The organism is Geobacillus sp. GHH01 (assembly GCF_000336445.1).
In the GTDB taxonomy this organism is placed as follows: Bacteria; Bacillota; Bacilli; order Bacillales; family Anoxybacillaceae; genus Geobacillus; species Geobacillus zalihae.
In genome coordinates this window covers 448,357-502,500 of record NC_020210.1, presented here as the reverse complement: position 1 = coordinate 502,500, position 54,144 = coordinate 448,357, and the positions used below count along the sequence as shown (strand labels likewise).

The window sequence follows — 54,144 nt, the reverse complement described above, 5'->3', positions numbered from 1 at the left end:
TCGGACGCGTCGATTTATGCATGTTTTGCCGTGAACCGTTGACGTTAGACCGCGAACTGGAAGGAAAAGAGTTTGACGAAAAGTACAACAAAAAAAGAAAAAGCTGATAGCCGCCTTGTGCTATCAGCTTTTTTAATGCGAATGCGCCGGCGCCCTGCTTTTTTGACAGTCAGGGCAGACTCCGTACACTTCCATGCGATGATGGTCGACCTTAAAGCCGGTGACGTGAGCGGCAAGCTGCTCGACTTCATCAAGCGCTGGATAGTGGAAATCGACAATTTTGCCGCACTCTTCACAGATGACGTGATAATGATTGGAAGTGACGAAGTCAAACCGGCTTGACGAATCGCCGTACGTCAGCTCTTTGACAAGCCCGATTTCCTTAAAGACGCGCAAGTTATTGTAGACGGTAGCTACACTCATGTTTGGGAATTTCCCTTCCAGCGCTTTGTATATTTCATCAGCCGTCGGATGGGACATCGAGCTGATCAAATACTCCAATATCGCATGACGCTGCGGCGTGATGCGTATGCCAGTCTTTTTCAGCATGTCAAGCGCTTCCTTCAGTTGCTCGTTGTCAGACACCGTCATGCACCTCACTCTCTGTTCAAAGGTGAAAAAAATTATCACTTTATAATATTTATAATTAGTCTACAAAGAATACATGCCATTTGTCAATATAGATGCCATTAATATATGGGCTCAGACGCCATTTTAACAAAAAAAGGAGGCGGAAATTGTTTCCGCCTCTTATGTCATTCATTTGAGGAGGTTACTATGTATCATACGCAAAACGATGTACATTGTCTGGACGCTTACCTAGATGACGCTAGTCGGGCGACTTCCGCAAGCGCCTCATCGACATGCCCCTTCACTTTCACCCCGCGCCATTCTTGAACCAACGTTCCGTCGGGGGCGATAATGAATGTCGAGCGATCAATACCCATATATTCCTTGCCGAAATTTTTCTTTTTCTTCCATACCCCATACAGCTCGGCCACTTCATGCCGCTCATCAGAAAGAAGCAAAAATGGCAACTCATATTTTTCGATAAACGCCTCATGCCGCTTCATCGGGTCGGTGCTCACTCCTAAAATGACGGCGTTCAACTCGGCGAACTGCGCATGGCGATCGCGAAAGTCGCACGCTTCGGCTGTGCACCCCGGGGTCATGTCTTTTGGATAAAAGTAAAGCACCACATACCGGCCGCGAAAATCAGACAGCGAAACCATTTTCCCATTGCTTGCCGGCAAGGTGAAATCTGGAGCTGGCTGGCCAATGGCAATCGTCATGTCGTTCCCCCCGTCTTCTTCATTTTCTTTTAGCGTAGCGAAGACGAAGGGAAATTGCAACTCATATCAGCGATGATCCCAGTCAAACACGGTGCGCGTCACGATGACAGCGGGCATAATGTAGCCGAGCAGCGCTTCGGCAATGGCGATCCACCGCCCGACGCCGATCGGAGTGACATCACCGTATCCGACCGACAAAAGCGTCATACCGCTTAAATACAAGCTGTCTTCAAGCAGCGACAAACGATCTTTCGATGCGCTATTTGGGGATGGGGTAAACACGGCATGGCCGTTTACTTGCAAAATCATATAAATCATGGCAAAACCGAGCAACATCGTTAAATACCAGTGGACGAGAACCCATAAGCTATCGAGTGACATGCGATGCGTCGCTTGCACGCGCACTGTCCAAAGCGAGGTGATGCTGCCGAGCAGTACGGCGGCAACAATGCCAAGGAAGGCGTAATCCATCACGTTCCCCCCATTTTTGTCCGTCGTTCATATATACGCGGACAACCGGGCGATTATACCGCATGACCCTCCGAACCCTGCTTGAATCGGCAGCACTCCTGTATTCCACCGGATCGCCCGACCCATTTGACAAACCAGCGTCCCGTCAGACGAAGCCAATCGTTGCGCTTTACTGAGCAAAATAGCGCGCCAATACACCTTTTAACGTCGCAGCACTACGGTGGAACCATTTTTTCTCCTCCTCGTCAAGTTCAATTTCAATCACTTCGCGGATGCCATTTCGGTTGATCACAGCAGGCACACCGATGTAGACATCGCGTTCGCCGTATGGGCCGTCCAAGTAAGCGGAAACGGTCAAAATGGCATTTTCATGATGCAAAATGGCGCGCGTCACGCGGGCAAGCCCCATAGCAATCCCGTAGTACGTCGCTCCTTTTTTCTCAATAATTTGGTAGGCGGCATCGCGCACATTGACAAAAATGCGCTCGAGCTCTTTTTGCGCTTCTTCCCCTTTGGACTCGACCAGCTTGCGAATCGGCACGCCGCCGATATCAGCCTGGCTCCAGACCGGGAGTTCAGTGTCGCCATGTTCGCCGATCATATAGGCGTGCACGTTCGTCGGGGCGACGGCGAAATAGTCGCCCAACAAAAAGCGGAACCGCGCCGTGTCCAAAATCGTGCCCGATCCGATTACTCGCTCTTGCGGCAGGCCGCTGAATTTCCACGTCGCGTACGTTAAAATGTCGACCGGATTGGTGGCGACGAGAAACAGTCCTTGAAATCCGGATGCCATGACCGACTCAACGATCGAGCGGAAAATGGCAATGTTTTTGTCCACAAGATCAAGCCGCGTCTCGCCCGGTTTTTGGTTGGCGCCGGCGCAAATGACAACCAAATCGGCATCGCGGCAATCATCGTAATCGCCGTGCCAAATGTCAGCCGGCTTCGGCGCAAATACTTTCCCATGGTTTAAGTCCATCGCATCGCCCTCAGCCTTGTTTTCATTTGCATCGATGAGCACGATCTCATCGGCAATCCCTTGATTCATTAAGGCAAACGCATAACTGGCGCCGACAAACCCGGTGCCGACGACCGCTACCCGATTTCCTCTCCCGTTTTTCATAACTATTCACCTCTTCTTCCTTTTTGTGAATATATTCACATTTTATTTTACGCCATAACATGCTAACGATACAGACAAGGTTGTGTCGATTGCTTGACCATTGTTTGTCATTTTGATGGCAAATGAACAAAAACGGGCGGGGCGCCTAGCTCCCCGTCCCGCGATATCGCCTCACCCCGGCGTTCCAAAGCATGACCGAAACGGTGAAGCAAACCATGCCGACCACTGGGGTGAAAAAGGCATAACTGTACCATTCCTTTTTATCAAGAAAATAAGCAGCTGGATAAACGCCGACAAAGGCAAACGGCAGCACCCACGTTAAAATATAGCGGATGACGCGATGATAAATATCGATCGGGTAGCGGCCATAGCTGCTGATGTTGTACATCATGGGCATGATGGATGTGCGGGCGTCGGCAAAAAAACTGATCGTCGCCAATGAAATGAAAATGCCGGCATAAATCAATGCACCGCCAATGACAAACAAAATAAACACGAAGACATCATACCAATGAAATGAAAGAGACAAGCGGCTGCCGGCATACAGCATAATGATCAGCCCGGGCACAGCGCCAAGCAACGATTCGAGCTCCATCCGCTCCAAAACAATTTGAAACAGGCTGTTTAGCGGGCGCGTCAACACGCGATCCATTTCCCCCTGCACAATATATCGTTCATTAAAATCCCAAAGGTTAAAAAAGGCGCCAAATACGGCATACGGAACAAGAAAAAAACCGTAAATAAACAAAATCTCATCGCGCGACCAGCCGTGAAGCAGCGTCGTATGGCCGAACACGACAAGCAAGAACACTAAGTTCACCGCCTGCGCCATTAAGTCGGACAACCATTCAATGAGCAAATCAGTGCGGTATTGCAATTTTGTCTTCATGTACTGGGCCATATATTGAAAAAAAACAGATACGTAAAACAATGTCTACCCCCCTTGCACAACAAGCCGCTTTTTCGCCACCCGCCATAGCAGCGCGATCGGAAACAATAACAGCACGCACCACGCCGCCTGCGTGAACAATCCATCGCTTACAGCGGCGCCTTGGAAGCTTTCCGTAATGATCATGCTTGGAATATAGCTAATGGCTTGAAATGGCATATACGCCATGAGCTGCTGCGCCCAATCCGGGTAAAACGACAAAGGCAAAATAAGACCGGAAAATAGATCGATAATAAACCGTTTCGCCCTAAGCAACCCTTCATTTCGGAACGTAAAAAACGTCACAACCCCCGCAAGCAAGTTCAGCTCCGAAAAAATGATAAAGCTGAATAGAAGCGACAAGCCAAAAGCGAGCCACGTTTTGGCGTGTCCCGGAAACTGAAGCGGCAAAAAAAGCGATACGAAAAAAAGCCCAGGCAGCGATAAAAAGAAAAGGCGAAACAACCCTTCGCCAAGCCCTTGCACAGCTTTCATCCCTAAATAGCTGTACGGGCGGATCAGTTCAATCGCTACTTTTCCATCGCGGATTTCCATGGCGATTTCACGGTCAAGGTTGTTAAAATAAAACGCCCGCGCCAGCCAGGAAATGGCGACATACGTCGTCATTTGCCCAAGCGACATCCCTTGCATCGATGATTTGCCGCCATAAATAGCCGACCAAAGGAAGTAATACGCTGCGATGTTAATGGCGTAAATCAAAATGCCAGTGTAATAGTTTGTCCGGTAGGCGAGCATCATTAAAAAGCGGATGCGGACCATTTCGACATACTTACCCATGAACCGCACCTTCCTCATAAATATTGCGGATGATCTCCTCCGTCGGCACTTCGTGAATATGGATGTCGTTTAACGCACAACGGGCAGCGACGCGACTGACAACTTCCGGAACGCCTCCTGATGGGACGTGCGAGACCCAAACGTTTGGCTGTTCACCTTTTTTCCAAACAACATCCAACCCTTCAGTCAACTGCTGCAAAAAAGCGGCCGTCACCGCTTCGGCGAACGTAAAGGCGACCCGTTTTCCTTGCCCCCATCTTTCTTTCAGGCGCTCAAGCGACCCGTCGTAAATGATTTTCCCTTCATCGAGCATAATGACCCGCTCGCAAAGCGCTTCAATGTCTGACATGTCGTGCGTCGTCAGCAGGATCGTCGTGCCATACCGTTCATTCAATTGCTTTAAAAACTGGCGGATGTTGAGTTTGACAAGCACATCAAGGCCGATCGTCGGTTCATCCAAAAACAATAGCGGCGGGTTGTGAATGAGCGCGGCGGCAAGCTCACAGCGCATCCGCTGGCCAAGCGACAGCTTGCGCACCGGCTTATCAAGCAGCGGGCCGATCTCAAGCATGTCAATCACCTCGGCCATATGGCGGCGATATTGCTCGTCCGAGACGCAGTACACTTTTTTCAACAGCCGGAACGACTCTTGAACAGCGATGTCCCACCATAATTGCGAACGCTGGCCGAACACGACGCCGATCGTGCGCACGAATTTTTCCCGTTCTTTATGCGGATTCATCCCGTTGACGACAATGCGCCCAGACGTTGGCGTTAAAATGCCGGTCAACATTTTGATCGTCGTCGATTTGCCGGCGCCGTTTTCGCCGATATAGCCGACGATTTCCCCTTGCTTAACAGCAAACGAAATGTCATCAACCGCTCGAACGAGCGTATAACGGCGCGTCCATAAATCGCGAAACGCTCCGACAAGGCCGGAGCGGCTTTTGTGCACTTTAAATTCTTTGCGCAAATGTTCTACTTCAATCGCGTTCATCGTTCTCCTCCTGACCTCTCCTTGGCGTCAAATGAAAAAGGCAGCTTGCGCCCTTCTCCCTATGTTGCATTATACATGAATCGCCGCCATTTTCATCTTTTTTGTTTTCCAGTCTGTTGACGCCATTGCGTTAGGCGCCGCCGCCGATTTGGAAAGAACGGCAAAATGCTTTTGTCCTAAATCAATGCCCACTCACCGATCGACCGTCGGCAACAGTTGGATGTCAGTTCCGCCCATACGGAAACAAACGATTTCCTGTCGGATTTTTTCGAATCGGCACGTCAATGATGGGAGAAACCGATCCGTCTCCCGCTTTACACCTATAGCATTGAAGTTTGAGTCTTCTCGGTTTACTATATAAAGAGGCAGTCAGCGGAAACAGGAGGATCAAACAATGCAGTGGACCAAATCAGAACAATTATATGAAGAAGCGCTCCAGCACATTGTTGGTGGAGTGAACAGCCCGTCCCGCTCATACAAAGCGGTCGGCGGCGGTGCGCCAGTCGTGATGGAGCGGGCGCAAGGAGCCTACTTTTGGGATGTGGATGGAAACAAGTACATCGACTACTTGGCCGCCTACGGACCGATCATCGCCGGGCACGCCCATCCACACATCGCGGAAGCCATCCGCCGCGCCGCCGAGACCGGTGTGTTGTACGGCACGCCAACGCCGCATGAGATCACGTTTGCCAAAATGTTAAAAGAGGCGATCCCGTCGCTCGAGAAAGTGCGGTTTGTCAACTCGGGAACAGAGGCGGTGATGACCACGATCCGCGTCGCCCGCGCCTACACCGGACGAAGCAAAATCGTCAAATTCGAAGGCTGCTACCATGGCCATTCGGACCTTGTGCTCGTCGCCGCCGGCTCGGGGCCATCGACGTTGGGGACGCCGGACTCAGCCGGCGTGCCGCCGAGCATCGCCCAAGAAGTCATTACCGTGCCATACAACGATGTCGAATCGTTCCGCGAAGCGATGAACGTTTGGGGCGAGCAAGTCGCAGCGGTCCTCGTCGAGCCGATCGTCGGCAACTTCGGCATCGTCCTGCCAAAACCGGGCTTTTTAGAAGCGATCAATGAGATTGCCCACAAGGAAGGGGCGCTCGTCATTTACGACGAAGTGATCACCGCCTTCCGCTTTATGTACGGCGGAGCGCAAAACTTGCTCGGTGTGGAGCCCGACTTGACGGCGATGGGGAAAATCATCGGCGGAGGCTTGCCGATCGGGGCGTACGGTGGACGCCAAGACATTATGGAACAAGTCGCTCCGCTCGGACCAGCGTACCAGGCCGGGACGATGGCCGGCAACCCGGCGTCGATGCTCGCTGGCATCGCCTGCCTTGAAGTGTTGAAACAAGAGGGCGTCTATGAGCATCTCGACCGATTGGGAGCAATGCTGGAAGAAGGCATCCTCGCCCATGCCCGCCAATGCGGCCTGCCGGTGACCGTCAACCGCTTAAAAGGCGCGCTCACCGTCTTCTTCACTGACGAAAAAGTGGAAAACTACAAGCAAGCCCAGCGCAGCGACGGCGAGTTGTTTGCGAAATTTTTCAAGCTCATGCTCAAACAAGGGATCAATCTCGCGCCGTCGAAATACGAAGCATGGTTTATCACCCTCGCCCATACGGAAGACGACATCGCCTACACGATCGACGCGGTCGGCAAGGCGTTTCGGCAGCTATAAGCGCTTGCGCCTCTATCACCCTCGCTGAACAGCGCCCGCGTCAGGCAGGCGCTGTTTTGTTTTCACTGCATTTGTTGACAATTTTGTGAACAACGCAGGAGAACGGGAAAGGGTCATTGATTTCCATCTGCCTGCATGGTATGATAAGCACCAAATTCTGAAAATTAAGACTCGCATTTTTCATCCAGCAAGCAGTGGAGGAGGTGACCGGCGCCGAGGGGAGAACGCCCTCCCGACCGCGCCTAAGTATACATGGAGCAACGTACATATCGTTTGGCAAACGAAGCGAACCAGCGCGGCGCCCTGTTGTTGGCGGCCGTGGAAAAGCGGAACATCCCGACCAACGAACATGTCCAAGCTGTCCTTCAGGCGCTTGCCCAATGGAGCGCAAAAGGAAACGCTGCGATTCAGCTGGACATCCCGCGCAAACTATGGATGGAAAAACTCGCGAATACTGGGCAAAATCCGGAAATTGCAACAAACAGCTATTTCACCGTCGGTCATATACACATTGCGCCTTCCGCTGACGCTGAGCGGGTTCGGGCGCACCTTCGTCAATTGTGCAAACAGTTTGGCTTCATTCTTCTGTTCGAAACCATCCGGCCATCCGCAGATGAAAGCGCCTTGTTTTGGCAAATCGCCATGCTGCCAGGCGATGTATTTTCGTTATCAGACCGCTTGTTTCGACTGACGGCCGCTATGGAACGCGAGCCGCACGTCCGCGTTGCTTCGCTCGGCCACACTCATGTGATCTATCAAGCATATACACTGGCTGATTTGTTGCGCGAACCGGATGTATCCCATCCGTTTTTCGCCTCAGCCGCTTCGTTCGCCTATGCCAATGGGGCGGAGTCTTTCTTTTGCCATCAGCGGCTCGGTTCAGCCGGCATGCTTGTCCATTGCGGGGAAATGTCTGTTGGCGCTGTGGAAACGCTCATTTACGACCACGGTTACAGCCTGCTCGAGGCAGCCGGAGCTGCCTTTTGGCCCGACGCGGCCAAACGACACAGCTTGCCGTCTATCGGACAGCTGCCGGCATGTTTGGCCGCCAGCTTCGAACAAGAAGCCGTATGGGTCGCCGGAACAGCCGGAGCGCTTTGGAAAACGGATGATTCCTCCCGTGTATTCATCGCCTCTCGTCCGCAGGGCGGCCATGCTGAACCGCTCGCTCCCGGCCAGCCGCTGGCGCTCATCCGTTCCACAACGGGGCGAACCCAATGGCTGAATGGCGACCATTTCCTCCAAGAGATGGCAATCCGCCTCTCCAATCGGCGCGATGCACATGCTCCGATCGCCTTTTGATCCTTCACGCCCTGTCGATTTCGGCGGGGCGTTATATTTTTTCCTTGCGCACATAGGATGAAACTGTGTATAGTACTGAATGGTTCACCAAAACAAAAAGGAGAGTTTTGATCATAGATGAAACTCGGTGCCCGCATTTTCAAAACGGGGATCGCGGTGGCGCTCGCCTTGTTCTTAGCAACGCTCTTTCAGTTTCCATCGCCGTCATTCGCCGGCATTTCCGCTGTGTTCGCCATGCAGCCGACCATTTACCGCTCCTATTTATCGCTGATCGAGCAAGTGCAAGCGAATGTGATCGGCGCCTTGTTCGCCATTGCCGCTGTCCTTATCCTTGGACGCGATCCGTTGATCGTCGGTTTGACGCTGATGCTCGTCATCGCCCTTTGCCTAAAAATGCGCCTTGAATCATCGACGATTTCCGTAGCACTTGTCACCGTCATTGCCATTATGGAATATACAGACCGCCAGTTCATTGAATTTGCGGCCATTCGCTTTTTCACGATGATGCTCGGTATTTTCGCTGCCTTTGTCGTCAACTTGATTTTCTTGCCGCCAAAATACGAAAAAAAGGTATATGAAAAAATCAGCGAAGAAACAGAGGCCATTTTAAAATGGATCCGCCTGCATAAACAGCAGGCAGCCGACCATCACCATTTGAAGGAAGAAATTGAAGCACGACACGAAGAAATGACCAAACTCGAGCATCTATATTTTATGTACAAAGAAGAACGCACATATTTTCGACGCCAACGCTTCCAAAAATCTCGCAAACTCGTGTTGTACCGGCAAATGATAGCAGCGGCCGATCGGGCTTTATCTGTCTTAAAATGGCTGCACCGGCTCGAAAACGAGTTCAGCCGCTTGCCCGCCGAGCTTCGTCAAGCCGTCTGCCTGCACCTTGGCTGCTTGCTTGACTACCATGAACAACTGTTGCTGAAATTTATCCATAAGGCAAAGCCGCTCCCTCACAGCAGACGGGCCGAGGAAATTCATCATCAGCGCGAGCGGCTCACTTCCGCCTTTTATGCGGACGGCCAGCCGCCGGGCGATTATCGGTTGTTTTCTTTAATCGGAGCGATCATGGATTATGGGGATCGCCTTGAACATTTAGATAAACTGATTGACAGTTACCATCATTACCATTACGATGACACGCTGGAAAAAGAGCTGGAAAAGTCAGCAGGCGGCCGCTCGTAGCGGACCGCCTGCTTCAATTTTTCATCCGTGGGTCAAGCGCATCGCGCAGCCCGTCGCCCATTAAGTTAAAGCCAAGCACCGTCAGCATGATCGCCAATCCAGGGAAAATCATCGTCCACGGCGCCTGAGTCAAGAAATCTTTGGCGTCCGATAGCATTTTCCCCCACTCCGGATTGGGCGGCTGCGCCCCCAAGCCTAAAAAGCCAAGTGCGGCCGCTTCGATAATGGCCGTGGCGATCGCCAGTGTCCCTTGAACGATGATCGGCGCGAGGCTGTTGGGCAAAATATGATGGAATAAAATGCGCCAGTCGCTCATGCCGATCGCTTTCGCTGCCATAATGTATTCTTCTTGCTTAATGCTTAGCACGCGAGAACGGATGAGCCGCCCAAAGTTCGGTACATTAATGACCGCAATGGCGATGAGGGCGTTTTGCAAAGAAGGCCCGAGCACAGCAACGATGCCGATCGCCAATAAAATGCTCGGAAACGCCAGCATAATGTCAAACAAACGCGAAATCACCCCATCAATCCAGCGCCCATAGTAGCCGGCGATAATGCCAAGCAGCGAACCAACCACGACCGAGCCGAGCACGGAAAAAAATCCGACCCACAGGGAAATGCGGGCTCCATATATCACGCGGGAAAAAATGTCGCGGCCGAAATCATCGGTGCCGAACCAATGCTCCCCAGAAGGCGGCTGCAGCCGCTCGGCCAATTGCTGTTCCTTGTAATCATACGGCGCCAGCCACGGCGCCAAGAGGGCGACAATGATGAAAAATAAAACGATCCCAGCGCCGACCAAGGCGATTTTATTTTTTCGAAATCGCCGCCATGCTTCTTTCCATAAAGAAACGGATTCCGTCTCCCCCATTGCCGCTGGCGGTGTTGCCGGCGTGCGTGCTAGTTCAGCCATAGGCGCCCTCCCTCCTTCCATTTTTGCCTCCAAATCAACTGATCACTCCTGCTTGACCGTCACCATTCCTCATGCATGCGGGAAAAAGCAGAAAAACTGCCGACTTGCGAACAGGATTTTTCATGTCGCTATTTCTCATCTCTAATCGAGACCCCTGCTTTTAAACATAAGCGTTAGCAAGGCAGCCCAACCGTGGGACGCACGAGGATGGCTTGACTGACAACCTGCCGTAGGGCGGGTGTGCCCAACAATCCCCCGCCTCACCATCAGCTCTTCATGCGTGCCGCTTTCGACAAAAAAGCAGAAAAAACCTGCCAGCGATGCCGAACAGGCTTTTTTCATGCCGCTATTTACGTTTGGTACGCCTGAAACACTCCGTACCATTTGTCGATAAACTCGGGCGCAAACGGCCCTTTCCGCTCCTTAATCCAACCGATCAGTTTTTGAACGTTGTTTTTTAAAATGCGGTCGATCACATCGGGATAGTGCATTTCGCGGCGATGCCGCTCATACTCATCTTCATCCAGCAGCATGTACGTCATATCGGGAAACACTTTAATATCCAAATCATAATCGATGTACTTCAGCGCTTCTTCATCCCAAACGAACGGCGAGCTTAAATTGCAATAGTAGTACACCCCGTCCTCACGAATCATGGCGATAATGTTAAACCAATGCTTAGCATGAAAAAAACAAATCGCCGGTTCGCGCGTCACCCACGTCCGGCCGTCCGCTTCCATGACGAGTGTTTTGTTATTGCCGCCGATCACATACGATGGCGTCCCTTTTAATACGACCGTTTCCTGCCAAATCCGGTGAATCGTCCCATTATGTTTGTAGCTATGGATTTGAATGATTTTCCCTTCCCGAGGGTAAGCTGGCATCATTCTTCCCTACTTTCCGATGGGAGCTTCTTCGTTATATTATACCCTGTTCCTTTTGCAAAAGGAAAGAAAAGCAGGCCGCCTTACTGAGGAAAAGGCAACTGGCGCGTTGGCTCAAGGACGCATCCTGTCCGTCAGACACCGGATGCCATCTGCCCTAAAAATGCGCGACGGATGGCTTCCACCTCCCGTTTCATTTGCCGCACTTCCTCGCGCAAGGCGGCGGTCGGCGCTTCACGTTCAAGTTCATCCAACTGGCGGGTGATCTCCTCGCAACGCTCCATCTCCTGTTGCAAAAACAGCGCCTCGTCGCCTACATTCGTCCATGCGTGCTCCATCGCCATTCCGTTCTCCCTTCCCCTTTGCCGTGTGATTTCCTTTCATCATTTCGCGTCCGCACCCACAAATCCCTTTCACTAATCTTGTAAAGAGATGACAGCTTTTGTCGACAAAAAAAAGCAGAGGCGCGCCGCCCCTGCTTTTGCCTTCCATCTTCGGCCTATCGCCTGCGCTCTTGCAGCAACATACGCCGTCGTCACAACCGCCAGGCGTCAGCCGTGGATGATCGTTGGTTATTGATTGACATTTTGCGCTTTGCGGGCTTCCGCTTGCGCATTTTGTTGTTTTACGTGTTGCACATTCGTCTCAGCCGCAAATTCCGTCGCAAATTGGCCAGCTTGAGCGGCTTGAGCCGATTGGGCATTTTGTTGTCTTACTTCTTGAATGTTTGTGCCAGCTGCTGTTTTGTTCGGTTGTTTGGCCATTGTTCTCACCTCCACGTGCTTTACTATACCCCGGGGGTGATCGTTCTATCCGCTGACATCACAAAAGTAAAGATCTTCCACCATCGACAATGATCGTCTGCCCGCGAATCATCTCGGCTGCATCCGAGAGCAAAAACAAAACCGCGTTGACGATATCATCGGGTTTGACCGGGCGGCCAGCCGGCGTGTTCGCAGCCGCGTCGGCGAGCAGCTCTTCACGGTTCGGGAAGTGCTTCAGCGCATCGGTATCGACCGCCCCGCCGGAGACGGCGTTGACGGCGATGTTTTTCGGCGCCAGCTCGACAGCCAAGTAGCGGGTCAGCGCTTCAAGCGCGGCCTTCGAGACGCCGACCGCCGTATAGTTTTCCAAATAGCGGATCGACCCGAGCGAGCTGATGCTCACAATTTTCCCGCCGCCGACCCGCTCCATTCTTTTGGCCGCTTCCTGGGCGCAAAACAAAAGCGCTTTGCTGTTGATATTCATCGTCCAGTTCCAATGCGTTTCTTCCAATTCCATCGCCGGGCGCAAGACGCCGGATGCGGCGTTGTTCACGAGCACGTCGACCCGCCCGAACACCTCATCGATTTGGGCAAACATGGCGTGAATTTTCTCAACGTCGCCGACGTTCGCCTTGACGACGAGCGCTTTTCTCCCGAGCCCTTCAATTTCGTGCGCCGTTTCTTCGGCGGCTGTTTTGTTGCGGGCGTAATTGACGACAATATCATATCCTTCCTTGGCCAGCCGCAAAGCGATCGCTTTGCCAATGCCGCGGCTGCTGCCGGTGACCACTGCTACTTTTCCGCTCATGTTTTTCACTCCTTATACATATAATATAGCCGAATTCCATAGATGAGGGAGGGGCTGCCTATGTACGTCGGCCGCGATATGACGGAGCTGTCGATGATTCCGAAAACGGAATGGACCGATGACGAACTCGCTTATTTTCATCATTCGTTCCAACAAATCGCTCCATATTTAAACGTTGAAGGGCAGACGATTCACCGCGAAATCATCGAGGAAATCGAAGCGCGCGGCGGCCTTGGGCGCCGTGAAGCAACGTATACACACGGCACGATGCCGGTGCCTGATTAATCGGGGCGGCGTACTCCGCCCGCCCATTCTTTATATTCGCGCCAAACACGTTGATGGGACACCGGAAAGGCGTACGCCTTCAACTCGTCTTCCGGCGCAAGCCGGTAAGGCTCCTCGACCGGTCCGCCATGAACCAAACGGCCGGGAAACACGGTCAACTGCCAGACTAAATGGGAAAACGCATGCTCAAACGAAACGATCGGTTCTGTAAGCTCCACTTGCAAACCGTATTGCTCCCCAACCATTTGCTCGAGCTTCTCTTTTCCATCTGCGCCGTCCGTTTCGCAGCTGGGGAACTCCCATAAGTTCGCAAGCAAACCGGTGCTGTCGCGCTTGCGAATGAGAACGCGGCCTTCATCATCGGCCAGCACCGCTACCGCAAGCGGCACTTGTTTGACCGCTGTTTTTTTCATTTTCACCGGCAGCTCTTCCGCCACCCCTTCGGCGAACGCTTGGCAGTAGGCTTGCACGGGACAAAGAAGGCACGACGGGCGGCGCGGTGTGCAAACAAGAGCGCCAAGCTCAATCAGCGCCTCGTTAAACGCTCCCGGGTTTTCGTACGCCATAATTTCGCGGACGATTTGTTCAAATCGTTTTCTCGTCGACGGTTTGGCAATATCGTCTGTCACGAGAAACAGACGCGACAAGACACGCATTACGTTGCCGTCAACAGCCGGCTCCGGGACGCCATAAGCGAGGCTCAACACCGCCCCGACCGTATACGGTCCGACTCCTTTCAGCCTAGAAAATTCATCTGGATCGTCCGGCACTTTGCCTCCATAGCGCGTTTTCACTTCTTTCACCGCCGCGTGCAAATGGCGCACGCGCGAGTAATAGCCGAGCCCTTCCCACGCCTTCAGCACCTCGTCCTCATCAGCGTCAGCAAGCGCCTCCAGCGTCGGAAACCGATCGATAAACTGTTCAAAATACGGAATGACCGTCTCGACGCGCGTTTGCTGCAGCATCACTTCCGACACCCATACTTTGTATGGGTCGCGGTCTTTCCGCCACGGCAAGTCGCGGCGCTCGCGGGCGAACCAGTCAAGCAAATCGCGCTGAAACTCGCGCGCTGGAAATCGCTCTGTTTCTCTTGTCATTCAACGTTTCCCCCATGATGCCTATTATCCATATCCATTTTATTATATCAAAAAACCCCCGGCGTGGCTTGCCGCACGCCGAGGGGAAACGGAAGGAAATCGTTCTCAACTTTCCTTAGCCGCAGAAACATAGGCGATCGATTCATGTCGAGCACGCAATCGGCGAATATCAATGCGCACGAGCAACGAGATGATGAAAGCGATGACAAACAATCCGCCAAAAAAGGCCAAACTTCCTTCATAAGAACCGGTCGTGTCTTTAATATACGCGGCAAACATCGGTCCGACAAGGCCCGCTGCAGCCCAAGCGGTCAAAATATAACCATGGATGGCGCCAAGCTGCTTCGTGCCGAACAAATCGCCGATATACGCCGGGATACAGGCGAATCCGCCGCCGTAGCACGTATACACAATCGTCAGCATAACCACAAACAGCCATTTGATGGACACGTTCGGCAACAGGAAGAAAATCAAGATTTGCAAAACGAAAAACGTCGTATACGTATTCGGCCGCCCAATATAATCAGAAGCCGATGCCCAACCGATGCGCCCTAACCCGTTAAACACCCCAATGGCGCCAACTAATGCCGCCGCGGCCGTTTGGCTGATGCCGATGCTTTCCACCGCCAGCGGTTTGGCCACCGCTAAAACGGCAATGCCGCACGTCACGTTAATAAACAACATGAACCATAAATACCAAAACCGTCTTGTTTTGACCGCCTCATTGGCCGTCAATTGCGCCAAATCAAGCGAAGGTTTGGCTTTTCCAGCCTTCACTTTTTCCTGAAATCCTTCCGGCAGCCATCCTTCTGGCGGCTTTTCTAAATAAAGAGAAGATAACGTCATAATGACAAAATACGTAATGCCTAAAATGAAAAACGTATTTTGGACGCCGACGGAGGCAATCAAACTGTTCATCACCGGACTCGCGATCGCTGCGGCAAACCCAAACCCCATAATCGCCAGCCCTGTAGCCAACCCGCGCCGGTCTGGAAACCATTTGACAAGCGTTGACACTGGCGCAATATACCCGACGCCGAGCCCAATTCCTCCCAACACCCCGTAAAACAAATACAGCAAGTATTTCGAACCAAGCGCCACGGCCAAACCGGACCCCGTCACCCCGAGGCCAAAGAAGATGGCGGCCAATAGCCCGGATTTCCGCGGTCCGTGCTTTTCCACAAAATGGCCAAGGAACGCAGCCGACAATCCTAAAAACAAGATCGCAATGCTGAACGTGAGCGCTACTTCCTGATCGGACCATCCAAACAATTGTTTTAATGGATTGGTAAAATTGCTCCACGCATAAACAGACCCAATCGAAATATGAATGCCGACAGCCGATAACGCAATGAGCCAACGGTTTTTCACAGCCTCTCCTCCCCTTTTACCCGATTATGATCCGACTCTCATGCGTATACACGTTAAACACCTGTCCGCGCAAAAAGCCAACGACGGTTATGCCGAGTTCATCCGCCAAATCTAAGGCTAGCGTCGTCGGGGCCGATTTTGAGAGCAGGACACTCACTCCCATTTTCGCCGCCTTTAACAGCACTTCCGACGAAACGCGGCCGCTGAATACAATAAGCTTGTCTTTCACCGCAACTTGATGACGCAGGCAATAGCCATACAGCTTATCAAGCGCGTTGTGACGCCCAATGTCAGAGCGGATGGCGACGATCCCGTCCGGTGTGGCGAGCGCGGCGTTGTGAAGACCGCCGGTTGCCGCAAAGTCCGTCGACTGCTCGTGCAGCGCTTTCATGAGGCGAATGCAGTCATCCGCCTTCACGGCGATGCCGCCGACGATCGTTTTCGCCGTCTTCACATCATTGTAAAAATAAAACTGCCGACTTTTTCCGCAACACGAGCCGATGAACCGCTTGGCATAAAACTGTTTGGCCGGCAGTCCGCCCGCGGCGAGCTCAACATAAGCAAAGCCCCGCTCCCCATCAATGCTCATTCCTTTGATGTCGCTGTACGTCCGAATGACTCCTTCCGAGGCCAAAAATCCGATTACCAATTCATCTAGATGCGCCGGCGTGCAAACGATCGTCGCAAACTCCTCGCCATTGACCGTTATGGTCAACGGAAACTCGAGCGCGATCTCGTCCTCTTCCTCAACAAAGCGCCCGTTCCGGTATTTCGCAATCGGTCGCCGTTTCGCCGCAAACCCGCTCACCTTGCCATTCCCCCTTTCCATGCAAAATAAAACCGCCGCCTTCCGGACAAGAGGACAAACTCGCCCCTGTCAGCGAAAAGCGGCGGTAGTTTGCGCCCAGCACTTCTGCAGCGAAACCAACGCACATCCGTTTCCGAAACCTGCCTGCCAAGCGGCAAAACCGTTTAGCCGGCAAGGCTTCTACTATTTTCATCGTGCTAACTATTCATAAGCATACCACGAACAGTAACGAAAAACAATTGTTTCTGTTCACAAAATCGTCACAATTCAATCGGTTTTTCAAATACAAAAACGGAAACAGCCATATCCTCTTCCACTTTAATATCACTGAACAAATAAAGAAGCTTCGAACCGACAAGCTCTTCCATGCCGTCCGGCACATGCTGGGCGTACACATCTTGGATCATTTTCGTTCTCGCTGCATGCACCATGTCCCGCCCTTCCGGCGTGCGGGCGATAAATTTTTCCGTCGGCGTCAAATTGCCGTGCAAAATGGTGATCGCCAAATTGTCAACAAAATACGTTTTGATCCGCTCTGGCCCTTTCCCAAACAGCTGTTTGCGCACTTTGCGCACAATATCGTTGAAAGCGGCTTCTTTTTTGGACATTCTCATCCCTCCTTGCGGTCAGCAGAAAAACTTCCGGCCCATCCGTTGTGTTCTTCCTTTCGCCGTACTATAATAAACTATAGCAAATGTATACATAGTGGAAAAATAATAAGGCAAGAAGCGGCCTTGTTATTTTTCTACTAAATATAAAAAGTTTGGATTGGTTGTTTAGTATCGTTATGCTAAAGAACTACTCCACCCACGATGAAGCATTCGTCTCGTCGCTGGTGGAGTTTTTTATTTTAACAAAGGGGGAGCGATGATGGGAGCGCAAATGGTGACGGTAACCATCAACGGGCGTACCTACCACGCCAAGCCAGGGATGACCATTTTAGAAGTCGTCAATGAACACGGTCTTCCGCATCCGCAAGTTTGTTATACGCCGGAGCTTGGCGCCATTCAGACATGCGACACGTGCATCGCTGAAGTCAATGGAACGCTGCTTCGTGCCTGTGCGACACCGGTTGAGGACGGCATGGTCGTCGAACTCGGCTCGCCGCGGGCAAAGGCAGCGCAAAAAGAAGCGATGGACCGCCTGTTGGAAAATCATCTCTTGTACTGTACGGTGTGCGACAACAACAACGGCAACTGCAAGCTGCACAACACGGCGGAAATGATGCAAATTGAACATCAAACATATCCGTACCGGCCGAAAGTCGACCCGTCCGAGGTGGACATGTCGCATCCGTTCTACCGCTACGACCCGAATCAATGCATCGCCTGCGGGCAATGCGTCGAGGCCTGCCAAAACTTGCAAGTGAACGAAACGCTTTCGATCGATTGGGAAGCGGAACGGCCGCGCGTCGTTTGGGACGGTGGGGTGCCGATCAACGAATCGTCGTGCGTCAGCTGCGGGCATTGCGTCACCGTCTGTCCGTGCAACGCGTTAATGGAAAAATCGATGCTCGGCGAAGCCGGATTTATGACGGGGCTGGACAAAGACGTGCTCAATCCGATGATCGATTTCGTCAAAGAAGTGGAGCCGAATTACACCGCCATTTTCGCCGTTTCCGAAATTGAAGCCGCCATGCGCGAACAACGGATCAAAAAGACGAAAACGGTTTGCACGTTCTGCGGTGTCGGCTGTTCGTTTGAAGTGTGGACGAAAGGGCGGAAAATTTTAAAAATCCAGCCGGTTTCTGAAGCGCCGGTCAACGCCATTTCGACATGCGTCAAAGGGAAATTCGGCTGGGATTTCGTCAACAGCGAAGAGCGCCTGACGAAACCGCTCATTCGCAAAGGCGACGTATTCATCGAGTCGACATGGGACGAAGCACTCGACCTCGTTGCCGAAAAATTGGGCGCGATCAAGCGGCAATACGGCGGCAACGCCATCGGGTTTATTTCATCGTCAAAAATTTCCAACGAAGAAAACTATTTAATGCAAAAACTGGCACGCCAAGTATTTGAAACGAACAACGTCGACAACTGTTCACGCTACTGCCAGTCGCCGGCGACGGACGGCCTGTTCCGCACGGTCGGCATGGGCGGCGATTCCGGCACGATTCATGACATCGCTTCAGCCGGCCTTGTCATCATCATCGGCGCCAACCCAGCGGAAGGGCATCCGGTCATCGCCACCCGCGTCAAACGGGCGCATAAACTGTTTGGCCAAAAACTCATTGTTGCGGACTTGCGCCGAAATGAAATGGCCGAGCGGGCTGACCTGTTCATCCGCCCGAAACAAGGCACCGACCAAGTATGGCTGATGGCCGTGACAAAATACATCATCGACCAAGGCTGGCACGATGAGGCATTCATTCGCGAGCGCGTCCATTTCTTTGAAGAGTTTAAACAATTGCTGGAAAAATATACGCTTGATTATGCCGAACAAGTCACCGGCGTCGCCAAAGCCGACCTCATCCGCATCGCCGAAATGATCCATGAGGCGGACGGCACGTGCGTCCTCTGGGGCATGGGGGTCACGCAAAACACGGGCGGCAGCGATACATCGGCGGCGATTTCCAACTTGCTTTTGGCAACCGGCAACTACGGCCGTCCGGGGGCGGGCGCGTTCCCATTGCGCGGCCATAACAACGTCCAAGGCGCCTGCGACATGGGTTCGCTTCCTGCCTGGCTGCCTGGCTACCAACATGTCACCGATGATGAGGCGCGAGCGAAGTTTGAAAAAGCGTACGGCGTCCGCATCGATGCGAAACCAGGCCTTGACAACATCCAAATGCTCGAAGCGGCCGAGCGCGGCGAGCTGAAAGCGATGTATATCATCGGCGAAGATATGGCGCTTGTCGACTGCAACGCCAACCATGTGCAAGAGACGTTGGCGAAGCTTGACTTTGTTGTCGTTCAAGACATTTTCTTGTCAAAAACAGCGCAATTTGCGGATGTCATCTTGCCAGCAGCGCCAAGTTTGGAAAAGGAAGGAACTTTCACGAATACCGAGCGCCGCATCCAACGGTTTTACCAAGCGCTGGAGCCTCTTGGCGACTCCAAGCCAGACTGGTGGATCATTCAAGAAATCGCGAAGCGGCTTGGCGCCGATTGGAATTACGCCGGTCCGAAAGAAATCATGGATGAAATCGCCAGCCTCGCTCCACTGTACTCACAAGCGCATTACGACCGGCTCGAGGGCTGGAACAGCCTTTGCTGGGGCAGCCACGACGGCGCTGATACGCCGCTGTTGTACAAAGAGCGGTTCAACTTCCCGGACGGCAAAGCCCGCTTTGCGTTAGCCGATTGGGTCGAACCGGTGCAATATCCAAAAGAGTACGATTTGCTTGTGAACAACGGCCGATTGCTCGAACATTTCCATGAAGGAAACTTGACGTACAAATCCAAAGGCATCGAGCATAAATTCCCAGAAGTGTTTGTCGAAGTATCCCCTGAACTCGCCAAAGAACGCGGCATTGAAGATGGGGCGCTCGTTCGGCTCATCTCGCCGTACGGCCGCGTCAAAGTGCGCGTGCTCGTCACCGATCGAGTCAGAGGCAATGAACTGTTCTTGCCGATGCACTCCACAGCCAATGAGAGCGCCATTAACATGCTGACCGGCCCGCAAACCGACCATCGCACGAACACGCCGGCTTACAAACAAGCCCGCGTGCGCATGGAAGTCATTGAACGGTCCGGCAAGACGCCGCTGCCGCGCACAAATCCGCGCTTTAAAAAGCGGCATCCGCAAAACGGCGTCGAGGTGGAGCGGAAGTGGCGGCGAAGCGACTACGTGCCGCTCACCGAGGAAAACAAGGGGGTGACGATCGGTGGCTAAGCCGATTACCACCATTCAAAAGCGCCAAATGACGGAGGAAGAAAAACGAACTGAAGCGCTGGCCAAGCTAAAAGCCGCTGTCGGCGACAGTGAAGAGGCGGTCCGCGAGCTCTTGGAGTTCATCGAGCAGCTCCATGAAAGCGGCCTGCTCGAAGCGGCCAACGCCTTGTTAAAAGCACGGGAAGACGTGGCGAAAATCGTCGTCGGCCAGCTCAACCAAAAACCGGTGACAACGATGATCAACCATGCGTTCGCCATAGCTGCCCTTGCTGCTTCACTTGATCCGGAGAAAACGGCGAAACTGCTTGAGCACATCGCCGCCGGCGCGCTGGAGGCGTACGAACAAAACTCCGCCGAAACAAAAAAAATCGGGTTGTTTGATTTGCTTAAAGCGCTCAATGACCCGGACATCAACCGCGCGATCCGCTTTTTCCTGTCCGCTCTCAAAGCGATCGGCAAACGGTTCAGAAATGACGGCTAATCGATCGGCTGGCAGAGAAAAGGACAGTTGACCAATGAGCCGCCAAAAGAACGGATGGTGAACCGATCTTCCATCAAAATGGAATGCTCCCCACTTACACCTATATAGACGTTGAAGTGGGGAGCTTCTCGGTTCGAGATGATCAACAAAACGTCCCGCCTCATGCGGGGCGCTTTTCGTTTTTGGTTGAAGCGCTTCCCTTTTCGTCTGACGAACGGCTTGCTTCCTGTTTCTTTTTCTCACTCCACTGTCTATCAATCGTTTCCTTTTTTGAATCTTTGTGAAATTGGTCGTTCCGCCTCTCGCCAACGATTGTCGCCCTATGATACACTAGCCATAACCTTGTTTGTCTCTCGCCTCCTTTCGGCCAATGCCTCAAACGGTTATTGGCTGAACACAAGGTGGGGCATACTAATAGTTGCATGAAAAAGAAAGATGTGCTCCGGCCGAGAGACAACAGACAGTTTCCATCCGAACATGCAACGATGCTGCAAGAAGGAGGCGCCTTCACGTTGGATACAGGCACACATGTTTTGATGGGGGTGGCGCTCGGCAGTCTTGCTTCACTTGACCCTGCGATCGCCCACGATCCGCTCTTATCCCACGCTGTGTTGATCGGCGCGCTCGCTGGCTCGCAAGCGCCGGATATCGACACGATTTTCAAATTGCGCAACAACGCCCAATATATTCGCAACCATCGCGGCATCACCCATTCGATTCCCGCCGTCGTTCTTTGGCCGCTGCTCATCGTCAGCGTGATGGCCGCCATCTATCCGAAAACGGATTGGCTTCGCGTTTGGCTTTGGACGTTTGTTGCCGTCGCCTTGCACGTATTTGTTGACATTTTTAACTCTTACGGAACCCAGGCGTTGCGCCCGTTTACAAAAAAATGGATCGCCCTTGGCGTGATTCATACGTTTGATCCGGTCATTTTTGGGCTTCATTTGGTTGGCGTCGGTGGCTTGTTTCTCGGCGCCCATCCCGGTTATACGTTTCTTGTCGTCTACGTGCTTATCGCTGCGTATTATGGGCTTCGCTTCCGCCAGCAGGCCAACATCAAACGGCTCGTGCACGCCTCGATCGCCGGGGTGACCGAGATCATCACCGTACCGACATGGCGGCCGCGCGAATGGCATTTAGCCATTTCAACCTGCGACGAATTTTACGTCGCCCGCGTCAAACGCGGCGAGCTCATCATCCTTGACCGCTTCCAAAAGCGTGCGCTTCCCGACCATCCGGTGATGAACGCCGCCAAACGCGACGAAAATATCGCCGCTTTCTTATCTTTTTCCCCGGTTTACCGTTGGGAAATGAACGAATACGATGATTACTATGAAGTGCGCTTTACTGATTTACGCTATCGAAGCAAAGGGTATTACCCGTTTGTCGCTGTCGTCCAGCTCGACCGCGATCTCAATATTGTCAGCTCATACACCGGCTGGATTTTCAGCGAAGGCAAACTGCGCAAAAAGCTCGAACTTGCTCCAAACGGCTGATGGGCTCCGCCCCAATCATTGCCACACATAAGCGCTACAGGGTGTCCCATAATAAAAATACGTGTTGGCCATCCAACACGAGCACGCCGTTAAGGAGGGAATGTGCCGTGCGGAACAAAGCGCACAACTTCCCGAACCAAAACAACAACAAGCTCGAAGGCGAACCGCGCGCCAAGGCCGAGTACGCCTCGAAGCGGGCCGACGGCACGACCAACACCCACCCGCAAGAACGGATGCGCGCCTCCGGCGAACGAAGCGATTTCTTTTAACATGAAGGGGGAGCACGGCATCGTTCGCCGCACTCCCCCGGCACATTCCGCAGCGAGGTGAACAATCATGGGTCACCATCGGCACAAAAAATTTTATGACAACTTTTATTCGAACCCGTTTCAGCAGCCGTGGGCCAATCCAAAACACGCCCACTCGCAAGTGAACGGCGAAACGCAGCAAACGCTTGACCTCATCATTTTAGAGCGGCAGACGCGCAAGCAGTCGTAGCGGAACAACCTAGGGAGACACCCTCCCTAGGTTTTTAGGCTCTCTTTCCGTCCGATTGTGAACTTGTCCCGCCCGTCATGATTGAGGCAAATTCGGTTTACGAAGCAGTGAAATCGGCAACGCCTCCTCCTCTCCGTTTCCTTTCAACCGCCATCCCCAGGCAAACACTCCTTTTAAATAGCGCACTTTAAAATACTCTCCGGGCGCCCCTTCAATTTCATAAATCTCCCCAGGATGAAAATCAGCTGGATTAAGCATATACGCCTTCGCCATGGCGATTTTCCGCTCGTAGACGGCGTATTCGTTCACCATCCCCATCTGCTCCGCCTTGCGTGCCTTTTCCGTCAACATGGCGATTTCTTGTTGCAGTTCTTCTTTCGTCATTTCGCTGTACCGTTTTTGTTCTCCTTTGATCATAGACAAGCCTCCTTTTTGAGCATTCCGGATGGATCGTTTTCATCCACATGGAACTCGGCACAAGGCTCAGAACATCTCTTGATTTATGGAACTGGAACGATTTTGTGATCAACATTCAACGACAAAACTGATAATATCCCCTAATTTTTTTAAATCCTTTCATTCGAGATCACTCGTCATTACCGTGCATGCGCAGCCATTCATTGATCAAGTCAAGTGCGAATCCTTTTCGGTACAGGGCTTGGCGCATCTTTTGCTCATAAAGCGGCCGCGGGTGGTGCGCATAACGGCGGTGCGCTTTCTCCGCCTGAACACGGAGCGCCTCCCGTTCTTCTTGTTCAGTATGAGCGCCGCCATCCGCCAAAACGGCGGCAATCACCTCATGCGGAAACCCTTTGCGCATCAGCTGCTGCCGCACCCGTTCCAAAAACGCGCGAGCCGATTCAGCCCGGCGCTGTTTTTTCGCTTTTTCGTAAAGCGAGCGGGCGATGGCCACCTGTTCATCCAACGTATACTCCGCCAAACTCTGCTCGATCAAGCGGCCCAAAACACCGAGCCGTTCCAGTTCGGCACGGATGAGAAGCGGCCCTTTCGCCGCCGTCTTTTTTTGCGTGCGCACATAAGCCGCCGCAAACGCCTCGTCATCGACATACCGCTCGGCGCGAAGTTTTTTGAGCACTTCATCAATCACCGAATCCGGAGCGCCTTTTTTTCGCAAGTGTGCGGCGACCTCATGCTCCGAACGCATCCGGTGTGCCAAAAAGTAAAGCGCCTGTTGATACGCCTTTTTCACCTCATCGGCATACACAATATGTTGAAGCAGGTCGTCGCTGATCTCCATCCCTTTTTTCAAGCGGAATTGAAGCAATACATCTTGATCAACTGTCAATCTCAACGACGGTGCGCCGTCACGGTGCACGACAATCCAAAATCGTTCAGCATTTTGTTCGGTTGCGACAATGTCGGCAATCGTTCCCATTGTTTGTCCCCCTTATCTTTTATCGTATCATAAGCAGGAACTTCTGACACCAAAAGCGAAGTCATAATATAAACCAATGGAAGGGGAATCAAGATGCGCATCGCCATCAACGGCGGCACTGGGCTGATCGGCCAGGCGCTCGCCCGCCATTTTTCCAAGCAAGGACATGAGATCTACATTTTCACCCGCTCTCCCAAACCTTCCGAAGGCAGCATTCATTACCTTTCCTTCGACAACCACCGAAAGCCTGAAGTTGTCGATGTCGCCATTAATTTAGCCGGGGAGCCGCTCAATCGAAAACGTTGGACGGCGAAGCAAAAAGAGATCATCCTTGACAGCCGCCTTCGATCCACCGAAGCGATGGGCCGCTACATCGATTCACTGTCCCGCCCCCCGTCGTTGTTTATCAACGCCAGCGCCATCGGCATTTACGGCACTTCGGACTCCGCAACATTTACCGAGCAAACGACCGATTACGGCGGCGACTTTCTAGCCCAGACCGTCCAAGCATGGGAAGCATCGGCCCGTCCGATTGAGCAGCTTGGCATCCGCACCGTCTACGCTCGCTTTGGCGTCGTGTTTGCCCGACATGGCGGCGCCTTGCCGATGATGATCAAGCCGTACCGGCTGTTTGTCGGCGGTCCAATCGGCAGCGGACGGCAATGGCTATCGTGGATTCATCTTGAAGACGTCGTGCGCGCGGCCTCGTATATCATCGAACACGAGGAATTGTCCGGCCCGATCAATTTCACCGCACCCTATCCAGTGCAAATGGATGAGTTCGGCCGCATGCTCTCCCGCCTTCTTGGCCGTCCGCATTGGCTTCCGATTCCCGCTTGGGCGCTTCGTCTTCTCCTTGGCGAAATGAGCATGCTTGTCACCGAAGGGCAGCGCGTCATTCCAGAGAAGCTATTGCAAGCCGGCTTCCGCTTTTCGTTTCCAACGTTGGAAGGCTGTCTCACCGATTTGCTTTTGCCCCATGACCGACAAAAAATATCCAAAAAAAATTAACAAAAAAACAATTCCCTTTTCGCCTCCGATCGTGTATGATAAAGGAGACCTTAGGCTAGTTGTCGTCATAATCGCATACGGACAGGAACAAGGGGAAGGCAAATGGTGCGTCACCAGCGCTCGCGCTGGTCCTAGTGGGTTCGATTCCCACCCCGAAATTTTTTTAATGAAGTTTTAATAAAAAAATTTCGAGGGTGGGTTCCCGCTGGGAGGCTGCCCTCGGCATCCAAAGGAGGGATTGGCCATGTTGAAAAAACGCGAGCTGCAAGATTGCCATGCGCTGTACGAGCTGATGGTGCATCCGGACGTCTTCCCTTTCGTGCGCCAAAAAGCCAGCTCGTACGAAGAGTTTTTATTCATGACAAAACAGCTCATGGAGGCGGAAGAACGTGGCGAATTGATTTCGCGCACGATTTTAGACGAATGGGGAAACCCGATCGGCACAATCAGCCTCTTTGATATCCAAGATGGCGCCGGCTTTTTAGGCACGTGGCTCGGCAAGCCGTATCACGGGCTCGGTTACAATCGGCGCGCCAAAGAAGCGTTTTTCCATGAGCTGTTTTATGAGCTGTCGATCGAAACCGTGTTTTTGCGCATTCGCAAAGTCAACGTCCGCTCGATCAAAGCGGCGGAAAAACTGCCGTACGTCACGCCGGCCAATGAAACGCGGCGGGCGTTGCTCGAGCAAATCGGCGCGGATGTATACAATTTGTACGAAATTACAAAAGACAACTACACGCTCTATACAATGCGCCATCCTTCCTTTGCCCACAATGAAGAACAGCGCAAAGAGGCATAAGCCGCGGGAGAGCGCATCTGATGCAAAAAGAGGCTGTCCAAACGGACATCCTCTTTTTTACAGATTCGCGAACGAGAAAGCCCACGCTCTTTAGGCGTGGGATGAAAGTGAGCCGTTTTCTTCATATGGAAATGGCATCCTGTCATTGCTGCAAGGAGGTGAATCCATGCCCACGATCACCCTCAGGCTGGAACTGCACAAGCCGACGAAAGCCAAACAAGACATGTATGAACGGATGACAGAAGTGAATACCGCGTTTGCGAATTGGCTGTTGAATCATCCCGAGCTGAATCAAGCGACGAGCAAACTATTTAAAGAGTTTTCGTCGCAGCGGTTTCCTTCCGCCGTCGTGAATCAGACGATTCGAGAAGTGAAGGCCCAAAAGAAAAAACAAAAGGCAAAGAAGTTCCGAACATTCTGGTGTTGCTTTAACAATCAAAACGTAAAGGTGGAAAAGAAAGGAGCGTTCTACACGGTTTCCTTCCCCACACTGGAGAAGCGAATTGGCGTGCCAGTGGTTGCGCGCCCCTACCAAGAAGCGTGGCTGAATCGGCTGCTCGATGGAACCGCCAAACAAGGGGCCGCCAAGCTCTACAAAAAGAGAAAGAAATGGTGCTTGGCGATCGCGATCACCTTTGACGTGAAGCCGCGGCACGAAACAAAGGTGATGGGCGTTGACCTTGGGCTTCGCTATATCGCCGTGGCCAGCGTGGGAACGAAATCGTGGTTTTTCAAAGGGAACCAATGCGCCTTTGTGCGCCGACGCTATGCGGCTTTGCGGCGAACGTTGGGCAAAGCCAAGAAGCTCCAGATGATTCGCAAAATCGGCCGCAAAGAGTCCCGCTGGATGAAGGATCAAAATCACAAAATCAGCCGTCAAATCGTGAATGTTGCGCTCGCCAACGGTGTTGGCGTGATTCGGATGGAAGAGTTGACAGGCATTCGAAAGCGGGCAACATCGGCTAAAGAAGCAGGACGAAGCCTTCATTCTTGGGCATTTCACCAACTACAAACGATGATTGCCTATAAAGCCGAAATGGCAGGCATTCGGGTGGAGTGGGTGAATCCAACTTATACGAGCCAAACGTGTAAATGTGGACATCGAGAGAAAGCGAACCGAAACGGCATCTGCTTCCGATGCCAAAGGTGTGGATACACTCTCCACGCCGACTTGAATGGCGCCATCAACATCGCCAAAGCGATTTCGGGCTTCGCCTCCTAACCTAGCGCACTGGTCACAGGTGCGCCGCCCATCGGGGTACACTCTAACCCGATGGGACGGGGTGATGACACACCCCTAAACTTGGGCGTTGTCCGAACCAGAAATGGATGAGGACGCGAACGACCCAAGAATCCCACGGCTTTAGCCGTGTGGAGTGTCAAGCATAAAAACGGCTGGTTTTGCGCAAAATGGAATTAAAGGAATATAGATGCAAAGCGAGGGAACAAGCGATGGCGGAAAAACGAAAACGCGAAAAAGCGAAGCATACGCTGACAAGCGCCCAAGAAGTAAGCTATGCCCGCGATTTTAAAATGGCGGACCAAGCGGGCGGCTATACGGCCAAAAAGGCGCGCCACTAGAAACGATTGCTATTTATACGCTGGCGCCGTCCATGCCATCCTAATGATTGAATCGTACGATTCACACTTCTCTATAGGGGGCATGGATGATGGGCCGTTCTCGCGGACAACGAACACGCGACAAAAACAAGGCGACTTTGCCGCAAGTGCCGAAACAGCTGAAATCTGACGGCATCGATGTGGAATACTCGGCAGAATTTGCCGACCATGAAGACCTTGAAGCACAGGCACGCGCTGCGGCAGCCGGCATCCGCCGGCAAGAGCGCAAACAGTAATCGAACATGGCGCCCGCTTTGATGGGGCGCCTTTTTCCTGTGAACCGCTTCCGCTTCGCTTTGCTTGGAGTGAGAGACTTTCTTTGTTCAACGCGTCTCTCAAGCCACGCTACACCGTCGCCTCGCCCTCGAGCTCCAACACTTGGCTGTACCGTTTGTAAAACCGCCCCAACTCCCCTTTGTAATGGTCTTTCCACGGTTTTTCCTTGCCGCAATAATGGATAAAAACGGTGTTTTCCTCAATCCAAGCTAAATCGTGTTTCGGGTTGGGCAAAAGCTGCAAAAAGTCATAATAGCGTGCGTCGTAGTTGTAGCGGTAGCAGTCGACCGGTTTAATTTTGTCCCAGTACAACCCGTTTAAGACGTCTTGGTCAGGAAGAACAAGCTTGAACCGGTTGTCGCGAATGAACTGGTAAATGTCCGCAAGCCGAACGTGTTCGCGCATCATCGCAATGTTCATCATCATCACACCCGTGTTGAAATACCCTTTCGCGTTCGGCGTTTTTAACCGCAACTTGTTGAACAAGTTTGCCACCTTCGTCGAATGGGTATGCTCAGCCGCAATGAACAAGTTCCCTTCAAAATCCATGTCATACAGCTCATCCATCGGGTTGATCGCCACAATATCCGGATCAAGGTACAAGACACGGTCGACATCTGGCGGCAAAAACAAATGCGCCGCCAGACGGTAATACATCTCCACCGTATAGTGGCGGAAAACAGGCGCATCATGAAACAGTTCTGGATCAACGTAAATCGGCACCAGCTCATGCCCCTGCCGGCGAACAAACTCGCCAAGCGCCTCAATCTCCTCCTCACTAATACGTGAATATAACAAGTAAAATCTGAATGGGCGGCGATTATGGCAAAATAATGAGTGCATCAACACTTTCAGCGGCGGCAGTTAGTTGGCGTCTGTCGTCACTAAAACATGAAACATGCTCCATCACTTCCTTATCTCATCGATTCCCCTTTCTTTACAATTATATCTGAACACGGGCAAATGTTGCCCCCCTTTTGGCCTTGGACAGCAATGTTTTCCCATCATCCTTTTCGTTGGATCATATTTCCTGTCCATGATATAGTGGAAAGAGAACAGAAAAAGGGGGATTGGAAACATATGGGGAATGTTCGTTGGGTGTTGGCTCTCATTTCGTTTTTAGCAATCACACTTTTCTCCTGCAGCAAACCGCCATCGCCGCACGATGCATTAAAAACGTACACCTCCTACTGGACGAAACAGCAATTTGCGAAAATGTACGACATGCTCTCAGAAGAAACGAAAAAAACAGTCGGCAAAGAGCAATTTGTTGACCGCTATAAAAAAATTTACGGCGACATCCAGGTGTCTCACTTATCCGTTGCCCCAGTCCCTGTTCAAACTGATAAAAAAGACGGTGACAAAACGGAAATCTCCTTGCCGTTTTCCGTAAAAATGGACACAGTCGCCGGGCCCGTGCAGTTTCGCCACGAGGCAAAGCTTGTCAAAGAACAATCCAATGACAAAGAACAATGGCGCATAAAGTGGGATCCGTCTTATATTTTCCCACAGCTTGGCCCCAATGACAAAGTGCGGCTGAACATCACGCCGGGAAAACGGGGAGAAATTATCGACCGCAACGGCCAGCCGCTTGCCATGAACGGTACGGCATATGAGATCGGAGTAATTCCAGGGCAAATGGGCGACAATGCGGAAACCATCAAACAGAAGCTTGCCTCGCTGCTTGGCGTTTCGCCCGAAATAATTACAGAAAAGCTAAACGCGCCTTGGGTGCGTCCCGATTATTTCGTACCGATTCAAAAGGTGTCGAAAACTGATAAGCGGGTTGAGGAAGCTCGCCGCATCCAAGCCGTCGCCGTTAAAGAAACGCCCGAACGGGAATATCCGCTTGGCGCAGCAGCCGCTCATTTAGTCGGGTATGTGGGCACGATCACGAAAGAAGAATGGGAGGCAAAGAAAGATGAAGGCTACTCGCCAACCTCCCGGATTGGGAAACGCGGTCTTGAGGAGCTTTGGGAAGGGCGACTGCGCGCCCATGACGGAGCCCGCCTTTATATCGAAAAAGCGGACGGATCGACCGTGACCATCGCAGAAACAAAGCCGAGAGACGGCGAAACGATTGCGGTAACGATTGACGCCAAAGTCCAGCAGGCCATTTACCGCGAAATGAAAGGTCGCGCCGGCACAGCGGCGGCCATCCATCCGCAAACGGGAGAAATTTTGGCACTTGTCAGTTCCCCGTCGTTTGATCCAAACCGGTTCGTGCTCGGCCTTTCATCATCGGAATACGCAAAATGGCAAAATGACCCGCTCCGCCCGCTCGTTAACCGCTTTGCTGCGACCTATGCACCGGGATCAGCCATCAAACCAATTATTGCCGCCATCGCTCTTGAACAAGGCGCCATCACGCCAAAAGAAACAAAAACGATTCACGGCCGACGTTGGCAGCCGGATCGTTCATGGGGCAACTATTTCATCACCCGCGTCCACGATGGACCGGAGCGCGTCGACCTGACCAAAGCCCTTGTTTACTCTGATAATATCTACTTTGCCATGGCCGGCCTCGAGCTCGGCCCGGAACGGATGGAGTCCGGCCTTCGCTCATTCGGGTTTGGAGAAAAGCCACCATTTCCGTACCCAATTCCGGCGTCGCGTTTTTCCAATAGCGGGAGCTTGAAAACGGGACCACAACTGGCCGATACTGCCTATGGACAAGGGGAAATGCAAATGAGCATTCTTCACCTTGCCGCTGCCTACACCCCGTTTGTAACGGGAGGTGATTTGCTTCAACCGGTGCTCGAAAAAGGCCAACCGAAAACCGTCTGGAAACAAGGCGTCATCTCCAGCCAGACAGCCGCCATCGTCGCCGGCGATTTAGTCCGTGTTGTCGCTGATCCGAACGGAACGGCTCATGATGCTTACATCAAATCTATTCCGCTTGCCGGCAAAACCGGGACCGCCGAGCTGAAGCAGGAAAAAGGAACACAAGGAAAGGAAAATGGTTTGTTCGTTGCCTACCCGGCCGACCGCCGTGATCTGTTGCTTGCCCTGTTGATCGAAGGGGTGGAAAACGACGGCGGCAGCCGCTACGCCGTCAACGCAGCGAAGCGCATCTTTACTTCCCTCCGCTAGCCGATTAAGGCTGGCGGATGTTTTTTATACAAGTTAGATTATTTACAATTATCAAACAATATTTTATAATAAATGTATCGAGTCGTCTCCTGCCCGCTTCACCGCCCGGCAGATCAGACGGCTGGCATCACTGTTCATTGACTTCGCTACCCGTCACGGCAGCATTCATCGCTATGTTTGCCTTCCATATTATTGAAAAAGAACTGTGCGGCCTGACGGCATTTCCGCGCCGGAATGCCTTCTCAGTCCGTTCAAGCCGGTTCCTGTCTTTACCTTGCCTGGGAACCGGCTTTTTGCATGTCAGGAAAGGGGGGGAAACGAATGGCGGGAGCGCTTGATGGCGTGCGCGTCCTTGACTTGTCGCGCGTATTGGCGGGCCCGTATGCGACGATGATTTTAGGCGATTTAGGGGCCGATGTCATCAAAATCGAAGCGCCGGGCGGGTCGGACGACACCCGGTTTTGGGGGCCGCCGTTCCAAAATGGGATGAGCGCCTACTACACGGCCGTCAACCGCAACAAGCGAAGTGTAACCGTCGATCTAAAAACAGAACAAGGGCGGGAAACCGTTCGCCGTCTGGCGGAGACAGCCGATGTCGTCATCCACAATTTCAAAACCGGGACGATGGACAAATGGGGGCTTGACTATGAAGCGCTGTCCCGCCTCAACCCGCGCCTCATCTACTGCTCGATCACCGGGTTCGGCGAAACCGGTCCGCTCGCTTCGCTTCCCGGCTACGACTACATCATTCAGGCGATGAGCGGCTGGATGAGCATCAACGGCACCGCGGACACCGGCCCGCTCAAAGTGGGAGTGGCCGTCACCGACGTGTTTACAGGGTTGTATGCGGCCATCGCCGTCGAAGCGGCGCTTTTGGCTCGTGAAAAAACGGGGCGCGGACAAAAAATTGATTTATCGCTCTTTGACTGCGCTGTCAGTGCATTGGTGAATGTGGCGGCGAACTACTTAATGTCAGGTGACATTCCGCAGCCGCTTGGCAATGAGCATCCGAACATCGTTCCGTATTCAACGTACGAGGCAAGCGACGGTCCGATCGTCATCGCCGTCGGCAATGACCGGCAATTTCAGGCGCTTTGCTCGCTATTGTCCGACCGCTCGATCGGGTCTGACCCGCGTTTTCAGACAAACCCAGGCCGCGTCGCCCATCGGGACGAACTAAACCGGCGGCTGAATGAAGAAATCAAGCGGCGGACGCGCGCCGAATGGCAGCGCCTTCTCGCTGAAAAAGGGATCCCGTGCGGCCCGGTGCAAACGATGGACGAACTGTTTCGCCATCCGCAAACCGACGCGCGTCATATGACGGTCACCATGCACCACCCAACCGTCGGTCCGCTGAAACTTGTCGCCAGCCCGCTCAAGCTGTCTGGGACACCGGTCTCCTACCGGCTGCCGCCGCCGCTCGCCGGCGAACATAACAACGAAGCCGAAACCAGGTGGCAAAACGATCCAGAAGCCGAAGGCAACGATAACGAATCGCCATAACCAACGCGAAGACAAAGTTTCTGGAAACGGCCGGCTGAACGCCCGCCAGTGCACTGGCATGCAATGGAAACCGCCTTTACACAACAACGGATGCATAGGGGGATGGAAACGATGATGAACTTCGACTTTACACCGGAACAAGAAATGCTCCGGCAAACGGTGCGCAAATTCGTCGACAAAGAGATCATGCCGTATATCAAAGAATGGGACGAACGCGGCGAATTCGACCGCAACATTTTCAAACGGCTCGCCGAGCTCAATTTAATGGGAGTGTGCATCCCGGAAGAATACGGCGGCATGGGCATGGACTACAACTCGCTCGCCATCGTCTGCGAAGAGCTTGAGCGCGGCGATACGGCGTTTCGCACCGCCGTGTCGGTCCACACCGGACTCAATAGCCTCACTCTTTTGCAATGGGGAACTGAGGAACAAAAACAAAAATACCTTATCCCGCAAGCCCGCGGGGAAAAAATCGGCGCGTTCGGCCTCACTGAACCAAACGCCGGCTCGGACGTCGCTTCCATCCAGACGACAGCCGTCCGCGACGGAGATGACTACATTTTAAACGGACAAAAAACATGGATTTCCCTCGCTGACATCGCTGACCATTTTCTCGTATTCGCCTATACGGACAAATCGAAAAAGCACCGCGGCATTTCCGCCTTTATCGTCGAACGGACGATGCCCGGCTTTTCGTCGCGCCCGATCAAAGGGAAGCTTGGCATTCGTTCCGGAAACACTGGCGAGCTGTTTTTCGACAACGTCCGCGTCCCGAAAGAAAACTTGCTCGGGGAAGAAGGCGAAGGATTCAAAATCGCCATGTCAGCGCTTGACAACGGCCGCTTCACCGTCGCCGCCGGCGCGGTCGGCCTCATTATGGCATGTCTTGAGGCGAGCGTTAAATACTGCCACGAACGAAAAACATTCGGCAAAGAAATCGGCCGCCATCAGCTCGTCCAGCAAATGATCGCCCGCATGGAAGCTGGTTTGCAAATCAGCCGCCTGCTCGTTTACAAAGTCGGCTTTCTCAAAAACGAAGGCCGGCGTTGCACGAGAGAAACATCGCTCGCCAAATGGATCGCCTGCGACTACGCGAACCAGGCGGCCGACGATGCCGTGCAAATCCATGGCGCCTACGGCTATTCGAACGAATACCCGGTCGAGCGCTACTTGCGCAACTCGAAAGCGCCGGTCATTTACGAAGGAACACGGGAAATTCATACGATCATGCAGGCCGAATATGTGCTCGGTTACCGCCAAGACAAACCGTTGCGCAAAACGCTGCCGGCATGGCGGCCGGCTGAAAACTGAATCACCAACGAAATCATGGGCGGCCAAACCGCTGACCCGCACCAAAACGCCGCTGCCCCCCATCAACCGATGAGGGGCAGCGGCTTATGGCTCTTTCTCCTCCATTTTGCAATATTGTTTGTACAAATCTTTTAGCGCCGCGCACAGAGCAGAATGGGCTTTCCCTAAATACCCTTCGTCAAGCTCGGCGAGCAGACCGTCGATGCCATCGCGCAGCGAATGGCCGCGAAGCAGGCGGGCCACGTAATCGCGCCCATGTTCAGTAGCCAATGTGCATGATGCCTCCACGATCACCCCGTATTTTTTATCAATTTCCGCTGTGATCGTCAGCGTATCGTAAAGGCTTTTCGCCGCCATTCCGGCCGGCAGCCGCGCATGACCAGCGATAAACTGCGTTTTCATCCGCTTTCCCTCTTTCCTCGTCTTTCCTGTTGCTGTTATACCAGCTGCTATCTTATTTCGCGGCGTGCATCCATTTTCCCTGCCTCGTTTGGCAGTCAACGAAAAAAAGCCGCCGGCCAGACAAACCCGGCAAGCGGCATATCGTTGCTTTTTAGCGCTGCTGTACCGACGCAAGACGGCCTGCCTCCCAGTTCACCCACGCCCCGCTGTCTGGGTCAATCGAGGCGAGACGGAGCCAGCCGTTTTGGACTTTGCGCCGAAATTCGCTGTTTTCATCGAGCAACCGCTCGATATAGGAAAACGGCGCTTCAATGATGACGAGCAACCGAAGCGGAGAGTGGAACCACTCACGGTCAGATGCGGCGACGGACTGCCACGGCAAGCCGGCTAGCAAGTCGCTTCCGTTCCCTTGCATGACGCCGATGCCGCCGGTCACCGTCTGGGTCGTTTTGTCGCCGCTTCCGTAATGATGCGGTGCCACTGTCGAAGCATAATATTGCAAGTTGATCCACTGCCCAACCGTAGCCGGCCCAGCGATGATGCCGGCCAGCGCCTCACCGGTCGGATCTTCGCGCCAATCGTAGCTGTGCAAAAACACCCGGCCGTCTAAATGAACGCCCTTTGTCAACGCCCGCCGCCCAATCAGGAAAGCGGCGTTCCCCGCCAATCCCCACTCCGGACGAATTTCACTCCAGTCGACGGCGCGGCGTTGCGCCTCCGCCACCGGATCGCGCGGCATGGCGCCGACATGCGGCAGCTTCGCCATCCGCTCAGCATTGGCTTGGCGGCTGACGTCGGCAAGCGCTTGTTTCAGCTGTCGAAACGCCGCCTCAGCCGCTTCGGATAACGGCGGCACTTCCACCCAACGCAACTCGTCAACGGTCGTGATATGTTCAGCGGCGACGAACACGGTCTCATCCGGGATGATGATTCCCTCTTTCGCCAATCCATCCCGCACGTGCGGTAAGTTGGCCAACGCGGCGAATACGCGGGCGTTGAACGCCCCAGCCGCGCCGCCGCACGCCCCGCAATCGAGCGCGGACGCATACGGGTTATTTGTCGTCTCGCTCTCATGGCCGCAGACGACGACAAGCGGGGCAAATGAAGACGTCAGGCCGATGTTCACGAGAAGCTGTTTTACGTATTGCACTTGCTCTTCTTTTGTCAACCCGATCGGCAGCCCAGTCGTTTCGTCATGCCCTTGGCAATCAAGCGACAGCGTCGTCTTCGGTTTTTGTTGCGCCGACATTTCCGCCTGATGAATGGCTTGCCCGGCCCAAGCCGGCGCCGCGCTGCGGGCGATCGTATGCAAACCGAGCCACGGGCCGCTCATTTCCGGAAGCAGCAAACCAGCCAGCAGATGCTGCTTGATTTTTTTAAACGTCCGGCCGACAAAGCGGAACAGATCGCGCCGCCGGCGGTACGGCGCCGCCGTTTCGGGAGAAGCGGTTTCGTTGATTTCATGCCGCGGCGCCACAATCGCCGGGCAAGATGGATGGGCGTCATCTCCGTCAAGCACGCGCGTTTGGATCGGCAAGCCGAAAAAGCCAGCGCAGCCGTACGTTTCAAACGGGCCGACCGCCTCTACATGACGGCGGAACGGCTCGGAGCGCACATCAATGCAAAACAATAGCTGCGCTGCCGCCTGCTCTTTTGGCTCCTCAGGTTGACGGGTGAGAACCGCTTCTTTCAACTTCGCTTCATACGTATCTTCCCACGCCTCAAGCCAAAGATGGCGGCGGCCAATCCGCCAGAACCGATCGGCGAACACCAGACGAGCTTGGCGGTCTTCGAGCGACAGGCGCCGCCAGTCGTCCAGCGTCATGCCGCCCCAGTGGATCCAGGCGGCCAACAGCGGCCCAACCGCACGATCGTCTTCGTTTTCTTCCTCCTTCAGCGGCAGATGGGGCGCTGTGAACACCCACTCCAGCGACAAACGAACGGCCAAGTAGTTGATCAGCCCGCCGACGATTTCGTCACCTGCACGGCGCGATTGCCAGACCATCATCCCCGCCCAGCCGGGCAGAGCTAATAAATGCGCTTCTAAATAGGCCACTGCTTCCTCATCCTGCACCCCGAGCTGCTCAAGCGCCCGTTGCAGCGCCTCCTCTGGATGGTGAGGCCAATCGAAAAGCCGTTTCCGCTCCTCCTTGGACAAGGACGGATCAAGAGGCGCCAAGCGACGCCAAGACCCGTAAAAGCCGTGTTCACGGTGCGGCAGCGCCCACGCCGCCTCTCCCCGATCGTAAAACAGCTTGCACCATTTGATCATTTGTTGATTCAACCGCTTTTCCAAACCAAGGCGCACAGACCGCGTGCGGATGGAAACAGAGCGCAGCGGCATAGCGGCGGCCAACTCGATCAGTTTCGGCATCTGAAGCGCTTCTTCGGGCACCGCATCGTTCCAAAGGAGGGCGCGGCATAGCCGTTCCGCTTCATGGCGCGGCGCAGGAAGCGGCTCGTCATCCAACCATCGTTGCAGACGCCGCTCGATGAAGGAAACGTCAATCTCCCCTTTGGATAGCGCCGCATGAAAAACGGCCATTGGCGGATACAAGTCGATGCCGTAAGCTTCTTGCAGCCGGTCAGCCGCGTCGACAAACGACTTGTCTTCCATCCCCATCCACGGATGGCGGGCGATAAACGCAGAAATCGGCCAAAGCGGAGCGATCACCTTCGCCGCTTCGCTGACGATCGCCTCGAGCGGACAAGCGGCTGCTTTTTTTGCCTCCGTTGACCGTTCAAGTGATATGACGCTTCTACTCATGAGCCATCCCCTCCTTTAGATAGGACGCCAAATAACGCGGGTGTGCTTCGGTCGCCGCCGGACGCGGTTCACCAAGATGAACAAACCACATGTACAGGCGAATGGCAAGCATGGAACTGCGCCGGTTCGCGATCCATACAGCAACCAGCGCCGCGGCAACAAACAGAGCGCAGACCAGCCATTCGAACGAAGCGGGCGGCAAAAAAGCGGACGACATCCCGTTATGAAGCAGCGCCATAAATTGATGGCGCACCGTTTCGGACACCAACGCCAAAGCAACGACAACCGCAAAGCCCAGCCAACGGCCTTCGCGAAAATCCGTAAGCCGTCCCCAGGCAACCGTTGCCGAGGCCGAAAGCAAAAGCGCGCTCAACAGCCGGGCCGGTTCGTGCGGAGCCGCCTGCCAAAAGGCCCACCCAAACAGCACGCCGAGGATGATGCCGCCCGGCCGCGAACTGCCTGTTTTTCGCAATCCTGCCCGACCGACTCGCGGCACGACGGACCCGGACTGCAAAAAGAGCGTCGCTTTAAACAACCCGTGCAACACTAAATGCACTACTGCGGCCCCGTAAGCGCCCAGGGCGCATTGCACAAGCATGACGCCCATTTGCGCCATCGTCGAACCGACGAGCTGGCGCTTATAGTCAACATGAACAAAGCTAACGCCCGTGCCAATCAAAATCGAGGCAAAAGCGATCAGAAACAGCGCCACATGCGCCCACGTTTCGTGAAAAAGCGGAGAAAAGCGCCAAAGCAAGAGCCCCCCAGCGTTGACAAGACCGGCATGCATCACCGCTGACACCGGCGTCGGCGTCACGGCTGATTCCATCAGCCAGCGATGAAACGGCCATTGCCCAGCTGGAATGACGGCAGCCAACATGAGCAATCCGCTCATCACCGCCCTTTCCCATAGAGCGAGACGAGCTAAACGTTCCGCCGACAACGCCGAGACGAGCGTCCATTCACCGACTCTCGCCCCAAGCCAAACAGCGGTGAGGGCCACAGCAATCCAACTTGCCAAAAACAGCATGCCCATCTGCCAGGCAACGAACTGAGCCGGCTCCCATTCTTTTTTCAACGCGATCAACGCCACAAGCCCCACAAGCGGCAGCCCCCAGCACACTGCGATCAACCGCAAGTCGCCGGCCGCCCACGTGAGCGAAGCGGCAAATGACGTCCATGTCAAGAGCGAGAAATACAGCCGATAGCGGCGGTCGCCGTGCAAATAGCGAACCGCAAACCGTTGAATCGCCCAGCTGAGAAGCGAAATATAAACGGCGGACAGCCAGCTCGTCGCATCAAACCGCCACGGGCCGATGTCGACCGCGCCGCCGGCGCCGATCCATCCGAATAGCGCCGCCGCCCCCGGCAACAGCAACAGCCAAACGTGCACATGCACATATCGTTCCGACACGCGCGGAAACAGCCACACGATCGCGCTTAGGAAAACGACCGCAATCGCCGCCAGCCATCCCCATGCGAACCATTCGTTCCCCATTGCCATCTCCTCCCCTCATCTGCTTGCACATCGTTCGAGAGAAAAAAGAAAAAACCGGCTATGTCAATCAGGCAAAACGGCCGAAAAAGGCCGTTCCATTGCCTATCGATTGCCCATAGCCGGTTTACCTTCAACCAATCATCGCTCGATTGTTTGAAGATCTCCCGTTCGTTGTCGCGCGGCAGGCGACGGTCGGTTTCCCTTCAACGAACCTAAGCCCACGTAGGTTTTTTGAAGGGCTCCCGACAGCATCGTCCACTATTTTATTCTATATAAGTTGCAATAAAGATTTTCCGATTGTTCGATTCTGTTTTCCTTCATAACAAGTCATTTTGATAGAATGCAGCGGGCGCTCTACTGGATGTAAAACAAAGTTTCAACTTATATATACTTACTATACAAAAGTTGTTTCAATTATACAATAACTTTATTGATTTGTCATGGAAAAATTTATTTTGTCAACTGTTTCTCCAAATCGTTGAACAGCTTAAAGACAATAATCCGCTCACCCGTTCGGGTGCTTAAATCGGTATGAAAGCTTTTTACTTTTTCACCCGTGATTTCCAAAATCATCTTCTTCAAATCATCGACGCCCGATTCCACCAAACTCGTCCGCGACCGTTTCACCGCCAGCATCCCTTCCTTCGATTCACAAAGAGCGTACTCAGCAGGCGTCAGGATGCCGTGCAAAGAAACAATGATCATATCGCGCAAAATATCGGTTTTCACTGACACCGAGCCGCGGCCGAGAAAATCTTTTTCCCATTTCGTCAACGCTTTGCTGATTTCCGATTCCATCCAACCTTTTGACTTGTTCATGCCCTGATCCCCCTAACCAACCCGCGGCTTCTCGCCGCCATCCGCCACGTTGCACTGATAAACATTATTATAGCCGTAATTGGTGGATAGCGCTAGAGCAAAATGGGCAAGGCGCCGATAGAAAGCGGATTCATTCGCGTTTTGCCAGAGGCATGAGGCATCGTCTATTGGAACAAGAACAGCGGCCCCGCACCGGCCGCGCCTGGGTCGATACCGGCACACGGCCGCCCCTGTTGAAACAAGAGCGTCCGTTGTTCCGTTGGCCAGCAGGGAAAACAAACGCCCTTGCCGCACATCCTGCGACCCTATTTTTTGTTGCAACTGGGAAAAACAAAAACCAAGCCATTCCTTCTCCCCAATAACCCCGTCATCCAACCTGCGCGGAAACGTCGCCAAGAACAAGCAAACCGGCTTTCTCCTTTCCAAGCTGGCTACTGCTTTATACACCGGAGCGACCGCAGCCGGTTCAGTGCCGCCGCCAGCTCGAAGCGGCGCGGGCGAGCAAGTTCACCCGGATTCCCTTTTCGGAACGAAATGGAGCCTAGCCCTTGACGGTCCCATTGCTCTTCGATCGCATCGAGTAGTTGGCGGATGGTTTTCTTCCCGTCGAGCCATCCTTTTCGTTCCATATACAGCAGCGCCGCGGCAATCGCCCGAGTCTGGCTGTCATCGACCAGCTGCTCAAGCGCATAAAGCAATAGATCGGTTTGCCCGTACTGAATAACGTGCCGTCCGCGCGCGACGGCTTTTGCTTTTTTTCCTTTTTGGCTGTTCAAACTTTCGGGCAGGGGAATGCGCTCGCGAATGCGGCCGAACGACTCTCCGCCTTCCGCTTTCCGTCCCGACGGCATCTCTGCAGCGATCCGCTTCGCCTCCCCCGTCACATCAAACGGGACGTACTGCTCCATTTTGATCACGCAATCCGCGATGTCCAAGTAATCCCCCAACCCGCCGACGACAAGAACCGTCGAAATGCCGTAATCGCGAAATAGTTGACGCGCCTTGTCGATATACGGCGTGATTGGTTCGGCTTCTTTCGCCACGAGCGCCTGCATGCGTCCATCGCGGATGAGCAAATTCGTCGCGCTTGTATCTTCGTCAATCAAAAACGCCGATGCCCCCGCTTCAATCATTTCGATCATGCTCGCGGCCTGTGAGGTGCTGCCGCTCGCGTTTTCCGTCGAAAACTGCGTTGTCTCTTTGCCGTACGGCAACGCGCCAATGAGCGGCGAAATGTCAACACTGGCGACGCTCCGGCCGTCTTCGGCGCGAATTTTCACCGCCCCGCTGTCGGTGATGACAAACTCCCGCCCGTCGCCGGCGATATGGTCATACACGCCGTGCTCTAACGCCTGAAGCAGCGTCGATTTGCCGTGATACCCGCCGCCGACAATAAGCGTAATGCCTTTTCGGATGCCCATGCCTTTGATCGGTTCAGCGCGATGCGGAACGGGGATCGCGATCTCCAGCTCCGGCGGGCTTTGAAACGGCACCGCTCCACGTTGCAGCGGCTTGTCGCTCACTCCGCTCTCCCGCGGCAAAATCGCGCCGTTTTTGACAAACGCCACCAAACCATGCTCGCGCAAATAACGGCGAATGGCGTGCTGCTGATCGGCCAGCTCCACCGCCGGGCGGATGTCTTCTTCCCGAAGGCCGTACACCGCTCGCTCAATGACGGATGGAATTTGCTCGAAAAAGATGGCCTCGGCTTCTTTCGCCAAAATGCGCCGTCCATTCGCCGGCAAACCGACCGATAAACAAACCGTAATCGTCTCGTCAGCCACTTGCACCGCCGTCCGCTCGAGCACTTTTTGCCCCGGCGCATCAATCAAGACGAGTCCACTTTTTCCCGACCCGCGCGCCCGCAGCGGCCATTGCCGCAATGCATGATGGATACGGCGCGCTAGCACATCTTCGCAGCGGACGCGCCGCGGTTTCGTATTCGTCCACTCCGCTGCCAGCGCCGTTTTCGCCCGCGGCACGATCACCCGCACCTTGGACGGTTCGGCAAACGGATCGCCTTGCACGTGGTCAATCGCGAGCGTAAACAGTGGAAATCGATATGTACCTTCAATCGCTTTATACGCCTTATAGCCTTTTTGGTCGATCGACCGCAGCCGTTGTCTCAGCGTTTCCATCCAACCATCCCCTTTCTTTTCCCTTCATCTTTCCACGGACACCTTGAAATTGGAGGCAACTCCATGAATGCCCCATAGTCCTGCGTGACACGTTCATCATCATGTTCAACCATTGTGCGCCCCTATGCACCATTTTGATTGTACCGCAAACCCATCCCCTTCATCCATCACCAGCAAAAACAGCGGCCCGCCTATTTTTAGAACGAGCCGCCTGCTGCTTAACGATTTTTCATCCCTGTATAAATCAAAATCGCTTCTTTGAGAAATTCCGCCGCCCCCGGGTGGACGCGGTCATAGTACGCTTTGAACCGTTCGTCCTCAACATATAGGCGCGCCAACCCGGCGTGCGCTTCTTTAGAATAATGATCCCACCAAAAGCTAAGCCACTGCCGATGCAAGGCAACGGCCCGCTGCGCCTCCTCTCCGGCCGGGTCGCCGGACAACATCGCTTCTTTCAATGCCTCAAGCACGTCCTTGCTGAGCTTCTCTGCCTCATCAAACTGTTCCTTCGTCATGTTCCGCAGTGTTTCGTTTGAGCGATTCACTTGTTCCTCCCCATATTTTTGCCGGATTTCCTCCCCATATTTCTGTTCATTTTCTTCAATCAGCCGCTCCTTAAACGCGGCGAATTTCTCCTTGTCGCTCATCATCATTCCTCCTTCTTTCGCGGCAATCGTTTTTTCAACACTCGCAATCAACGCATCAAGATGACGCCGTTTTTCCAACAGCTGCTGGCGGTGCTGTCTGAGCGCCTTCAGTTCATCGAATGACGGAGAATGGACGATCTGTTTGATCGTTTCCAAATCGACGCCAAGCTCACGGTAAAAGAGAATTTGCTGCAAACGATCGACTTCGCGCCGCCCGTACAGCCGATACCCGGCTTCGCTCAACCGCGCTGGCTTCAGCAACCCAATCTCGTCGTAATACCGAAGCGTCCGGCTTGTCACCCCCGCCAGTTTCGCCAGCTCATGCACCGTGTACTCCACTTCCTTCACCTCCTTATTCATGACGATACACCTTGACGCAACGTAAAGGTAAAGAGGAAAAAAGAAAAAAGGGCTCACGACCAGCCCCTCATTGAACAATCGCTGTTTTATTTGTTAAAAGCGATGCCTTTCATCAATTTTTCCTCGTTTTCTCGATATGCGGCATCTTCGTTATCACAATCGAATGGTTCAAATCGACGTTAGGCAACAGCTGCGGCTCGCTCGTTGTTTCCATCGCCCCTGCTTGTTTCACATGAGGCGAAAGCGGCTCGCCAACCGAATCGCGGATGATGATACGCTGGTGAAATGACGCATATCGTTCCTTTGTTTTGTCCGTCCCGTCCCATTGCAAGGGAAAGAGGACAGCACATACAACCAATATTCCCACCGCGGCCAACAGAAGAACATTTCGCTTCACTTAACCACCTCCATCCAAATTAGACGATGCAAAAGGCGATCTCGTTTCTCCTTTGCCGCTAAACAAAAACGCCATCACGTCCCGCAAAACGTCCGGTACGGGCGGGCGGACGGCGGGGGCAGTTCCGCGTATTTCTCTTGCTCCCGCGAGTAGGCGTACGGGTCGGCCAGCGCTTCCAAGAAACGCTCCATCACGCTGTAGTCGCCGCAGTTGACCGCGGCGGCCAACGCCTCTTCAACCCGGTGGTTGCGTGGAATCACAGCCGGATTATGGCGGCGCATCCGTTCATACGCTTCCTCTCTTGACACCGATTCTTGGCTGAGCCTTGTCTGCCAGCGCTCATGCCACTCTCGGAACTCAGCGGAATCAAACAGCGCCATCCCCGTATATTCGCCTAACGTCAACGCCCGGAACGTGTTCGTATAATCAGCGCGGTGCGCCTCCATCAGCCGCAATAAATCCGCAATCAGCTTCTGATCTCCTTCCTGCTCCTCGGCAAGGCCGAGCTTCGCCCGCATCCCGCTAAGCCAATGGTCGTGGTATTGCTTCGGATAGTGGTCAAGCGCCCCTTGGGCAAGCGCGATCGCTTTTTCTTCATTCTCATCAAGCAACGGCAACAAGCTTTCCGCAAACCTTGCCAAATTCCAGCCCCCGATGTACGGCTGGTTTCCGTACGCATACCGCCCTTCCGTATCAATCGAACTGAACACCGTCTCCAGGCTGTATGTGTCCATAAACGCGCACGGCCCATAGTCGATCGTTTCCCCGCTGATCGTCATATTGTCCGTGTTCATCACCCCGTGGACAAAGCCGACAAGCTGCCATTTCGCGATCAGTTCCGCTTGGCGTTCGATCACTTGTTCAAGCAAAAACAAATAGCGGTTCTCAGCTTCCTCAAAGCCAGGAAAATGGCGCCAGAGCGCATAATCGGCCAGAGCGCGCAACTCCTCTATCGTCCCCCATTGCGCCGCGTATTGAAACGTCCCGACGCGCAGATGGCTCGAGGCGACACGGGTCAACACCGCCCCAGGCAATTCCGTTTCGCGCATAATCGTCTCTCCCGTGGTGACGACCGCAAGACTTCGCGTTGTCGGGATGCCAAGCGCGTGCATCGCCTCGCTCACAATGTACTCCCTCAGCATCGGCCCAAGCGCCGCCCGCCCATCACCGCCGCGCGAATACGGCGTCCGGCCCGAGCCTTTCAGCTGGATGTCCACCCGCTCGCCGCTTGGGGTGACGTGCTCGCCAAGCAGCACCGCCCGTCCGTCGCCAAGCATCGTAAAATAACCGAACTGATGCCCCGCATACGCCTGCGCCAGCGGCTCAGCTCCGTCTGGAATTTTGTTTCCAGCTAAAACGACCACCCCATCTTCACTTCGCAACGCTTCCTCATTCAGCCCAAGCTCTGCGGCCAGCGAACGATTCAACACCGCAAGCTTCGGCGCGCGCACCGGCGTGGGGAGGACGTTGCTGAAAAAGCGCTCCGGCAGCCTTGCATAACTGTTGTCGAACTTCCATCCTGCGTCCAACATCGTCATCTCCTTTGCGGCCAAAACAGCCTTTTTATATGAGTTTATTGTACGGCAAAGCGGGCGGCATGATAAACCGAAAACGCGCGATCCTAAACCAAAAACCGAACCGTCAACGTTCGACGAAAACCACCATATTTTCTCTTTCTTTCTCGCCCCGTTTCTTTGTATAATACCTGTGAGGAGGTGAGAAAAAGTGGAAGAGAAAACAATCATTCAAGCGGTGCTTCAAGCGCTCGAACAGCATTCTGACAAAATCAGCTCGAAAATGCAGGAAATGGAGCAACGACTGCATCATGAAATGCAAACGATGGAACAGCGACTTCACCATGAAATGCAAACAATGGAGCAACGACTCCGCAGTGAGATGCAGGAAATGGGACAACAGCTCCGAGCAGAAATCCGTGCTGTTGAGACTCGGCTTGAGGCCAAAATCGACTCCCTTCGTGAGGAAATGCAACAGATGAACAGACAACTGAACGAACGAATCGACCACCTTGAAGAAGAATTAACAGATACTCAAGCCTCGGTCGAAGTGTTGACAACAAAAGTGCTCCACCACGACCGAAAACTTCGCCAACTGACCAAGCAAGCGTAACCCCTCTCAGTTAGCCAGCCATTTTCCCTGTCCACCGCACGTCAAAAACCGCTTCCGTTTCATCTTCCATGTTCATCTTGATGAAACGGAGCGGTTTTGGTGTTCACAGAACACCTACTCCCTATCAAAAAATGAATCGCGTTCGACATAGCATACTCTCCATGCATAGCGCTTGTGCCGCTCACATGCTCTTCATTTCACTAAGCCATGCCGAAACGCGTAAATGACCGCTTGCGTCCGGTCTTGGACGCCAAGTTTGGCGAGGATGTTGCTTACGTGTACTTTCACCGTTTTCAGTGAAATGAACAATTCATCTGCGATTTGTTGATTCGTTTTCCCTTGCGCCATCAACAAAAGCACTTCCATCTCCCGGCTCGTAAGCTGCTCATGCGGCAGGCGCTCTTCTTGTTTCCGATAGTTTCGCATCACTTTTCCAGCCACTTCCGGTTCGAACACCGATTGCCCGTGGAACGTGGCGCGAATGGCGTCGGCAATTTCGCTCGCTTTCGATGTTTTCAATAAATAACTCGTCGCCCCTGCTTCGAGCGCGGCGAACACGTTTTCATCATCCAAAAAACTCGTCACGACAATGATTTTCGCCTCCGGCCACGCGCCGATGATTTCGCGCGTCGCGGCAATGCCGTCCATCGGTTCCATCACGAGGTCCATTAAAATGACATCCGGCCGCAACTGGAGGGCGAGCTCCACCCCTTTTGTTCCATCTTCCGCCTCCCCAATCACCTCCATATCCGGTTGGGCGGATAAATACGCCGACACGCCAAGCCGCACCATTTCATGATCGTCGACAAGCAGCACCTTAATCACGGTCATCCCCCCTGTGCAAAAGCGGCACTTTCACTTCCAACCTCGTTCCTTGACCTTTTAAGCTGACAATTTTCAACATCCCACCGATTTCCGCCGCCCGCTCATACATGTGCTGCAACCCGTACGAGCCGCTTTTCGAACGTTCCACATCAAAGCCAACGCCATCGTCGGTGACGCGCAAAATGGCAAACCCGTCCCGTTCGATGAGCAATACTTCCAACGACTTCGCTTTCGCATGGCGCAGCGTGTTGGAAAGCGACTCTTGCAAAATGCGGAACAGGTGATCCTCGACCCCTTTATCTAGCGGAATGTCTTCGATTTTCCATTTCATCTCGAGCGGCACTTTCCCCGCCAGTTCCGTCAGCAGTTCGTTCATCCCTTCTTGGAGCGATTTTCCTTTTAGCTGCACCGGCCGCAAGTGCAGAAGCAGCGCCCGCATTTCCAATTGCGACTGATGAATCATTTGTTCGACCATTTTCAGTTGCTTCCGATGGCGTTCATCGTCCGACGGCATCGTTTCCATGACGGCCGACATCATCATCGAAGCGGCAAACAATTGTTGGCTTACGGAATCATGCAGTTCCCGCGCCAGCCGCGTGCGTTCTTCCGACAGAATGCGCTCAACGAGCCGCTCTTCCTGTTCGGCCTTTTCCGCCGCTAATTTTTGCACGCGTTTCGTTTGCTCGAGCCATTGCGTTTGCAGCTTGGCGATTTGTTGCCAAACGTCTTGCAGTTCCGGCGGCGGCCCTTCCCGATGCAACTCCCCCATCTCTCCTTGTTCAATGTGCCGAAGCGCCTGCACAACCGCTTGCCATTGCTTGCGAAAGAAGGAATCAAGCATAAGTCCAACAGCAATCCCCATACACAGGCTTACAGCGAACCCGAGTTCGACAGTGACTAGGCAAACAAAATGCCTCTCGACCCTTGATACAAAAGGGACGAGAGGCATTTGAGCACACTTCGGGCGTGTATCTAGGGGCGAGGATGGATGCCTAGGATCTTCGGAGGAGGTTCCAGCCCTAGAGCCGCAAAGAGTTGCGCTTGTTTGGCCGTCAGCTCGGTTCGTTGATCAAGGTCTCCGTTTTTGAAGAAAAATGTCCAAGCATAAGACGCTCGCATTCGTCCCTTACTTTCGGCCACGATTCATGAGTCAGGAGAAAGGATCACGAAATGCTTTTGGCCAGACGCTCCAAGACAGCGCGATCCACCTCGTCTTCGCGCCCAAACGAATCAATCACCTTCGTTTTCGCATATTTGACCTTCGGATCCAATTCGTTGTGAGCAAGCTGGAGATACGCCACGGTCGTTCCATCTTTATTTTTGCGTGTTACTTTCCGCATGTACATGCCTATATTATAAACGATATTTGGCTATTTTAAAAGGTTAATTTGTCAAGTCGTGTGCCTATGAAATTCAGCGTTTTTTTCTAGGATCCGCATCGTGAAATCCTTGATATTACAGCATTTGTAACCATTTTCATTTGCCTAAAATGGTCTCAAAACTGTCGAACGAGGGGCGAACACAAACAACAAAAACGGCAACCCCATCACGGTTTGATCCCACAAAGACGACCACATTCCAGGCGGAAGGAAATAGAGAAAGGAAATGAGCAACGCCACAGCAAGCACAAGCGCAAGCAAAACAGAAGCGAGCATCGGTCGGCTCATACGCGTGTCACCTCGACATTGCCAATGATCATCGAGGTGACGATTTTTAGCTTTTGCTCCGCTTGATCATACGAAGAAGTTTGATAAATGAGCGTCTCGTTGAACATTTTTTCCTGTTCCTTGCCAAACAGCGAGGCAACACCGAAAATGGCGGAATGAACGAGCCGTGTTTCCATTTCGTACGGAACGAGAATTCGAATGTTGCCGATCAACCCTCTCACGATAATGACCGCTTCCCCTTTCGGAAGCACAGTATAGCTGACATCAATGACCGTATCCCCGATCCCCGTTTGGATATTGACATCATTCCACTCATACGCCCGTTCTGGGGTCGCTTGCCGGCCAACCCATACATTTTGAAACAGCGGTTGACGGCGCACGATTTCCTCTCCCCCATACGAGTTCTCAGCCATAGTCGGGCGGATCACCGTCGGATGCCGCTTCGACTGAAACAATTGCCAAAGGGCATAACCCAACAGCGCGACCATGACAAAACGAGCGGCCATCATCGTGAACACATGAATGGCCAACATGATGCAGCCAAGCCAAAACAGCCATTTTCCTTTCCGCCGATGCCATTTTTTCCTTCCAACATAAATCAAACAGACCGATATACTTAACGAAAACAGCACGCCCGGGCGAAAAAACGAAATTTCGATTGCAAAAAGGAGCAGTGTCACCAAAACAACCCAACTGACATAGTCAGTTTTCTTCCGTTGATCAAGCATGTGGGGAGCCCCCTGTTGTCCAAAATGAAAAAGGCGTAACCATGTACGCCTTTAGCATATCCGGTTATTTTCCTTCCTGCAACTGCTTTTCCAGCTGAGCGATGCGCGCATCGATCGTGCTCCGGTAATAATCGGAGCGAACTTGCTGCTCAAGGCGGTCAAGGTAGACTTCCGCATCAGCAAACGCCGCCAACGCCGGGCCGGTGTCCCCGTTGACCACCCGATGGATGCGGTAGTGCGCCCGAGCCGCATTCTCCCGCCCCATCAGCTCCATGCGCCGCATTTGCATATCTTTCAGCTTATGCTTCATTTCTTCATATTTCGCTTCTAACTCAAACAGCTCGCGGCTCGTTTGCTCGAGCAGCTGTTTTAAGCGGGCCGCGCGTTCCGCATATTGCGCTTGTTCACGCCGCGCAAATTCGGCCAGCTCCATTTCCCCGGCTTGCGTCGCCACCTCCGCCTGCTTGCTTCGCTTTTCCGCCATCTGTTCGGCTTCGCGATGTTCGCGGGCAAATTGCTCTTTCAGCACATATTGGCGCTCGAGCAGCTGCCGCACCCGCTCGACTTCCTGTTCACATTGGCGCAAATAGTGATTGAGAAGCGCGATCGGGTTTTTCTTTTCTTTTTCGTCAAGCCATTCATGGAGATCGGCTTCAATGATCGTTTTCAAGCGTGAGAACACACTCATCATCGATTCGCTCCTTTTCCATTGATTTCATGAATAATGCTTTTGCAGCTCCGCCCATTGTTTTTCAAAGTTGACAAACGGGTCGTCTGCTTCTGGAACGATGCGCTCATCTTTCACTCCGTTCCATTTCCGATACACAACATACAGCACATACGCCGCGACAAGCGCGATAAGCGCCGGCACATTCGAAGCGCTGGCCACCAACGCCGCACAGCCAATGAGCGCCCACACCACTTTCCCGAATGTCGACGGGGCTTTCAACCATTTCTTGAACGCATAGTACAGCACCGCCAGCGTGATTGCCAACCCGACAAGCGGTCCAAGATGAAACAGCAGCACAAACAACGCCACCGCGCCGGCAACGAACAGCCCGATCTTTTTTGCCAATCCTTTCGCCTCCTTTCGTTTTCCATCATACTGCGGACAATCCGTTTCCCATCATGTTCCATAGATATATTTTGTCTACGACTGGAGGCGTATTTTTCGTTTCACGAGGCCTTAAAAAATAAAACTGACAGCCATGTTGACATGACTGCCAGTTTCAGAAACAATTCCATCCCTTTAGAAGTGTTGATCATCCCTTGTTGTTGGATCACTGATGCGATTGTCAGCCTCCGGAATGGCATCATACAGCGCCGGGTCAATATCATGAATGGAGCCGTCAGCCATGGCTTTGAACACCTCGTAGAGCGGTGTTGTAACCGTTTGCCTTAACATGCCGGACTGTTTTTGTCCTAGCGTTTGCGATTGTCCTTTGATTTCAATCAACATAATAGCGGTGTCGTTCAATGCAAACGCCCCGAGGGCCGTGCCAGGCAAGTTTACGTCAGGATACTTTTGCACCGCTCCGAAATGTGACTGGCCTCTTTGAAGTGATTGTGCAGCCAAGGCATTGACTTGCTTGCTAAGTGTCAAGACATCTTCATCCACCTCATAATGTTTTCCTGTAAACGGATCTGTATATGGATCCGCGACAACGGCGGCCAGCTGTACGGGAACGGAGCGGTTGTCATCATCGGAAACAGTGTTAAATCCCCGATGGTGAAGATCGATGTATACGTCTGGCTTGAATTGTTGAAACACACTTGTCACCGTTCTCGCCTCCGCCGTAACGTAAAAACCGCCATATAAGCTGTTATTCGTTTCTTTGTTATTTAAAAACGCCGCAACATCACTTGGATGATAATCCTCTATCCGAAAGTTCAAGTTCGGGTTATAATCCCGATTTTGGTCATAACCAGGGATGCCATAATAGACGCGGCCGTCATTATTTTGAGCTCTCTCGCTCCCGTCCGCCCTATAATACCACGGGGCAGCTGTGTCCTCCGAAAGCCCTAGCTTCTCCGGTTCCCACGTCTGGTGTGTATAACGGGTCGGATACCATTTTCCTTCATACGTATTATCGGCCCCTTCAGGGTTAATGCGTGGCATAATCCAAATCGATACCTTCTTTAAAATGTTTTGAACTTCCTGGTCATTGGAAGACAGCTTTCTCATAATATCAATGGCTGCTTCGGCGCCGATTTGCTCATTTCCGTGAATTTGGGCTGTAATGAATATACGTTTCTTATTCGGGTCGGCGTCTCCAAACTTCACTAAGTAAAGAGGATAGCCTTTATCCTCGGCCGTCTTGTATCCATCAGGCGCCCAGTTTGAATACCCGGCGATTTCAACCTTCATCTTTCCTTGGGAAGCAGCTTCCAGCTTCTGAAGGGTAGCCGCCAATTCCTCATTAGACATAAAGCTTGATAACGAAATATTTTGGCTATCTTCGACATACGGGCCGTTCGGTCTTGACTGCGGATCCGCAAAAACGGGGGAGGACAATCCAAGCGTAAGCGCCAAAGCAGTTGGCCATATAAGTTTTGGGCGTTTTCCTTTCATGAGCGTATCCCCTTTCAATTTAAAAAAAGTGATATAATCTCTCTGCGCGTTTCAACGGAGAGCCGATCTACTACTCAGATCTCCGCTCTTGATAAGGCAGGGTGTCCCAAAAAGAAACATCTTTTTCATGAATCGAGCCGTCAGCGATTGCCCTAACTGCCGCATCCAAAGCGACAACCGTTTGTCGAATTAAATAACCGTTGCTTTTTTGTCCAATAACATAGCTACCAATGTAATGGTCTGACATCCCACGCATCTCAAATAGCAATGTCGAAATTCCATATTCAACTGCAATGCCATTTCGGCCAATGGCCTCTGATGAGCCGCCAACATATTTTCCAAGATGCCCCCATCCTGTCGGCTCGATGGCATCAAAAATTACAGCCCCTAATTGTTTGGAACGGTAAACAACTTCTTCATCTGCATTAGGAGAAGTTGGATAAAGAATAGAGCCGGATACTAACTTGCCGTCCCGTTCACTGTTTGCCCCTTGATGGTGCAAGTCGATCATATAATCGATGTGATATTTGCGGAGCACGTTGTTATGTAGCGCCTTTGTCTCCGGATATTGTTTATTTACATGATCGCGATTCAAATCAGCGCCAACGGCATTATACCTCGTCAAATGGCGGTCTCCGCTTGCGATATAATCATCGAGCGGAAAATCAACATCCCCCATCGCCCCGTCCGGGTTTAGCATCGGCACGATTAGTACATTGACATGGTTCAAGACGTCTTTCATTTTCCTTGTCCCAAGATGTTTAATAAACTCCAGAGCTCCTTCTGTCGTCAATTGCTCATTGCCATGCTGTTGAGTCAAAAATAAAATGGTCGGATGATCCGGGTTTTTGATGTACTTGACGAGATATAGGTCTCTTCCTTTGATGGATTGCCCAATCACTTCTAATTCCATCTGTTCTTGTTTAGCGTCCTGCTCCTTTAAGAAGGCAACCATCTCTTCATAAGTGTGGAGTATAGCGGTTCTAACCGTTTCATGCCCTCCATAATTCGGCCCATTGCCGACCGCCTCTACAAACGGCAACTGGATAGCGGCACTGCTCGCCAGAAGGCCCCCAGCAACGGTCAACATGAGTAATTTTTTCTTCATTGCTCACCCTCCTTATCATTTACTCATTTTATTCTAAATTTTTTTTCATTTTCCTTTCGTCTATGGATAAAACAGGAATTTATAACTAATATCAACAAAAAAGATAGGATAAACGAGCTATCCTCCTTGGATCAGTATGAAGACTCGGAAGAATCCAGCCATACAAAGAGCCTATTCCCTTTATCTAGAAGTGAGCTCTCCTATATGTTAAGCACGCCGTCGGATTCAACCTTTCTTTCCCTTTCACCTACAATATGCGGCAAACCTCCGCCTTTCCCACCAGCAAACAGAAAAAACGCCTTTCCTTGACAGGAAAAGGCGCTTTGCTACGTGCGTTTTTTACAATAAGCCATCAGTTTCAATCGGTTCAAAAAATATATGACTTTCTTGTCTGCTGTGAATCATTCCTAAGGAGCGGAACAAGTTTACTTCATGTTTACATTTCCAACACCAGCTTCGCCACCGCTTCCACATGCGCCGTGTGCGGAAACATGTCGACCGGCTGGATGTAGTCGACGCGGTATTGTGCGGCCAAGGCATCGAGATCGCGGGCGAGGCTGGATGGGTTGCATGAGACGTAGACGACTGTTTTCGGGCGGACGTGGAGAATCGTTTCAAGCAACGCCCGGTCGCAGCCGACGCGGGGCGGGTCGACGATGATGACGTCCGGCTTCCAGCCTTCGTTCACCCATTTTGGCAGCCAATATTCGGCTTTGCCGACGACATAGTGCGTGTTGGTGAACCCATGCTTTTTGGCGTTGTTTTGCGCGTCTTCGATCGCTTCCGGAATCGTGTCCATGCCGCGCACTTCTTTGGCATCGCGAGCAAGCCACAAACCGATCGTGCCGACGCCGCAGTAAGCGTCAACGATCCGCTCCGTTCCGGTGAGGGCGGCCGCTTTTTTCACTTCGTCGTACAATTTCACCGTCTGCAACGGGTTGAGCTGGAAAAAGGCGCGCGCCGACAGTTCAAACGACAAATCGCCGAGCGTTTCTTGAATATATTCGTCGCCGGCGAGCACTTCTGTCTCGTCGCCGAAAATAAGCGACGTTTTTTCGCCGTTGATGTTTTGCACGATCGATTTCACTTCTGGGAGGCGGCGGCGAATTTCGTCAATGAGCAGCTGTTTGCGCGGGATGTCTTTTGTCGCCGTCACCAGCACAAGCTGGATGTCGCCCGTATGGAAGCCAACGCGGACGACGATCGTCCGCACGACGCCCGTTCTTGTCCGCTCGTTGTAAATCGGGATGCGCAAGTCTTGCAAAATCGTTTTCACAATGTTCGTGACGCGCGTCGTTTGCGGATGCTGGACGCGGCATTCCGATAAATCGATGAGCCGGTGGGAGTTGAGGCCGTACAGCCCGGCGAGCACCTTCCCTTCCTTCATTCCAACTTGAAACTGGCTTTTGTTTCGGTAATGCCACGGGTTGTCCATGCCGATCGTCGGGCGGATGTCAAGCTTGTCGACATCGAGGCGCCGGGCATGGCGGCGGAGCGCCTGGATGACAATGTCGCGCTTCGCCTCGAGCTGCGCCTCGTACAATAAGTGCTGCAACTGGCAGCCGCCGCACTGGTCATAGAGCGGGCATGGCGGCTTGATGCGGTTTGGCGAGCGCTTGCGGATGCGCTTGATTTTCGCCTCGGCGTAGGTTGGGTGGATGTCCGTCGCCTCAACGATGACTTCTTCCCCCGGCAACGCACCGGGGACGAAGACGACTTGTTTTTGGAAATAACCGACCCCTTCGCCGTTAATGCCGATCCGTTGAATCGTCACCGGAAATTGCTCGCCTTTTTTGATTTTGATGTTCATTTGTTGCTTTGCCATATCGGTCCCTCTCATTCGATACTTCTCCATAAATAAAGCGCCGCATAGCTGGCGTACGGCTTCCACCGCTCGCTAAGCGCCGCCATCTCTTTGACAGTTGGCCGCTTCGGAAGCCCGAACCATTTTTCGACCGCCCGCTGCAAACCGATATCCGCCGGCGGAAAGACGTTCGGACGGCCGAGGCCGAAGAGGAGGAAATTTTGCACGGTCCACGGACCGATGCCGCG

Annotated in this window: 57 protein-coding genes and 2 pseudogenes (2 of these 59 cut by a window edge); 20 read left to right on the top strand and 39 right to left on the bottom strand. The window is 53.0% G+C overall.

Annotated elements, in window-relative coordinates:
- Window positions 1–107, top strand: partial view of a YgzB family protein gene (locus GHH_RS02520; protein ID WP_011229983.1) — the 3' end only. 247 nt of this gene lie to the left of the window's left edge; only the last 107 of its 354 coding nucleotides appear in the window; its start codon lies beyond the left edge, outside the window; its stop codon occupies window positions 105–107.
- A 25-nt stretch (window positions 108–132) separates the two neighbouring features.
- Here the strand turns inward: GHH_RS02520 and perR are convergent, their stop codons facing one another.
- The 7 genes from perR to GHH_RS02485 all read right to left on the bottom strand — a co-directional run bounded on the left by perR (window position 133) and on the right by GHH_RS02485 (window position 5,609).
- Entirely contained in the window at window positions 133–591 is a 459-nt protein-coding gene (perR, locus tag GHH_RS02515) for a peroxide-responsive transcriptional repressor PerR (protein WP_041470400.1), read from the bottom strand.
- A 224-nt stretch (window positions 592–815) separates the two neighbouring features.
- A complete protein-coding gene (gene bcp, locus GHH_RS02510; protein WP_013146299.1) occupies window positions 816–1,292 on the bottom strand; it encodes a thioredoxin-dependent thiol peroxidase in 477 nt (158 codons plus the stop codon).
- A 66-nt stretch (window positions 1,293–1,358) separates the two neighbouring features.
- Window positions 1,359–1,763 carry a potassium channel family protein gene (locus GHH_RS02505; RefSeq protein WP_015373979.1) on the bottom strand — a complete coding sequence of 135 codons (405 nt, stop codon included), beginning with the start codon at window positions 1,761–1,763 and terminating at the stop codon, window positions 1,359–1,361.
- A 169-nt stretch (window positions 1,764–1,932) separates the two neighbouring features.
- Window positions 1,933–2,886: an L-lactate dehydrogenase gene (locus tag GHH_RS02500; protein ID WP_015373978.1), complete on the bottom strand. Its 954-nt coding sequence runs from the start codon at window positions 2,884–2,886 to the stop codon at window positions 1,933–1,935.
- Between the two features lie 145 nt (window positions 2,887–3,031).
- Entirely contained in the window at window positions 3,032–3,817 is a 786-nt protein-coding gene (locus GHH_RS02495) for an ABC transporter permease (protein ID WP_013146302.1), read from the bottom strand.
- A 3-nt stretch (window positions 3,818–3,820) separates the two neighbouring features.
- Window positions 3,821–4,612, bottom strand: a complete 792-nt coding sequence (locus tag GHH_RS02490; RefSeq protein WP_015373977.1) for an ABC-2 family transporter protein — start codon at window positions 4,610–4,612, stop codon at window positions 3,821–3,823.
- Window positions 4,605–5,609: an ATP-binding cassette domain-containing protein gene (locus GHH_RS02485; protein ID WP_015373976.1), complete on the bottom strand. Its 1,005-nt coding sequence runs from the start codon at window positions 5,607–5,609 to the stop codon at window positions 4,605–4,607. The genes GHH_RS02490 and GHH_RS02485 overlap by 8 nt, the downstream gene beginning before the upstream one ends.
- 394 nt (window positions 5,610–6,003) lie before the next feature.
- On the opposite strand from GHH_RS02485, the gene GHH_RS02480 reads away from it, so the two are divergent.
- From GHH_RS02480 to GHH_RS02470, 3 genes are all read left to right on the top strand, one after another.
- Window positions 6,004–7,290 (top strand): glutamate-1-semialdehyde 2,1-aminomutase, encoded by a 1,287-nt coding sequence (locus tag GHH_RS02480; RefSeq protein ID WP_013146305.1) that lies wholly within the window; start codon window positions 6,004–6,006, stop codon window positions 7,288–7,290.
- 252 nt (window positions 7,291–7,542) lie between these two features.
- Complete coding sequence (locus GHH_RS02475; protein WP_236612582.1) at window positions 7,543–8,592, top strand: glutamate synthase; 1,050 nt, start codon at window positions 7,543–7,545, stop codon at window positions 8,590–8,592.
- Window positions 8,593–8,709: 117 nt separating this feature from the next.
- A complete protein-coding gene (locus GHH_RS02470) occupies window positions 8,710–9,789 on the top strand; it encodes an aromatic acid exporter family protein (RefSeq protein WP_015373974.1) in 1,080 nt (359 codons plus the stop codon).
- 13 nt (window positions 9,790–9,802) lie between these two features.
- Here GHH_RS02470 and nikC read toward each other — a convergent pair whose 3' ends face one another.
- The 5 genes from nikC to fabL all read right to left on the bottom strand — a co-directional run bounded on the left by nikC (window position 9,803) and on the right by fabL (window position 13,158).
- Window positions 9,803–10,702: a nickel transporter permease gene (nikC, locus tag GHH_RS02465; RefSeq protein WP_015373973.1), complete on the bottom strand. Its 900-nt coding sequence runs from the start codon at window positions 10,700–10,702 to the stop codon at window positions 9,803–9,805.
- Between the two features lie 350 nt (window positions 10,703–11,052).
- Complete coding sequence (locus GHH_RS02460; RefSeq protein ID WP_013146310.1) at window positions 11,053–11,586, bottom strand: DUF402 domain-containing protein; 534 nt, start codon at window positions 11,584–11,586, stop codon at window positions 11,053–11,055.
- A gap of 134 nt (window positions 11,587–11,720) precedes the next feature.
- Window positions 11,721–11,930: a YgaB family protein gene (locus GHH_RS02455; RefSeq protein WP_013146311.1), complete on the bottom strand. Its 210-nt coding sequence runs from the start codon at window positions 11,928–11,930 to the stop codon at window positions 11,721–11,723.
- Window positions 11,931–12,158: 228 nt separating this feature from the next.
- Window positions 12,159–12,350 (bottom strand): gamma-type small acid-soluble spore protein, encoded by a 192-nt coding sequence (locus GHH_RS02450; protein WP_011229970.1) that lies wholly within the window; start codon window positions 12,348–12,350, stop codon window positions 12,159–12,161.
- A gap of 58 nt (window positions 12,351–12,408) precedes the next feature.
- Window positions 12,409–13,158: an enoyl-[acyl-carrier-protein] reductase FabL gene (fabL, locus tag GHH_RS02445; protein ID WP_015373972.1), complete on the bottom strand. Its 750-nt coding sequence runs from the start codon at window positions 13,156–13,158 to the stop codon at window positions 12,409–12,411.
- 60 nt (window positions 13,159–13,218) lie between these two features.
- Between fabL and GHH_RS02440 the strand changes: the two genes are divergently transcribed.
- Complete coding sequence (locus tag GHH_RS02440) at window positions 13,219–13,443, top strand: hypothetical protein (protein ID WP_011229968.1); 225 nt, start codon at window positions 13,219–13,221, stop codon at window positions 13,441–13,443.
- Here the strand turns inward: GHH_RS02440 and mutY are convergent.
- The 4 genes from mutY to GHH_RS02420 all read right to left on the bottom strand — a co-directional run bounded on the left by mutY (window position 13,440) and on the right by GHH_RS02420 (window position 17,327).
- Window positions 13,440–14,540, bottom strand: coding sequence for an A/G-specific adenine glycosylase (gene mutY, locus GHH_RS02435; protein ID WP_015373971.1), 1,101 nt, complete (start codon window positions 14,538–14,540; stop codon window positions 13,440–13,442). The genes GHH_RS02440 and mutY overlap by 4 nt on opposite strands.
- A gap of 105 nt (window positions 14,541–14,645) precedes the next feature.
- Window positions 14,646–15,911 (bottom strand): OFA family MFS transporter, encoded by a 1,266-nt coding sequence (locus GHH_RS02430; protein ID WP_015373970.1) that lies wholly within the window; start codon window positions 15,909–15,911, stop codon window positions 14,646–14,648.
- A 16-nt stretch (window positions 15,912–15,927) separates the two neighbouring features.
- Entirely contained in the window at window positions 15,928–16,719 is a 792-nt protein-coding gene (gene fdhD / locus GHH_RS02425) for a formate dehydrogenase accessory sulfurtransferase FdhD (RefSeq protein WP_013522986.1), read from the bottom strand.
- A gap of 260 nt (window positions 16,720–16,979) precedes the next feature.
- Window positions 16,980–17,327, bottom strand: coding sequence for a DUF2294 domain-containing protein (locus tag GHH_RS02420; protein ID WP_013146316.1), 348 nt, complete (start codon window positions 17,325–17,327; stop codon window positions 16,980–16,982).
- 262 nt (window positions 17,328–17,589) lie between these two features.
- Here GHH_RS02420 and fdhF point away from each other — a divergent pair, with 262 nt between their 5' ends.
- The 5 genes from fdhF to GHH_RS17835 all read left to right on the top strand — a co-directional run bounded on the left by fdhF (window position 17,590) and on the right by GHH_RS17835 (window position 23,028).
- Entirely contained in the window at window positions 17,590–20,553 is a 2,964-nt protein-coding gene (fdhF, locus tag GHH_RS02415; RefSeq protein WP_015373969.1) for a formate dehydrogenase subunit alpha, read from the top strand.
- Window positions 20,546–21,034, top strand: a complete 489-nt coding sequence (locus GHH_RS02410; RefSeq protein WP_015373968.1) for a DUF1641 domain-containing protein — start codon at window positions 20,546–20,548, stop codon at window positions 21,032–21,034. Before fdhF ends, GHH_RS02410 begins: the two co-directional genes overlap by 8 nt.
- Window positions 21,035–21,546: 512 nt before the next feature.
- Entirely contained in the window at window positions 21,547–22,530 is a 984-nt protein-coding gene (locus tag GHH_RS02405; RefSeq protein ID WP_015373967.1) for a metal-dependent hydrolase, read from the top strand.
- Between the two features lie 107 nt (window positions 22,531–22,637).
- Complete coding sequence (locus tag GHH_RS02400) at window positions 22,638–22,799, top strand: small, acid-soluble spore protein K (protein WP_011229959.1); 162 nt, start codon at window positions 22,638–22,640, stop codon at window positions 22,797–22,799.
- Window positions 22,800–22,866: 67 nt separating this feature from the next.
- Entirely contained in the window at window positions 22,867–23,028 is a 162-nt protein-coding gene (locus GHH_RS17835; RefSeq protein ID WP_011229958.1) for a YpzG family protein, read from the top strand.
- Window positions 23,029–23,103: 75 nt separating this feature from the next.
- Here the strand turns inward: GHH_RS17835 and GHH_RS02395 are convergent, their stop codons facing one another.
- Together GHH_RS02395 and recX are read right to left on the bottom strand one after the other, a co-directional pair.
- On the bottom strand, window positions 23,104–23,445 hold the full coding sequence (locus tag GHH_RS02395; protein ID WP_011229957.1) for a YfhH family protein: 342 nt from the start codon (window positions 23,443–23,445) through the stop codon (window positions 23,104–23,106).
- A 169-nt stretch (window positions 23,446–23,614) separates the two neighbouring features.
- Window positions 23,615–24,424 carry a recombination regulator RecX gene (recX, locus tag GHH_RS02390; RefSeq protein ID WP_015373966.1) on the bottom strand — a complete coding sequence of 270 codons (810 nt, stop codon included), beginning with the start codon at window positions 24,422–24,424 and terminating at the stop codon, window positions 23,615–23,617.
- Between the two features lie 93 nt (window positions 24,425–24,517).
- Between recX and GHH_RS02385 the strand changes: the two genes are divergently transcribed.
- The 5 genes from GHH_RS02385 (at window position 24,518) to GHH_RS02370 (ending at window position 28,090) form a co-directional block, all read left to right on the top strand.
- Window positions 24,518–25,435, top strand: a complete 918-nt coding sequence (locus GHH_RS02385; RefSeq protein ID WP_015373965.1) for a TIGR01777 family oxidoreductase — start codon at window positions 24,518–24,520, stop codon at window positions 25,433–25,435.
- 244 nt (window positions 25,436–25,679) lie between these two features.
- Window positions 25,680–26,234, top strand: a complete 555-nt coding sequence (locus GHH_RS02380; protein WP_011229954.1) for a GNAT family N-acetyltransferase — start codon at window positions 25,680–25,682, stop codon at window positions 26,232–26,234.
- 166 nt (window positions 26,235–26,400) lie between these two features.
- Window positions 26,401–27,456 carry an RNA-guided endonuclease TnpB family protein gene (locus GHH_RS02375; RefSeq protein ID WP_015373964.1) on the top strand — a complete coding sequence of 352 codons (1,056 nt, stop codon included), beginning with the start codon at window positions 26,401–26,403 and terminating at the stop codon, window positions 27,454–27,456.
- Between the two features lie 230 nt (window positions 27,457–27,686).
- On the top strand, window positions 27,687–27,815 hold the full coding sequence (locus GHH_RS17830; protein WP_013146323.1) for a YfhE family protein: 129 nt from the start codon (window positions 27,687–27,689) through the stop codon (window positions 27,813–27,815).
- Between the two features lie 89 nt (window positions 27,816–27,904).
- Window positions 27,905–28,090: a YfhD family protein gene (locus GHH_RS02370; RefSeq protein ID WP_011229952.1), complete on the top strand. Its 186-nt coding sequence runs from the start codon at window positions 27,905–27,907 to the stop codon at window positions 28,088–28,090.
- A 109-nt stretch (window positions 28,091–28,199) separates the two neighbouring features.
- Here GHH_RS02370 and GHH_RS02365 read toward each other — a convergent pair whose 3' ends face one another.
- Window positions 28,200–28,973, bottom strand: coding sequence for a glycosyltransferase family 8 protein (locus GHH_RS02365; RefSeq protein ID WP_015373963.1), 774 nt, complete (start codon window positions 28,971–28,973; stop codon window positions 28,200–28,202).
- A gap of 237 nt (window positions 28,974–29,210) precedes the next feature.
- Between GHH_RS02365 and GHH_RS02360 the strand changes: the two genes are divergently transcribed.
- The 3 genes from GHH_RS02360 (at window position 29,211) to GHH_RS02350 (ending at window position 34,037) form a co-directional block, all read left to right on the top strand.
- Window positions 29,211–31,223: a penicillin-binding transpeptidase domain-containing protein gene (locus tag GHH_RS02360; protein ID WP_015373962.1), complete on the top strand. Its 2,013-nt coding sequence runs from the start codon at window positions 29,211–29,213 to the stop codon at window positions 31,221–31,223.
- Window positions 31,224–31,544: 321 nt separating this feature from the next.
- Window positions 31,545–32,726: a CaiB/BaiF CoA-transferase family protein gene (locus GHH_RS02355; RefSeq protein WP_015373961.1), complete on the top strand. Its 1,182-nt coding sequence runs from the start codon at window positions 31,545–31,547 to the stop codon at window positions 32,724–32,726.
- A gap of 111 nt (window positions 32,727–32,837) precedes the next feature.
- On the top strand, window positions 32,838–34,037 hold the full coding sequence (locus GHH_RS02350) for an acyl-CoA dehydrogenase family protein (protein WP_015373960.1): 1,200 nt from the start codon (window positions 32,838–32,840) through the stop codon (window positions 34,035–34,037).
- An 84-nt stretch (window positions 34,038–34,121) separates the two neighbouring features.
- Here the strand turns inward: GHH_RS02350 and GHH_RS02345 are convergent, their stop codons facing one another.
- From GHH_RS02345 to GHH_RS02330, 4 genes are all read right to left on the bottom strand, one after another.
- A complete protein-coding gene (locus GHH_RS02345) occupies window positions 34,122–34,439 on the bottom strand; it encodes a DUF3870 domain-containing protein (protein ID WP_011229948.1) in 318 nt (105 codons plus the stop codon).
- A 151-nt stretch (window positions 34,440–34,590) separates the two neighbouring features.
- Window positions 34,591–37,206 carry a DUF2309 domain-containing protein gene (locus tag GHH_RS02340; RefSeq protein ID WP_015373959.1) on the bottom strand — a complete coding sequence of 872 codons (2,616 nt, stop codon included), beginning with the start codon at window positions 37,204–37,206 and terminating at the stop codon, window positions 34,591–34,593.
- Window positions 37,199–38,704, bottom strand: coding sequence for an NADH dehydrogenase subunit 5 (locus GHH_RS02335; protein WP_015373958.1), 1,506 nt, complete (start codon window positions 38,702–38,704; stop codon window positions 37,199–37,201). Before GHH_RS02335 ends, GHH_RS02340 begins: the two co-directional genes overlap by 8 nt.
- Window positions 38,705–39,154: 450 nt before the next feature.
- A complete protein-coding gene (locus tag GHH_RS02330) occupies window positions 39,155–39,523 on the bottom strand; it encodes a DUF2294 domain-containing protein (RefSeq protein ID WP_011229945.1) in 369 nt (122 codons plus the stop codon).
- Window positions 39,524–39,690: 167 nt separating this feature from the next.
- Between GHH_RS02330 and GHH_RS19075 the strand changes: the two genes are divergently transcribed.
- Complete coding sequence (locus GHH_RS19075; RefSeq protein ID WP_168105296.1) at window positions 39,691–39,885, top strand: hypothetical protein; 195 nt, start codon at window positions 39,691–39,693, stop codon at window positions 39,883–39,885.
- A gap of 69 nt (window positions 39,886–39,954) precedes the next feature.
- Here GHH_RS19075 and GHH_RS02320 read toward each other — a convergent pair whose 3' ends face one another.
- From GHH_RS02320 to GHH_RS02305, 4 genes are all read right to left on the bottom strand, one after another.
- The gene (locus GHH_RS02320; protein ID WP_015373956.1) at window positions 39,955–41,661 is read right to left on the bottom strand and encodes an ABC-ATPase domain-containing protein; all 1,707 of its coding nucleotides are present in this window, start codon (window positions 41,659–41,661) and stop codon (window positions 39,955–39,957) included.
- A gap of 218 nt (window positions 41,662–41,879) precedes the next feature.
- On the bottom strand, window positions 41,880–42,668 hold the full coding sequence (locus GHH_RS02315; RefSeq protein WP_033005468.1) for a MerR family transcriptional regulator: 789 nt from the start codon (window positions 42,666–42,668) through the stop codon (window positions 41,880–41,882).
- A gap of 112 nt (window positions 42,669–42,780) precedes the next feature.
- Complete coding sequence (locus tag GHH_RS02310) at window positions 42,781–43,065, bottom strand: hypothetical protein (protein ID WP_015373954.1); 285 nt, start codon at window positions 43,063–43,065, stop codon at window positions 42,781–42,783.
- 74 nt (window positions 43,066–43,139) lie between these two features.
- Entirely contained in the window at window positions 43,140–44,597 is a 1,458-nt protein-coding gene (locus tag GHH_RS02305; protein ID WP_015373953.1) for a YdiU family protein, read from the bottom strand.
- Between the two features lie 193 nt (window positions 44,598–44,790).
- Here GHH_RS02305 and GHH_RS02300 point away from each other — a divergent pair, with 193 nt between their 5' ends.
- Window positions 44,791–45,192: a hypothetical protein gene (locus GHH_RS02300; RefSeq protein WP_013522973.1), complete on the top strand. Its 402-nt coding sequence runs from the start codon at window positions 44,791–44,793 to the stop codon at window positions 45,190–45,192.
- Window positions 45,193–45,384: 192 nt separating this feature from the next.
- Here the strand turns inward: GHH_RS02300 and GHH_RS02295 are convergent, their stop codons facing one another.
- The 12 genes and pseudogenes from GHH_RS02295 to GHH_RS02250 form a co-directional block, all read right to left on the bottom strand.
- The gene (locus tag GHH_RS02295) at window positions 45,385–46,017 is read right to left on the bottom strand and encodes a response regulator transcription factor (protein ID WP_015373952.1); all 633 of its coding nucleotides are present in this window, start codon (window positions 46,015–46,017) and stop codon (window positions 45,385–45,387) included.
- A pseudogene (locus tag GHH_RS02290) lies at window positions 46,010–46,897 on the bottom strand (sensor histidine kinase); the annotation flags it as partial. The gene GHH_RS02295 and the pseudogene GHH_RS02290, both read right to left, overlap by 8 nt.
- A 92-nt stretch (window positions 46,898–46,989) precedes the next feature.
- Window positions 46,990–47,168: pseudogene (locus GHH_RS19675) on the bottom strand (transposase); the annotation flags it as partial.
- 12 nt (window positions 47,169–47,180) lie between these two features.
- The gene (locus tag GHH_RS18705) at window positions 47,181–47,357 is read right to left on the bottom strand and encodes a hypothetical protein (RefSeq protein ID WP_015373950.1); all 177 of its coding nucleotides are present in this window, start codon (window positions 47,355–47,357) and stop codon (window positions 47,181–47,183) included.
- Between the two features lie 144 nt (window positions 47,358–47,501).
- The gene (locus GHH_RS02285) at window positions 47,502–47,684 is read right to left on the bottom strand and encodes a hypothetical protein (RefSeq protein WP_015373949.1); all 183 of its coding nucleotides are present in this window, start codon (window positions 47,682–47,684) and stop codon (window positions 47,502–47,504) included.
- Window positions 47,681–48,412 carry a cell wall-active antibiotics response protein LiaF gene (gene liaF / locus GHH_RS02280; protein ID WP_015373948.1) on the bottom strand — a complete coding sequence of 244 codons (732 nt, stop codon included), beginning with the start codon at window positions 48,410–48,412 and terminating at the stop codon, window positions 47,681–47,683. Before liaF ends, GHH_RS02285 begins: the two co-directional genes overlap by 4 nt.
- Before the next feature lie 64 nt (window positions 48,413–48,476).
- Window positions 48,477–49,100 (bottom strand): PspA/IM30 family protein, encoded by a 624-nt coding sequence (locus GHH_RS02275; RefSeq protein WP_015373947.1) that lies wholly within the window; start codon window positions 49,098–49,100, stop codon window positions 48,477–48,479.
- 27 nt (window positions 49,101–49,127) lie between these two features.
- The gene (locus GHH_RS02270) at window positions 49,128–49,487 is read right to left on the bottom strand and encodes a hypothetical protein (RefSeq protein ID WP_015373946.1); all 360 of its coding nucleotides are present in this window, start codon (window positions 49,485–49,487) and stop codon (window positions 49,128–49,130) included.
- A gap of 174 nt (window positions 49,488–49,661) precedes the next feature.
- Window positions 49,662–50,984 (bottom strand): M14 family zinc carboxypeptidase, encoded by a 1,323-nt coding sequence (locus GHH_RS02265; RefSeq protein ID WP_015373945.1) that lies wholly within the window; start codon window positions 50,982–50,984, stop codon window positions 49,662–49,664.
- Between the two features lie 70 nt (window positions 50,985–51,054).
- Window positions 51,055–52,092, bottom strand: coding sequence for a M14 family zinc carboxypeptidase (locus GHH_RS02260; protein ID WP_015373944.1), 1,038 nt, complete (start codon window positions 52,090–52,092; stop codon window positions 51,055–51,057).
- A 436-nt stretch (window positions 52,093–52,528) separates the two neighbouring features.
- Window positions 52,529–53,932 carry a 23S rRNA (uracil(1939)-C(5))-methyltransferase RlmD gene (gene rlmD / locus GHH_RS02255; RefSeq protein ID WP_015373943.1) on the bottom strand — a complete coding sequence of 468 codons (1,404 nt, stop codon included), beginning with the start codon at window positions 53,930–53,932 and terminating at the stop codon, window positions 52,529–52,531.
- On the bottom strand, window positions 53,929–54,144 hold the end of the coding sequence (locus tag GHH_RS02250) for a DNA-3-methyladenine glycosylase (protein ID WP_015373942.1). Its footprint extends 651 nt past the window's final position; the window shows 216 of its 867 coding nt (coding positions 652–867); the start codon falls outside the window, past its right edge; its stop codon occupies window positions 53,929–53,931. The genes rlmD and GHH_RS02250 overlap by 4 nt, the downstream gene beginning before the upstream one ends.

Excerpts from the sequence above, each read along its gene's own strand:
- perR (WP_041470400.1), bottom strand. The coding sequence starts at position 591 with ATGACGGTGTCTGACAACGAGCAACTGAAGGAAGCGCTTGACATGCTG.
- bcp (WP_013146299.1), bottom strand. The coding sequence starts at position 1,292 with ATGACGATTGCCATTGGCCAGCCAGCTCCAGATTTCACCTTGCCGGCA.
- GHH_RS02505 (WP_015373979.1), bottom strand. The coding sequence starts at position 1,763 with ATGGATTACGCCTTCCTTGGCATTGTTGCCGCCGTACTGCTCGGCAGC.
- GHH_RS02500 (WP_015373978.1), bottom strand. The coding sequence starts at position 2,886 with ATGAAAAACGGGAGAGGAAATCGGGTAGCGGTCGTCGGCACCGGGTTT.
- GHH_RS02490 (WP_015373977.1), bottom strand. The coding sequence starts at position 4,612 with ATGGGTAAGTATGTCGAAATGGTCCGCATCCGCTTTTTAATGATGCTC.
- GHH_RS02485 (WP_015373976.1), bottom strand. The coding sequence starts at position 5,609 with ATGAACGCGATTGAAGTAGAACATTTGCGCAAAGAATTTAAAGTGCAC.
- GHH_RS02480 (WP_013146305.1), top strand. The coding sequence starts at position 6,004 with ATGCAGTGGACCAAATCAGAACAATTATATGAAGAAGCGCTCCAGCAC.
- GHH_RS02475 (WP_236612582.1), top strand. The coding sequence starts at position 7,543 with ATGGAGCAACGTACATATCGTTTGGCAAACGAAGCGAACCAGCGCGGC.
- GHH_RS02470 (WP_015373974.1), top strand. The coding sequence starts at position 8,710 with ATGAAACTCGGTGCCCGCATTTTCAAAACGGGGATCGCGGTGGCGCTC.
- nikC (WP_015373973.1), bottom strand. The coding sequence starts at position 10,702 with ATGGCTGAACTAGCACGCACGCCGGCAACACCGCCAGCGGCAATGGGG.
- GHH_RS02460 (WP_013146310.1), bottom strand. The coding sequence starts at position 11,586 with ATGCCAGCTTACCCTCGGGAAGGGAAAATCATTCAAATCCATAGCTAC.
- GHH_RS02455 (WP_013146311.1), bottom strand. The coding sequence starts at position 11,930 with ATGGCGATGGAGCACGCATGGACGAATGTAGGCGACGAGGCGCTGTTT.
- GHH_RS02450 (WP_011229970.1), bottom strand. The coding sequence starts at position 12,350 with ATGGCCAAACAACCGAACAAAACAGCAGCTGGCACAAACATTCAAGAA.
- fabL (WP_015373972.1), bottom strand. The coding sequence starts at position 13,158 with ATGAGCGGAAAAGTAGCAGTGGTCACCGGCAGCAGCCGCGGCATTGGC.
- GHH_RS02440 (WP_011229968.1), top strand. The coding sequence starts at position 13,219 with ATGTACGTCGGCCGCGATATGACGGAGCTGTCGATGATTCCGAAAACG.
- mutY (WP_015373971.1), bottom strand. The coding sequence starts at position 14,540 with ATGACAAGAGAAACAGAGCGATTTCCAGCGCGCGAGTTTCAGCGCGAT.
- GHH_RS02420 (WP_013146316.1), bottom strand. The coding sequence starts at position 17,327 with ATGTCCAAAAAAGAAGCCGCTTTCAACGATATTGTGCGCAAAGTGCGC.
- fdhF (WP_015373969.1), top strand. The coding sequence starts at position 17,590 with ATGGGAGCGCAAATGGTGACGGTAACCATCAACGGGCGTACCTACCAC.
- GHH_RS17835 (WP_011229958.1), top strand. The coding sequence starts at position 22,867 with ATGGGTCACCATCGGCACAAAAAATTTTATGACAACTTTTATTCGAAC.
- GHH_RS02395 (WP_011229957.1), bottom strand. The coding sequence starts at position 23,445 with ATGATCAAAGGAGAACAAAAACGGTACAGCGAAATGACGAAAGAAGAA.
- recX (WP_015373966.1), bottom strand. The coding sequence starts at position 24,424 with ATGGGAACGATTGCCGACATTGTCGCAACCGAACAAAATGCTGAACGA.
- GHH_RS02385 (WP_015373965.1), top strand. The coding sequence starts at position 24,518 with ATGCGCATCGCCATCAACGGCGGCACTGGGCTGATCGGCCAGGCGCTC.
- GHH_RS02380 (WP_011229954.1), top strand. The coding sequence starts at position 25,680 with ATGTTGAAAAAACGCGAGCTGCAAGATTGCCATGCGCTGTACGAGCTG.
- GHH_RS02375 (WP_015373964.1), top strand. The coding sequence starts at position 26,401 with ATGCCCACGATCACCCTCAGGCTGGAACTGCACAAGCCGACGAAAGCC.
- GHH_RS17830 (WP_013146323.1), top strand. The coding sequence starts at position 27,687 with ATGGCGGAAAAACGAAAACGCGAAAAAGCGAAGCATACGCTGACAAGC.
- GHH_RS02370 (WP_011229952.1), top strand. The coding sequence starts at position 27,905 with ATGGGCCGTTCTCGCGGACAACGAACACGCGACAAAAACAAGGCGACT.
- GHH_RS02365 (WP_015373963.1), bottom strand. The coding sequence starts at position 28,973 with ATGCACTCATTATTTTGCCATAATCGCCGCCCATTCAGATTTTACTTG.
- GHH_RS02360 (WP_015373962.1), top strand. The coding sequence starts at position 29,211 with ATGGGGAATGTTCGTTGGGTGTTGGCTCTCATTTCGTTTTTAGCAATC.
- GHH_RS02355 (WP_015373961.1), top strand. The coding sequence starts at position 31,545 with ATGGCGGGAGCGCTTGATGGCGTGCGCGTCCTTGACTTGTCGCGCGTA.
- GHH_RS02350 (WP_015373960.1), top strand. The coding sequence starts at position 32,838 with ATGATGAACTTCGACTTTACACCGGAACAAGAAATGCTCCGGCAAACG.
- GHH_RS02345 (WP_011229948.1), bottom strand. The coding sequence starts at position 34,439 with ATGAAAACGCAGTTTATCGCTGGTCATGCGCGGCTGCCGGCCGGAATG.
- GHH_RS02340 (WP_015373959.1), bottom strand. The coding sequence starts at position 37,206 with ATGAGTAGAAGCGTCATATCACTTGAACGGTCAACGGAGGCAAAAAAA.
- GHH_RS02335 (WP_015373958.1), bottom strand. The coding sequence starts at position 38,704 with ATGGGGAACGAATGGTTCGCATGGGGATGGCTGGCGGCGATTGCGGTC.
- GHH_RS02330 (WP_011229945.1), bottom strand. The coding sequence starts at position 39,523 with ATGAACAAGTCAAAAGGTTGGATGGAATCGGAAATCAGCAAAGCGTTG.
- GHH_RS02320 (WP_015373956.1), bottom strand. The coding sequence starts at position 41,661 with ATGGAAACGCTGAGACAACGGCTGCGGTCGATCGACCAAAAAGGCTAT.
- GHH_RS02315 (WP_033005468.1), bottom strand. The coding sequence starts at position 42,668 with ATGAATAAGGAGGTGAAGGAAGTGGAGTACACGGTGCATGAGCTGGCG.
- GHH_RS02305 (WP_015373953.1), bottom strand. The coding sequence starts at position 44,597 with ATGTTGGACGCAGGATGGAAGTTCGACAACAGTTATGCAAGGCTGCCG.
- GHH_RS18705 (WP_015373950.1), bottom strand. The coding sequence starts at position 47,357 with ATGCGGAAAGTAACACGCAAAAATAAAGATGGAACGACCGTGGCGTAT.
- GHH_RS02285 (WP_015373949.1), bottom strand. The coding sequence starts at position 47,684 with ATGAGCCGACCGATGCTCGCTTCTGTTTTGCTTGCGCTTGTGCTTGCT.
- liaF (WP_015373948.1), bottom strand. The coding sequence starts at position 48,412 with ATGCTTGATCAACGGAAGAAAACTGACTATGTCAGTTGGGTTGTTTTG.
- GHH_RS02275 (WP_015373947.1), bottom strand. The coding sequence starts at position 49,100 with ATGAGTGTGTTCTCACGCTTGAAAACGATCATTGAAGCCGATCTCCAT.
- GHH_RS02265 (WP_015373945.1), bottom strand. The coding sequence starts at position 50,984 with ATGAAAGGAAAACGCCCAAAACTTATATGGCCAACTGCTTTGGCGCTT.
- GHH_RS02260 (WP_015373944.1), bottom strand. The coding sequence starts at position 52,092 with ATGAAGAAAAAATTACTCATGTTGACCGTTGCTGGGGGCCTTCTGGCG.
- rlmD (WP_015373943.1), bottom strand. The coding sequence starts at position 53,932 with ATGAGAGGGACCGATATGGCAAAGCAACAAATGAACATCAAAATCAAA.